The 57,671-nt window shown below is 43.6% G+C and carries 51 protein-coding genes, 2 tRNA genes and 1 pseudogene (2 of these 54 running past the window's edge); 23 read left to right on the top strand and 31 right to left on the bottom strand.

Annotated features, from left to right (window positions below; all coding sequences use genetic code 11):
* Window positions 1–587: the 5' portion of an AraC family transcriptional regulator gene (locus tag OCV44_RS19625; RefSeq protein WP_139685557.1), read on the bottom strand. The gene continues 298 nt to the left of window position 1, outside the view; only the first 587 of its 885 coding nucleotides appear in the window; it begins with the start codon at window positions 585–587; its stop codon lies beyond the left edge, outside the window.
* Between the two features lie 193 nt (window positions 588–780).
* On the opposite strand from OCV44_RS19625, the gene OCV44_RS19620 reads away from it, so the two are divergent.
* From OCV44_RS19620 to OCV44_RS19600, 5 genes are all read left to right on the top strand, one after another.
* Window positions 781–1,929, top strand: a complete 1,149-nt coding sequence (locus OCV44_RS19620) for an iron-containing alcohol dehydrogenase (protein WP_139685556.1) — start codon at window positions 781–783, stop codon at window positions 1,927–1,929.
* Between the two features lie 235 nt (window positions 1,930–2,164).
* Window positions 2,165–2,911, top strand: a complete 747-nt coding sequence (locus tag OCV44_RS19615) for an amino acid ABC transporter ATP-binding protein (RefSeq protein ID WP_139685555.1) — start codon at window positions 2,165–2,167, stop codon at window positions 2,909–2,911.
* Window positions 2,911–3,708 (top strand): amino acid ABC transporter permease, encoded by a 798-nt coding sequence (locus tag OCV44_RS19610; RefSeq protein WP_139685554.1) that lies wholly within the window; start codon window positions 2,911–2,913, stop codon window positions 3,706–3,708. Before OCV44_RS19615 ends, OCV44_RS19610 begins: the two co-directional genes overlap by 1 nt.
* 12 nt (window positions 3,709–3,720) lie before the next feature.
* Window positions 3,721–4,530 (top strand): transporter substrate-binding domain-containing protein, encoded by an 810-nt coding sequence (locus OCV44_RS19605; RefSeq protein ID WP_139685553.1) that lies wholly within the window; start codon window positions 3,721–3,723, stop codon window positions 4,528–4,530.
* Window positions 4,531–4,665: 135 nt separating this feature from the next.
* On the top strand, window positions 4,666–5,592 hold the full coding sequence (locus OCV44_RS19600; RefSeq protein ID WP_139685552.1) for an amino acid ABC transporter permease: 927 nt from the start codon (window positions 4,666–4,668) through the stop codon (window positions 5,590–5,592).
* A gap of 240 nt (window positions 5,593–5,832) precedes the next feature.
* Here the strand turns inward: OCV44_RS19600 and OCV44_RS19595 are convergent, their stop codons facing one another.
* On the bottom strand, window positions 5,833–7,839 hold the full coding sequence (locus OCV44_RS19595; protein WP_139685551.1) for a TonB-dependent siderophore receptor: 2,007 nt from the start codon (window positions 7,837–7,839) through the stop codon (window positions 5,833–5,835).
* Window positions 7,840–7,859: 20 nt separating this feature from the next.
* Here OCV44_RS19595 and OCV44_RS19590 point away from each other — a divergent pair, with 20 nt between their 5' ends.
* A complete protein-coding gene (locus tag OCV44_RS19590; RefSeq protein WP_139685550.1) occupies window positions 7,860–8,969 on the top strand; it encodes a helix-turn-helix domain-containing protein in 1,110 nt (369 codons plus the stop codon).
* Window positions 8,970–9,016: 47 nt separating this feature from the next.
* On the opposite strand, the gene OCV44_RS19585 is transcribed toward OCV44_RS19590, so the two are convergent.
* From OCV44_RS19585 to OCV44_RS19565, 5 genes are all read right to left on the bottom strand, one after another.
* A complete protein-coding gene (locus OCV44_RS19585; protein ID WP_139685567.1) occupies window positions 9,017–9,487 on the bottom strand; it encodes a GNAT family N-acetyltransferase in 471 nt (156 codons plus the stop codon).
* A gap of 44 nt (window positions 9,488–9,531) precedes the next feature.
* Window positions 9,532–10,026, bottom strand: a complete 495-nt coding sequence (locus OCV44_RS19580; protein ID WP_139685549.1) for a GNAT family N-acetyltransferase — start codon at window positions 10,024–10,026, stop codon at window positions 9,532–9,534.
* A 43-nt stretch (window positions 10,027–10,069) separates the two neighbouring features.
* Window positions 10,070–10,492, bottom strand: coding sequence for an N-acetyltransferase (locus OCV44_RS19575; RefSeq protein ID WP_139685548.1), 423 nt, complete (start codon window positions 10,490–10,492; stop codon window positions 10,070–10,072).
* A gap of 100 nt (window positions 10,493–10,592) precedes the next feature.
* A complete protein-coding gene (locus OCV44_RS19570) occupies window positions 10,593–10,931 on the bottom strand; it encodes a zinc ribbon domain-containing protein YjdM (RefSeq protein WP_004731484.1) in 339 nt (112 codons plus the stop codon).
* A gap of 177 nt (window positions 10,932–11,108) precedes the next feature.
* The gene (locus tag OCV44_RS19565) at window positions 11,109–12,272 is read right to left on the bottom strand and encodes a threonine/serine exporter family protein (protein ID WP_139685547.1); all 1,164 of its coding nucleotides are present in this window, start codon (window positions 12,270–12,272) and stop codon (window positions 11,109–11,111) included.
* Window positions 12,273–12,796: 524 nt separating this feature from the next.
* Between OCV44_RS19565 and OCV44_RS19560 the strand changes: the two genes are divergently transcribed.
* The 3 genes from OCV44_RS19560 to OCV44_RS19550 all read left to right on the top strand — a co-directional run bounded on the left by OCV44_RS19560 (window position 12,797) and on the right by OCV44_RS19550 (window position 13,563).
* Window positions 12,797–12,871: transfer RNA gene (locus OCV44_RS19560), tRNA-Gly, on the top strand.
* Between the two features lie 38 nt (window positions 12,872–12,909).
* Window positions 12,910–12,984: transfer RNA gene (locus OCV44_RS19555), tRNA-Gly, on the top strand.
* 321 nt (window positions 12,985–13,305) lie between these two features.
* Window positions 13,306–13,563 carry a hypothetical protein gene (locus OCV44_RS19550; RefSeq protein ID WP_016788617.1) on the top strand — a complete coding sequence of 86 codons (258 nt, stop codon included), beginning with the start codon at window positions 13,306–13,308 and terminating at the stop codon, window positions 13,561–13,563.
* A gap of 108 nt (window positions 13,564–13,671) precedes the next feature.
* Here the strand turns inward: OCV44_RS19550 and copI are convergent, their stop codons facing one another.
* From copI to OCV44_RS19480, 14 genes are all read right to left on the bottom strand, one after another.
* Window positions 13,672–14,226 carry a copper-resistant cuproprotein CopI gene (gene copI, locus OCV44_RS19545; protein WP_139685546.1) on the bottom strand — a complete coding sequence of 185 codons (555 nt, stop codon included), beginning with the start codon at window positions 14,224–14,226 and terminating at the stop codon, window positions 13,672–13,674.
* A 106-nt stretch (window positions 14,227–14,332) separates the two neighbouring features.
* A complete protein-coding gene (locus tag OCV44_RS19540) occupies window positions 14,333–17,476 on the bottom strand; it encodes an efflux RND transporter permease subunit (protein ID WP_139685545.1) in 3,144 nt (1,047 codons plus the stop codon).
* Window positions 17,473–19,194: an efflux RND transporter periplasmic adaptor subunit gene (locus OCV44_RS19535; protein ID WP_139685544.1), complete on the bottom strand. Its 1,722-nt coding sequence runs from the start codon at window positions 19,192–19,194 to the stop codon at window positions 17,473–17,475. Before OCV44_RS19535 ends, OCV44_RS19540 begins: the two co-directional genes overlap by 4 nt.
* Window positions 19,195–19,205: 11 nt before the next feature.
* Window positions 19,206–20,555: a TolC family protein gene (locus OCV44_RS19530; protein WP_390903463.1), complete on the bottom strand. Its 1,350-nt coding sequence runs from the start codon at window positions 20,553–20,555 to the stop codon at window positions 19,206–19,208.
* A 177-nt stretch (window positions 20,556–20,732) separates the two neighbouring features.
* Window positions 20,733–21,197 carry a hypothetical protein gene (locus OCV44_RS19525; RefSeq protein ID WP_139685543.1) on the bottom strand — a complete coding sequence of 155 codons (465 nt, stop codon included), beginning with the start codon at window positions 21,195–21,197 and terminating at the stop codon, window positions 20,733–20,735.
* A 157-nt stretch (window positions 21,198–21,354) separates the two neighbouring features.
* Complete coding sequence (locus OCV44_RS19520; RefSeq protein ID WP_139685542.1) at window positions 21,355–22,002, bottom strand: CatB-related O-acetyltransferase; 648 nt, start codon at window positions 22,000–22,002, stop codon at window positions 21,355–21,357.
* Window positions 22,003–22,408: 406 nt separating this feature from the next.
* Window positions 22,409–23,464: an NADH:flavin oxidoreductase gene (locus tag OCV44_RS19515; protein WP_246091794.1), complete on the bottom strand. Its 1,056-nt coding sequence runs from the start codon at window positions 23,462–23,464 to the stop codon at window positions 22,409–22,411.
* 397 nt (window positions 23,465–23,861) lie between these two features.
* The gene (locus OCV44_RS19510) at window positions 23,862–24,551 is read right to left on the bottom strand and encodes a hypothetical protein (RefSeq protein WP_139685540.1); all 690 of its coding nucleotides are present in this window, start codon (window positions 24,549–24,551) and stop codon (window positions 23,862–23,864) included.
* Window positions 24,551–25,741 (bottom strand): OmpP1/FadL family transporter, encoded by a 1,191-nt coding sequence (locus OCV44_RS19505; protein WP_139685539.1) that lies wholly within the window; start codon window positions 25,739–25,741, stop codon window positions 24,551–24,553. Before OCV44_RS19505 ends, OCV44_RS19510 begins: the two co-directional genes overlap by 1 nt.
* A gap of 93 nt (window positions 25,742–25,834) precedes the next feature.
* On the bottom strand, window positions 25,835–26,647 hold the full coding sequence (locus OCV44_RS19500; RefSeq protein ID WP_139685538.1) for a crotonase/enoyl-CoA hydratase family protein: 813 nt from the start codon (window positions 26,645–26,647) through the stop codon (window positions 25,835–25,837).
* Window positions 26,648–26,900: 253 nt separating this feature from the next.
* Window positions 26,901–28,895, bottom strand: a complete 1,995-nt coding sequence (gene fhuB, locus OCV44_RS19495; protein WP_139685537.1) for a Fe(3+)-hydroxamate ABC transporter permease FhuB — start codon at window positions 28,893–28,895, stop codon at window positions 26,901–26,903.
* Window positions 28,895–29,848, bottom strand: coding sequence for an iron-siderophore ABC transporter substrate-binding protein (locus OCV44_RS19490; protein ID WP_139685536.1), 954 nt, complete (start codon window positions 29,846–29,848; stop codon window positions 28,895–28,897). The genes fhuB and OCV44_RS19490 overlap by 1 nt, the downstream gene beginning before the upstream one ends.
* A gap of 90 nt (window positions 29,849–29,938) precedes the next feature.
* The gene (locus OCV44_RS19485) at window positions 29,939–32,068 is read right to left on the bottom strand and encodes a TonB-dependent siderophore receptor (RefSeq protein WP_139685535.1); all 2,130 of its coding nucleotides are present in this window, start codon (window positions 32,066–32,068) and stop codon (window positions 29,939–29,941) included.
* A gap of 245 nt (window positions 32,069–32,313) precedes the next feature.
* Window positions 32,314–33,222, bottom strand: coding sequence for an AraC family transcriptional regulator (locus tag OCV44_RS19480; protein ID WP_139685534.1), 909 nt, complete (start codon window positions 33,220–33,222; stop codon window positions 32,314–32,316).
* A 263-nt stretch (window positions 33,223–33,485) separates the two neighbouring features.
* On the opposite strand from OCV44_RS19480, the gene OCV44_RS19475 reads away from it, so the two are divergent.
* Window positions 33,486–34,244, top strand: a complete 759-nt coding sequence (locus OCV44_RS19475) for a siderophore ferric iron reductase (RefSeq protein WP_139685533.1) — start codon at window positions 33,486–33,488, stop codon at window positions 34,242–34,244.
* A gap of 76 nt (window positions 34,245–34,320) precedes the next feature.
* Window positions 34,321–35,106, top strand: a complete 786-nt coding sequence (locus OCV44_RS19470) for an ABC transporter ATP-binding protein (RefSeq protein WP_139685532.1) — start codon at window positions 34,321–34,323, stop codon at window positions 35,104–35,106.
* Window positions 35,107–35,251: 145 nt separating this feature from the next.
* Here the strand turns inward: OCV44_RS19470 and OCV44_RS19465 are convergent, their stop codons facing one another.
* Window positions 35,252–36,445, bottom strand: coding sequence for a multidrug effflux MFS transporter (locus OCV44_RS19465; protein ID WP_139685565.1), 1,194 nt, complete (start codon window positions 36,443–36,445; stop codon window positions 35,252–35,254).
* A 270-nt stretch (window positions 36,446–36,715) separates the two neighbouring features.
* Between OCV44_RS19465 and OCV44_RS19460 the strand changes: the two genes are divergently transcribed.
* The 5 genes from OCV44_RS19460 to OCV44_RS19440 all read left to right on the top strand — a co-directional run bounded on the left by OCV44_RS19460 (window position 36,716) and on the right by OCV44_RS19440 (window position 41,695).
* On the top strand, window positions 36,716–37,807 hold the full coding sequence (locus OCV44_RS19460; RefSeq protein ID WP_139685531.1) for a PQQ-dependent sugar dehydrogenase: 1,092 nt from the start codon (window positions 36,716–36,718) through the stop codon (window positions 37,805–37,807).
* 449 nt (window positions 37,808–38,256) lie between these two features.
* Window positions 38,257–38,466, top strand: a complete 210-nt coding sequence (locus tag OCV44_RS19455; protein WP_004731543.1) for a cold-shock protein — start codon at window positions 38,257–38,259, stop codon at window positions 38,464–38,466.
* A gap of 115 nt (window positions 38,467–38,581) precedes the next feature.
* Window positions 38,582–39,121 (top strand): YaeQ family protein, encoded by a 540-nt coding sequence (locus OCV44_RS19450; protein ID WP_004731545.1) that lies wholly within the window; start codon window positions 38,582–38,584, stop codon window positions 39,119–39,121.
* A complete protein-coding gene (locus tag OCV44_RS19445) occupies window positions 39,114–39,695 on the top strand; it encodes a hypothetical protein (RefSeq protein WP_139685530.1) in 582 nt (193 codons plus the stop codon). Before OCV44_RS19450 ends, OCV44_RS19445 begins: the two co-directional genes overlap by 8 nt.
* A 527-nt stretch (window positions 39,696–40,222) precedes the next feature.
* Window positions 40,223–41,695 carry a C69 family dipeptidase gene (locus OCV44_RS19440; RefSeq protein WP_139685529.1) on the top strand — a complete coding sequence of 491 codons (1,473 nt, stop codon included), beginning with the start codon at window positions 40,223–40,225 and terminating at the stop codon, window positions 41,693–41,695.
* Between the two features lie 65 nt (window positions 41,696–41,760).
* On the opposite strand, the gene folE is transcribed toward OCV44_RS19440, so the two are convergent.
* On the bottom strand, window positions 41,761–42,414 hold the full coding sequence (folE, locus tag OCV44_RS19435) for a GTP cyclohydrolase I FolE (RefSeq protein ID WP_004731548.1): 654 nt from the start codon (window positions 42,412–42,414) through the stop codon (window positions 41,761–41,763).
* A 216-nt stretch (window positions 42,415–42,630) separates the two neighbouring features.
* On the opposite strand from folE, the gene moeA reads away from it, so the two are divergent.
* The 3 genes from moeA (at window position 42,631) to OCV44_RS19420 (ending at window position 47,025) form a co-directional block, all read left to right on the top strand.
* A complete protein-coding gene (gene moeA / locus OCV44_RS19430; protein WP_139685528.1) occupies window positions 42,631–43,866 on the top strand; it encodes a molybdopterin molybdotransferase MoeA in 1,236 nt (411 codons plus the stop codon).
* A 12-nt stretch (window positions 43,867–43,878) separates the two neighbouring features.
* Entirely contained in the window at window positions 43,879–44,628 is a 750-nt protein-coding gene (gene moeB, locus OCV44_RS19425) for a molybdopterin-synthase adenylyltransferase MoeB (protein WP_139685527.1), read from the top strand.
* 261 nt (window positions 44,629–44,889) lie between these two features.
* Window positions 44,890–47,025 (top strand): LruC domain-containing protein, encoded by a 2,136-nt coding sequence (locus OCV44_RS19420; RefSeq protein WP_139685526.1) that lies wholly within the window; start codon window positions 44,890–44,892, stop codon window positions 47,023–47,025.
* A 45-nt stretch (window positions 47,026–47,070) separates the two neighbouring features.
* On the opposite strand, the gene OCV44_RS19415 is transcribed toward OCV44_RS19420, so the two are convergent.
* A complete protein-coding gene (locus OCV44_RS19415) occupies window positions 47,071–47,547 on the bottom strand; it encodes a pentapeptide repeat-containing protein (RefSeq protein ID WP_261900942.1) in 477 nt (158 codons plus the stop codon).
* Between OCV44_RS19415 and OCV44_RS19410 the strand changes: the two are divergent.
* The 4 genes and pseudogenes from OCV44_RS19410 to OCV44_RS19395 all read left to right on the top strand — a co-directional run.
* Window positions 47,519–47,884 (top strand): annotated as a pseudogene (locus OCV44_RS19410) (hypothetical protein); the annotation flags it as partial. The gene OCV44_RS19415 and the pseudogene OCV44_RS19410 sit on opposite strands and share 29 nt — an antisense overlap.
* Window positions 47,885–48,159: 275 nt before the next feature.
* Window positions 48,160–48,474, top strand: coding sequence for a hypothetical protein (locus OCV44_RS19405; RefSeq protein WP_139686101.1), 315 nt, complete (start codon window positions 48,160–48,162; stop codon window positions 48,472–48,474).
* Between the two features lie 35 nt (window positions 48,475–48,509).
* Window positions 48,510–49,358: a sulfurtransferase gene (locus OCV44_RS19400; RefSeq protein ID WP_139686100.1), complete on the top strand. Its 849-nt coding sequence runs from the start codon at window positions 48,510–48,512 to the stop codon at window positions 49,356–49,358.
* Between the two features lie 502 nt (window positions 49,359–49,860).
* Window positions 49,861–52,164 carry a putative bifunctional diguanylate cyclase/phosphodiesterase gene (locus OCV44_RS19395; protein ID WP_139686099.1) on the top strand — a complete coding sequence of 768 codons (2,304 nt, stop codon included), beginning with the start codon at window positions 49,861–49,863 and terminating at the stop codon, window positions 52,162–52,164.
* Window positions 52,165–52,302: 138 nt separating this feature from the next.
* Here OCV44_RS19395 and OCV44_RS19390 read toward each other — a convergent pair whose 3' ends face one another.
* The 7 genes in view from OCV44_RS19390 to OCV44_RS19360 are tightly spaced (at most 1 nt apart) and all read right to left on the bottom strand, a layout consistent with a single transcriptional unit that may run on beyond the window.
* On the bottom strand, window positions 52,303–52,869 hold the full coding sequence (locus OCV44_RS19390; RefSeq protein WP_139686098.1) for an OmpA family protein: 567 nt from the start codon (window positions 52,867–52,869) through the stop codon (window positions 52,303–52,305).
* A 1-nt stretch (window position 52,870) separates the two neighbouring features.
* Window positions 52,871–54,187 carry a VWA domain-containing protein gene (locus tag OCV44_RS19385; RefSeq protein ID WP_211349779.1) on the bottom strand — a complete coding sequence of 439 codons (1,317 nt, stop codon included), beginning with the start codon at window positions 54,185–54,187 and terminating at the stop codon, window positions 52,871–52,873.
* A gap of 1 nt (window position 54,188) precedes the next feature.
* Window positions 54,189–54,773 (bottom strand): tight adherence pilus pseudopilin TadF, encoded by a 585-nt coding sequence (tadF, locus tag OCV44_RS19380; protein WP_086050790.1) that lies wholly within the window; start codon window positions 54,771–54,773, stop codon window positions 54,189–54,191.
* Window positions 54,763–55,299 (bottom strand): TadE/TadG family type IV pilus assembly protein, encoded by a 537-nt coding sequence (locus tag OCV44_RS19375; RefSeq protein ID WP_086050789.1) that lies wholly within the window; start codon window positions 55,297–55,299, stop codon window positions 54,763–54,765. The genes tadF and OCV44_RS19375 overlap by 11 nt, the downstream gene beginning before the upstream one ends.
* Window positions 55,296–56,426 carry a tetratricopeptide repeat protein gene (locus OCV44_RS19370; RefSeq protein WP_139686097.1) on the bottom strand — a complete coding sequence of 377 codons (1,131 nt, stop codon included), beginning with the start codon at window positions 56,424–56,426 and terminating at the stop codon, window positions 55,296–55,298. The genes OCV44_RS19375 and OCV44_RS19370 overlap by 4 nt, the downstream gene beginning before the upstream one ends.
* Window positions 56,423–57,289 (bottom strand): type II secretion system F family protein, encoded by an 867-nt coding sequence (locus tag OCV44_RS19365; protein WP_139686096.1) that lies wholly within the window; start codon window positions 57,287–57,289, stop codon window positions 56,423–56,425. Before OCV44_RS19365 ends, OCV44_RS19370 begins: the two co-directional genes overlap by 4 nt.
* On the bottom strand, window positions 57,289–57,671 hold the final stretch of the coding sequence (locus OCV44_RS19360; RefSeq protein ID WP_139686095.1) for a type II secretion system F family protein. 532 nt of this gene lie beyond the right edge of the window; 383 of the gene's 915 nt are visible here — the last part of the coding sequence; its start codon lies beyond the right edge, outside the window; the stop codon is at window positions 57,289–57,291. The genes OCV44_RS19365 and OCV44_RS19360 overlap by 1 nt, the downstream gene beginning before the upstream one ends.

Genomic DNA, 57,671 nt, shown 5'->3' with positions numbered 1-57,671 from the left:
GCGTAGTGACCGTCATGATGGGCTAGATCAAACAGCACACGCCCTTCTGAACCAGTTAGTGCACGGTAGACAATCTCGCTGACCATGGCATCGCCCAATATGTTGGCTTCGATGTCGCAATGCAGCATTTTGACCAATCGAGTAAAGCTCTCTAGCATTTGCTCTTCCATTGGCGTCGATTCTAAGCCGCTCGAATTCTGTTTGTGCTTATTGCAGTAGCTCTCAAGAAAGCCTTGATCTTCTAACTTTTTTACCAAGCTGTGCAAACGTTGAGAGTCAATGTTGATAGACAAACCAAGCAATGGTTCGCCATCAACCGGTAAAGCTTCACACTCCAATGGCATTGGCACACCTACCACAAGGTAATCACCAGCAGCGTAAGTAACGGGTCTGTCGCCAATGTAGATGTTCTTTTTGCCTTGCCCGAGCATGATAATACCCGACTGGTAAGTGAATGGCTGACGCTGATTCCCGCCACTGCTTCGATACAACCACACACCGCCAATTTCAGTTTCTCTGATCCCTTCGAGATCATCCCAACCTTTGTGTTCTACATAAGACTGCAACAACTGCGCGAGTGTTTTCATAAGTGGCGACTTTCCATTCCAAGTGCTAAGAGTAAGTAAGCTAAAGCACAGAAAGAATATCAAGTTTGTAGAAATAGGCAATTTATTTGGAGGAACAGCTCTTCATCACCCTAGATTACTGTACTAATATGCAAATATAGAAATTGAGCAATCAAATAAAATAACAAATTGAGCTTTACACAAGGAATCTCTAATGCAATTCACTTATGTTAACCCTACAGTTATCCACTTCGGACAAGGCCAAATCAACGCTATCAGCCAAGCGGTTGATACTTCGAAGAAAGTACTAGTCATCTACGGTGGCGGTTCAATCAAAAGCAATGGTGTTTACGACCAAGTTGTCGCTTCTCTAAAGGATCACGCTTGGATTGAGTTCGCTGGTGTTGAAGCTAACCCAACGAAAGAGACGCTAGATAAAGCCGTCGCTCTTGTTAAAGAAGAAAACGTAGAATTCATTATCGCTGTTGGCGGTGGTTCGGTAATCGATGGTTCGAAATACGTTGCAGCAGCGGCTAAATACGACGGCGACGGTTGGGATATCCTAGCGGGTAAACACCAAGTAACAGAAGCGACACCTATTGGTGCGGTACTGACACTTCCTGCGACAGGTTCTGAATCTAACATGGGTGCGGTAATCACTCGTAAAGAGACTCAAGAGAAGCTGGCGTTCATGAATCCTGCGGTACAACCTAAGTTCGCGGTTATGGATCCAGACGTAATGAAGTCTCTGCCTGAGCGCCAACTGATCAACGGTCTAGTTGATGCGTGGGTTCACGTGTGTGAGCAATACATCACAATGCCAACCAATGCGATGGTTCAAGATGGTTACGCTGAAACACTGCTTAAGAACCTACTTGTACTGGGTAAACAATACGACGAGCGTGACAACGACGCATGGCGTGCAAACCTAATGTGGACTGCAAACCAAGCGCTTAACGGCCTGATTGGTACTGGCGTTCCTCAAGATTGGGCAACACATATGATTGGCCACGAATTCACAGCACTATGGCACGTAGACCACGCACGTTCTCTTGCGATTGTTCAACCTTCACTACTTCGTAATCAAATCGAAGCGAAGCGTGGCAAGCTAGAGCAAATGGGTCGTAACGTATTTGGCCTGGAAGCGGGTGCCGATTTAGCAGAGCGCACTATTGCTGCAATTGAAGCGTTCTACCACAGCCTAGACGTTCCAACGATGTTCGACGGTTACGAAACAAACAAAGCAACTGCGATTGATAGTGTTGTAGCGCAACTTGAATCACACGGTTACCTAGAGCTTGGCGAGAACAAAGCAATCACGCCTCAGAAAACACGCGAGATTCTAGAGTCTGCAATTCAATAGCGGTCAAAATTAGAGCAAGGAAAACAAGGTTCTAAAGAAAATCACCATAATCTAAAAATTTATTCCGTGAAACTGAACCAAATTCTTTGCCTTTGCGTATATCCTCAAGCAGCGTCCAAATCAGGCGCTGCTTTTTAATTTGCCCTACAAGATGCTATTAAATTCTCATAAGTCCTTAATTTAATGTGCAATCATATTTCTATATTGTTAAGGTAAACCTGTCTCTTTACTAGGTATGTACAACGATTTGAACAATCTCAAGGAAATGGTTAAGTTTAAGTCACTTAACAAGTGGTATGCTGATTTTCATGCCCTAAAGGATATCGATTTAAATATTGAACAAGGAGAGATAGTGGTGATTTGCGGGCCATCAGGTTCGGGGAAATCAACCTTGATCCGTTGTATCAATCAGCTAGAACCCTTCGAAAGCGGTGAACTTTCCGTTCTCGAACAATCGCTCCCATGCAAGTTCAACACACCTGGCCAAGTCGGGATGGTGTTTCAGCATTTTCATTTATTCCCCCATCTTACCGTGCTTGAAAACCTAACTCTGTCGCCGATTCGTACGCTTAAAAAAAGCAAACAAGAAGCCGAGAAGATTGCAATGCACTATCTCGCGCGCGTACACATTGCAGAACAAGCCAACAAATACCCAGTGCAACTTTCTGGCGGTCAGCAACAACGTGTGGCTATCGCCCGTTCACTGTGCATGAAGCCTGAATTACTGCTTTTTGATGAACCAACTTCAGCGCTTGATCCGGAGATGATCAACGAAGTGCTCGATGTGATGGTTGAACTGGCGAGCGAAGGTATCACCATGGTGTGTGTGACCCACGAAATGAGCTTTGCGAAACAAGTGGCCGACCGCGTTATCTTCATGGATGAAGGACAAATTGTGGAATCGAATACGCCACAAGCGCTCTTTGAAAACCCGCAACATGAACGTACTCAAGCGTTCCTAAATCAGATCCTGACTTATTGATGTTGATACGAATTATTAAACCCGCCCTATCCGCTTTGGTACAAATTGTTGTACTCGTGGCTGCGGTTGTCTTGATCCTCGATTCTGGCGCACAAACTATGGGATACAGCTGGCAATGGGAACGCGTACCTGACTACATCGCTTTCTATGAAGATGGTGAATGGTGGCCAGCAGAGCTGGTTGAAGGGCTACTGGTTACCATCAATATCTCTTTGATTTCTTTGGTTGCTACGCTGATCATTGGTTTAACGACGGCGCTATTGAGAAACTCAAACTCTGTGGTTGGACGCACCTTAGCCACAAGCTATGTTGAGTTGATTCGTAACACGCCGTTATTAGTACAAATTTATTTGCTCTATTTTGTATTTGGCCCCGTATTAGGGCTGGATCGTTTTAGCACTGCTGTTTTGGCCTTAGCGCTATTTCAAGGCGCTTACACTGCCGAGATATTTCGTGCCGGTTTAAATGGTATTGCAAAGGGACAATTTGAAGCAGCTCAATCTTTGGGCTTATCAAAGACCTATACTTACTGGGATGTGATTCTTCCTCAGGTGGTGCAACGCACCTTGCCACCTTTGACCAATGAAGTGATCTCTCTTATTAAAAACTCTTCAATTGTGAGTGTCATGGCTATTTTTGACCTGACGACTGAAGCCAGAAACATCGTTTCTGAAACCGCGATGCCATTCGAGATTTGGTTCTCTGTGGCGATCATTTATCTTGCTCTTACACTTTCACTTTCTGCCGTTGCTGCTTGGCTTGAGCATAAGCTCGGAGCTAACTGGCGAACACAATAAGGATTTATCAGCATGAAGCTATTTAAAACCGCGATTACAGCCCTACTTGCGCTTGCCGTAAGTTTGCCTGCACTTGCTTCTGAAACGCCTAACCTCGATAAAATCAACGAACGTGGCTCACTGCGCGTTGGTATGTCGACATTTGTTCCTTGGGCGATGCGTAACAAACAAGGTGATCTTGTTGGTTTTGAAATCGACGTAGCAAAACGCCTTGCCGAAGATTCGGGCTGGAAAGTCGAATTTGTACCGACAGCATGGGACGGTATTATCCCTTCTCTATTATCGAAGAAATTTGATGTGATCATCGGCGGTATGTCTATCACTGAAGCGCGTGCAAAAAGCGTATTGTTCACTGAACCTTACTCGCACTCTGGTGTTCAACTGGCAGCTAACAAAGATCTAGCGGAAGGTTTTACTCAAATCTCTGATTTTGATTCTCGCCGCGTGAAAATTGCTGCTCGTCGTGGTGCGTTCACAGTCCAAGTGGCTCGTGAAACCTTTCCTAAAGCGAAAGTTCTACAGTTCGATGACGATGCTCAAGCATTCCAAGAAGTGTTGAACGGCAACGCACACGCGGTTATTGCGTCTAGCCCGAAACCAGAACACGAAACGATCAAAAACGCAGACACGCTATTTATTCCATTTGAAGAGCGTCTATCAAAAGGTAACGAAGCGTTTGCAGTTCGCCTAGGTGAAACTGACAAGGCAGAGTTCTTCAACGAATGGATCAAAGCACGTACAGAAGACGGTTGGTTGAAAGAGCGTTACGAGTACTGGTTCTCTACTCTAGATTGGCAAGACCAGATTGCTCAAGGTCAGTAATCTGAACTTTTGCTAGTGAATCCAGGCAGTGCGTTGTCTGCACTGCCTTCTCATCGGCAACTTGATTAGCTTTATTTGATTCGTTTTAGATCCAAACAACAAACCATTAATAATTATTGTTTAAACAGGAATGACGTGAGTAGTACTAGCGCATTGACAACACCTAAGCCCAACGTTCATATGAAGCCTTGGTATCAACGCCTTAACCTTTTGGATGGTGTGTTACTCGCCGTTATTTGTGTGTTTGCAGGCTGGCTTTATTATCGTTCTGCTGTTGGTATTAACTACCAGTGGCGTTGGGAAGATGCGTTTACCTTAATTTTCATTCCACCTTCTCAAGGCAGTATTCCCTACTTTTTCCAAGGCTTGATCGCTACACTGCGCTTAAGTTTATGGAGTATGGTGTTAGCACTCTCTTTTGGCACACTGTTAGGTGTGGCAAGACACTCAAAGATCGCTTTTTTCAAAACACCGGCACTGATTTTCATTCAGTTGGTTCGTAATATTCCGCCGTTGGTGTTTGTATTCATCTTTTACTTCTTTGTTTCTAACCAACTGATCCCATTACTTGGCTTAGAAAGTATCTTGCGTGAACACAGTGGCGAGATTAACGCTGTTCAAGATTTCCTGTTCGGCCCAGCTAACCTTTGGGAAAACTTAGCGTCTGGTGTTATTTGTATTGGTTTGCTCTCTTCGGCTTATATTGCGGAAGTGATTCGAGCGGGTTTAGAAGGTATTCCTAAAGGCCAATGGGAAGCGGCCGATTCGCTTGGCTTGTCTGCATTGTCTAAGTATCGATTTGTGGTTGGTCCACAAGTATTAACTGCCATCACCCCACCATTGGCTGGCCAAGCAATCTCCTTGGTTAAAGACACGTCGATTGTGTCACTGATTTCTATTCAAGAGATGACGTTTGTTGGTACTGAGATGGCAAACTCTTCAGGTTTGATCTTCGAGATCTGGCTGATTGTAGGCTTCGTATATTTTGCTTTATGCTTTGCGCTTTCGCGTCTGTTCAAAGTGATTGAGCAACGTTCGAGCGTCTACCTTAACCACCAGTAACGCCGATAGTCAAAAGTCAAAAGTATCGAATACGGCGGTGCGTTGTCTCTGCCAATCTAATAGACATTTTTTAAATCACACTAAACCATTTGAATATCGCTAGCTACTGGCTTCCATTAAACCACTTAAATCGAGTAAAACTGGTTAGAGCAAAAAATGGTTTAAAGCGAAAAAACTAAAGCGCCTCTCGATTCTTTGATCAAGAAACGCTTTAACTGAACCTAAGAGATAGAACCTTCTCTAGAACTGATACGCCGCTGAAAGTTTGTAGTTACGACCTGGTTCATAGTCATCCAAGGTAAAGCCTCTTGCCGTGCCTGAACGAGAAGCGTGTGAGGTGTATTGCTCATCAAACACGTTATCGATACCAAAGGTGACAGACAATCCATCGACGTTTGATGGCATCCACTGCGCGTACAGGTTATGAACATCGTAGCCCTCTTTGATCGGCTGACCATCGAATACGTTGTCTTCGTCTTTCACGAACATCGAGTTCCAACCGAAGATAGTCTCAAGCGCTTCAGACTGATAATCCAGCGTGAGCGTAATGCTGTCGCCCATATCAATACTTCGACTATTACCACCTTTGACTGGGCCACCTGTATCTTTATTTTTAGTCTCAGAAAGCGCATAAGACAGCTTACTGTTAAACATCTCGTAACCATAAGATAGGCTTGCCTCAACACCCTTTATCTCCACGTCACCTAAGTTATAAATCAAATAACTCTTACTCGCACGTTGGTACTTTTCGGCAATGTAGTCATCAATATTAGTTTGGAACACTGTCAGGTTGGCACCCACAAAATGGTTCTCAAAGCGTTTGTCGAAACGAACACCACCTTGCGTGTTCTGACCTGTCTCAGCCTTGAGATCGTTAGCCAAATAAGCAACATCTTGGTAAGCAATAAAGCTCTCCATCAACTCAGGACCTTTGAACAACGAACGTGTACTCGCGAACAGCGTCCAATCTTGAGTAACATCCCATTGAGTGGCCAACGACCAAGTTACATCGTCAAAATCTTCGCTACCGACTTCTGCTTTACGTTGGTAATCATCAAAACGAAGCCCTGCCGTAACCGAGAATGCTTGAGTAAAGTAGAACTGATCTTCAACAAAAAGGGCTGTAGAAATTGCTGACTCGTCCATAAACTTGCTGCTGCCGTAATAGCTGCTCGATGACTTGTCCATGTAGTCAAAGCCATAAGTCGCGATGTTATCAAACGACATCAGGCGATAATCGGATTGGAACTTTGCGTTGAGACCAACGTTTTGGTTTTTAGCCGTGTTTTTGGATAAGCGATTAGAAGGCCAACGTGGTGCCATAACACTTTCATCTCGCTGAATTTCTGTTTCCGTATGGTACAAAGTCACCTTACCTTGATGACTCTCACCACGCAGTTCATAGCTAGCCGTTATGGTGTCACGGTCGTAATCGGTAGGAATGAGGATGTTTTTAGATAAACCCACGTTGGTACCGCCCGACATGTCAGGACGTGGGCTGTAATCACCGCTATCACGATATAAATCATAAGAGAGTTCAAAACGGTGTAAGTCACTTGGCTCAAAACCAATCTTACCTAGAATATTGTATACATCCCCTTCTGAGCCAAAGGTTTCAGTACCATCACCATCTTCAAAGTTGTCACGGCTCATGTAATGGCTGTAAAGCATGGCATCGACGTTATCTGACAACAAACCATACACAGTAAGTGAACCTTGCTGGCTTGCATTCGTGGCATACCCGCCATAAACGCGAGCGCCAAAAGTCTCGTCGTAGCGAAGTAGATCTTTGGCATCTTTGGTTTCAAACAGCACTGAACCGCCTAACCCATTTTGCGTCACCGAGTTGTTACCTACTTGGATATCAGCTGATTTCAATATATCAGGGTTAAGAGTCAAATTACCAATATGATGGAACATGTTGGCGTGCTGAGAAGCGCCATCTAATCGAATGTCTAAGTCAGTTTCGCTTAGGCCGCGAATCGTAATTCGCTGGTTGATCGAGTGCGTTCCCCCAACATCAACACCGGGGATTTCGCGCAGCAAATCTGACATATGGTCAGCTTGCTTCAATGACATGTCATCTGCAATGATCGATTCAGTGTTGCTTGAGACTTTCGTTCCCCAAACCACAACTTCATCGAAGTGCGATGTATTTTCTTCGGCAATAACAGAACTACTAAACGCGCTGACAATTGCCATATAGAGGGCTGAAAGCTTAATTGTTGATCTGACTGGGCTTTCCATAGATTCAATCCTAGATGTAAATGATAATAATTATCAATTATGATAGAGTTGTAACCTATACATGCACAGATGATTTTCTTATGCAAAAACGCACAGATATTATGAGGAACAGTCAAATGAGTGAAGTAACGTCTAAACGCGCTAAAATTGGCAAAGTCACTCTGACTAAAAAGTTGGAGCAAACAGAAAAGCAGATTATTGTCACACAAGGTCAAACTACACAGACATCACTGGCTGAGGGGAAATTTCTTTCTTATCAATATAATGAACTAATATTTATCCACGGTGGCCGCTGTATTGAGCTCGTCGATACTAAGATAATCTCTACCGCTCACGCTTCAGTTCTGATCACCATTCTTTTGGAAGGTAAGCTGTCATTTGGTTACGATGATCTCGAATTTGATCTCGATGCCACTCATCAACCTCAAGGTGTGGTGGTCAACCTCACTAAACCCGCCAATTTCCGTCGAGTGATGACAGCAAGCAATAAACTCAATAAGATTAACATCTTAGTTAAACCAAAATGGTTCGAATCTCGAGTAACCGAAGAGTGTAAATGCCGAAACTTCATCAATACACATAATGCCAACTTCCAATTGGAAGTGACGGAAGAAATCTGGAAGCTTACACAAGAATTGACGACTTGCTCTTCACCCAATAACTTCCATCAGAAGTTGCATATAGAATCCTTAACTCAACAGATCCTTGAGAATTCGATGCATCAACTACCACAAACTTGCTGTCTGGGTTACCAAACTAAACCAAAAATAATAAAACCAGCGACACTTGCAACTAACATTGAACATCAAAGTTATGACGAACGAATTGAGGCTGTAATCTGCTTTATTGAAATTCATCTCGACCAAGAGCTGAGCCTAAAAATGCTTGCTGAGCATTTTTCGATGAGTGTATCTAATATTCAAAGGCGTTTTAAGCAGTCATACAACATGACAATCAACGGTTACATCCGTTTGAGACGATTAGAGATCGCACGCCAGCATTTAGAACGAGGGTTGGTTTCAATCACCGAGGCCGCCTATGAAGCGGGTTATCAGCACCCTTCTAATTTCACCAATGCTTTTAAGAAAACCTTCGGTGTGCCGCCACAAGATATAGCGATTAAGACTTAGTTACATTGATATAAAACTATCCGTTCTATAACTTTAAAAGGCTAGATTTAACATCCGCTATGTTGGCCAGGTGATCGCCACATATAAACAAACTGGTCATTCTGCGAAGTAATTTCAAATCCAAACCTCAGATACAAATCTCCAACTCGATTGCCTTGTAAATAGCATAGTTCGACAGGCTTATTGAGGCTATCAGCCTTGGTTAAGCAATCAGCTTTAGTTAAGAAATCTTTCAGTACTTGGCTACCAATGCCCTTTCCATGATACTCAGGCAGCAAGAAGAATCGGCAGAAATAGAAGTGGTCGCCTTTATCTTGCAGCAAAACACTACCAATCGCTTTGCCGTGATATTCAATGATCTCGGGCCGTTCTTCAGCCCACTCTTCGGCATGTATATCTCGTTGAACTTGCTCATCCCAACCAAATACAGCTTTGATGGGCTCAAATTCAGCGGCCTTCTTAAGCTCGAACAGAAATTCATAATCTGATGACTGAGCGGGCCTTGTCGAATACTTCAAAATACCTCCAACAATAATCGATGAACAGCGCCATGCCTTAGTGTTCATTTGGGGCCTAGCTGATAACGTAAGACTTCGTGTTTATCTTGCTCTGAGTAAAAGGTATTTAAGAACTGCCCACCACACTTCTTAATCACCTTTTGCGACGCAACATTGCCATACTCACAGGTAATAATAGCGCTTTCTGTCATTACATGACGCTGAATCCAAGACAACATATGACTAGCGATTCCACGCCCTCTTGCTTGCGGCAAGGTTTCATAGCCGATATGTCCTATGACATCGTGAATGTACGGACTGGTCCCATGACGAACTCGAATAACGCCAAGGATGTGACCTGAATCGATACAAAAATACGTAGAAGCCGGCGTCCACCCTTCTGGTAGGTCATTCCCTTTTGAATAAGCAATTCGCCTTTTCAAATACGCATCACTGCCATCGGAAATGCCAGTATAAATATCTAACCCATCTTCAGCGCAAGCATTCACATAGTGATGAAAGGCGCCTGCATGGGTGATGTCTGCTTTAACAATATCCATATTGTCGATCCCTGTTACTTTTCTTTCGTATATAGCGATGTGCCTAAGCTAAGCGCATTGTGTATTCTTGGTGCCCGGTATGCTCGTCAGCTTGTTCGCTCACAATAGAAAAACCTTGAGAGACATAGAATTCAATCGTCGCTTGGTTCTCTTTATATACATTCAAAGACAGATTCGGACATTCAAGCTTCGCGTGTTGGATAAGTTGCTTACCAATACCATGGCCTTGATGCTCTGGGCTGACAAAGATCGCCGCTAAGATCCCTTCATAAAGCGAATAGAAACCACAAACCTCACCATCAACTTGGTACACGTAAGTTGTTGATGCGGGAATGTATAGGTCGCGCATATTACCCACTTGCGATTCCCAAAAATCAGGCGCCATAAAATTGTGTGCCTTAATGGAAGTCGTGAGCCAGATATCTAGAACCGTTTCGGTATCGGCTGTGATGTATTCTCTGATCATTTTAGTTCTCTAATTTTGAGTTTGACTGTATTCGCCAGTCAGTACCCGAAGAAACGTCCCAAAAACATTGAACATTTGCGACAATCGTTCGAAATAGTGGTTACTGCTTCTTAACGTACTTCGCCGTAACGAGCATTTCACCGCCACCATCAAGCTTGCAATCTAACTGGTGATCTTTGCCTTCATTGATACGTCTAATCACAGCTTTCGTGCCTATTTTAAGTACAGAAGAGCTGCCTTTAATTTTTAGATCTTTAATGAAGGTAACTTTATCGCCACTTTCCAATACAACGCCATTCACGTCCTTTACGCGCGCAGCTTCTCTTTCTAAACGTTCTTCTTCTGGGTTCCATTCGTAGGCGCACTCAGGGCAGATTAGGTTGTTTTGGTCTGGGTAGACATATTCAGATTGGCATTGCGGACAAGGAGGTAAAGACATACGTTAATAGTTCATTTAAATAGAATTTGTTCCATTTTAATGACTCTTGTTAGGCTTAGCGAGCAGAAATCTAACAAGTTTTGCGAAGAGTTAATTGTCTTAAAAAGATCAGTCGCTAAAACGAACAAACACAGCCGCTAAGCTGTGTTTGTTTAAAAAGTTGAGAAGCAGAACGGCTTAACGTTCGACTTTTGGTGAGTAAATCGAGTAAGCGGTGATTTGCCCTGCCACGATTGCAGAGAACATGAATAACGCCGATAAACCAATACTTGGAATAGGCAAAATCGATTGTTCAAACACCGACTGGCTGGCACTTACCAATACTCGGCTACCCGGAACCAAGATGATGATCCCTTGCACGATATAAATTGAGCCCGTGAGCTCCATCTTCTTGGCAATCCAAGTTCCGTACAAAGTAATAAGAACCGTCGTAACCCAAGTGCCGACAACCCAACCACTGTCAAAACCTAGATAGAACGGCCCCCACATACCCAGAACTGCCACTGGCAAGCCAAGTAAGATGTCTTTAGGACGCGCATTGAACATCACACCAATCGACACCGAGATCAACACCAAGCCCGAAATGTGCATCCATGTCGGAACCGCATTCGTATAGTCAATGGAAACCGCTTGTCCCCATATCGCTTCACCAATGTTGAGCCCCATAATAATCCCGACAAACAGCTTTATCAGGGTTAATGCACTCTGCCCTAACAAACTGGTACCAGAGACGAGATCATTAAACGCTAAACATTCTAGTGCGTTGGCTATGGATAACCCGGGGACAAACAAGACAATCGAAGCGATACATAACGCCCACACCGGTATCGGCAACCCTGTGCTTGCCAAAAACGCCACAAAGATACCCGTTAATAATGCCGAGATGAATTCAACCGCAATAGCGCGACGTGAATGAAGAACTTGCTGGCATACCCAAACCATCAAACCCAATAACGCAGAAAAACCGACCGCTTCCAACGTACTGCCCACTAGCATCAGATAAGCAGGCGGGATCGCCATATTGGCAAGTGCAGTCACAAGTTTAGAGTAACCGACGGGCTCTGGCACAGGCTCACTGCTTGGTTGGTTAATGCGAATGATCGTATTGGCCAATAAACTCAAATTGATTGAGGCAGGCTTTTGGCGTTTCAAGATAACGGCGTTGTTATCATCAGGGAACTGATAATTTATCCCAGTTGGGGTCGCCTGAATCATCAAATCAACACCATGCTTTTTTGCATAGAATTGGGTGTATTTTTCTAGCTTGTATGGGGCACAACCACTGCGGTGAAGAGTGTCACCAATTTCAACAATTTTGTTAATTCGGTACTGAGAAGGCATGGGAATTTTAGGCGAGACAAAATGTGCGGCAAATGTAGCAAACGATAGACGTGTTGACGAGAGTTTTGCGTGAATTATCAACTAAATTCGTTACTTTTTTCTTCGAACGCTTTGAGGAGCCTATAACTCAACCCGCTTCGGATTCGCCTGATGAATGCTTTGACAGACTGGCAAGTCAAAATCATGCATCCAGATTGTTATTAATGGGCATCAAAATACGAATGGAAATCAGTTTATGTTAACAGTCAAATTGCCTGTATTTATGTTTATTTTATGATGAGGCAACGCCACTAAAGTAGGTTTACACGTCAAACTGAGCTTGTCTCACAAATAACGGGGATTTTTTGGTGTTTCTCTCCCAACGTTTTAACGAGAGTTTAGTCACATTTTATTCACTCTTGAAACACCATATATGATTGAAAAACTAGCGTAGTGGTGGTTATGCGAGCACTTAGAATAAAAATGAAAGAAAAAGGTTTCGTTTTCAGTTAGATGTGGCATTATCAAACTCGTTAAGACGATGTGCGTACATCGTATAATGGCTATTACCTCAGCCTTCCAAGCTGATGATGCGGGTTCGATTCCCGCTGTACGCTCCAGTCTTCTTGATGCCTCAGTCTTACTCTTAAGACAGTGTGCGTGCATCGTATAATGGCTATTACCTCAGCCTTCCAAGCTGATGATGCGGGTTCGATTCCCGCTGCACGCTCCAATTCCTCCTTATGTTTCGTTACGTGTTTTCTTCCTGCGACATCCTATTCAAAAAACGTCTCCACTCGTTAAATCTATAAGCATTAATCCATATAGCTTAAGCCTATTTTGTTAAGTCTAGATTGATCAACCAACGTTAATTAAGCAGCTAGCGCTATTAACTCCTTAAATCGCTTCGAATTTCTTAAACCTTTCCCATCACATATTGCAGTCTAGCTTTGAACGATTTTCAAAATTGTTCCAATTTAATAATCTTGGTCAATATCTGCAAAAATCATTGTGTTAATGTGCGCGCATTAGCAACAACCAAAAATAATTAAAAATGTTTAAAAGCAATGAGTTAACAATAAACATCGAAGCAATCAATGTCGCACTGTCAAAAGTCGAAAATGCGAACAAAATTCAGCTTAATACGTTGAAAGGTTATGTGAGCAGCGAACCAGAACAGGCCGTGCTTGCGTTTCGTTCTTTGAATGAAGTGGAATCAATCGACGACAAGCTTAAGAAGATCATGTCAGAGCTACCGCACCTCAGTGGCGAAGCTCACCACTTACTGGAAACATCGATCCTATTGCAGTAGTGGCCAAGAAAGATAAGTCTCAACTAGCGTGATGAGCTCAGACTTATCTTTTAGCTTTCTGTTTTTAGTACATTTCTAGCAGCTATTTCTAGCTCTATTAGATAATGCCTAAAGCGTTATCGACTTCGCCATGCCCGCTTCCGCGTGTCCTGGAATATTGCAGGCAAATTCGACTTGATTATTACCGTGGAAATGCCAAAGCATCTGCTTCGCTTTGCCCGGCTTAACTGTAACTGTACTACCCGAGTCATGAGCGTGATTACCCATATTTTTCATCATTTCACGGTGCTCTAACTGCTCTGAGGCAGAACCAATCGAGAATTCATGATCAATCTTGCCTGTGTTCATCACAACGAACTGCACCACGTCGTTCGGCTCAATATCAACCTTGTTCTTAAATGTGATTTTCATATCGTCACTTAGCAGAACATGAACCACTTTATCCGGCTTTGCGCCTGTCGCAGGCATACCCACTTCAGACATACCTTCCATATTCATCATCGAATGGTCCATCTTCCCATCCTTCATCATGCTGTGATCCATTTTTGAATGATCCATCTCTCCACTCTTCATCATCGAGTGATCCATATTTGAGTGGTCCATTTCAGCAAAAGCCGTCGCAGTAGTTAACGTCAGTGCAATCGCAATAAGTGTCTTTTTCATGATCGTTCCTTAGTTTAATTCAGCTATTTATTTGTTAGTTTCACATGTTCATGTGGTACGCCCTTACCCACTCTGTTTTGGTAAGTAAGGGCTAATAATCAATACGTTATTTGTTTGTCTCGTTTTGGCTGCGGGTAATCTCACGCTGCTTCCAAAGCTTAAATATTGCTGGGAGCACCAATAACGTGAGCAATAACGCAGACGCCATTCCGCCAATCATCGGCGCGGCAATTCGTTGCATCACTTCTGAGCCCGTACCCTCGCCATACATGATTGGAATGAGGCCGATAATCACCGTAAGTACCGTCATCATCACAGGGCGCACACGCAGTCCTGCCCCTTCACGGATCGCATCCGTTAAGTCTTCACTCTGAAGTGCTTGCTGGTTCTCTTCTGCATCCAACTTTTTGTAGTGCCAAGCTTGGTTTAGGTAGACCAACATGATCACACCTATCTCAACAGCAACCCCGGCAAGCGCGATGAAGCCCACACCCACCGCAATGGAGAAGTTGTAATTGAGGACATGCATCAGCCATAGGCCGCCAACCATCGCGAGTGGCAATGTCAGCATGATCATCATCACCTCACCGACACGGCGGAAGCTTAGGTAGAGCAACAACATGATGATGGCGATGGTGATTGGCACTACGACACTCAAACGCTCTTTCGCACGCTCCATGTATTCGTATTGACCAGACCATGCCAGTGAATAACCAGCAGGCAAGACGATTTGATCGGTGACGACTTTTTGCGCCTCTGCCACATAAGAACCAAGGTCACGCCCTTCGATATCGACAAATACCCAGCCATTAGGACGCGCGTTCTCCGTTTTAATCATTGGTGGGCCATCTTCGTAACGAATATCAGCGACGTCAGACAGCGCGATACGAGCACCGTTTGGCGTAACGAGTGGCAAGTTCTGCAACTTCACCACAGAGTCACGGTAATCTTGCGGGTAGCGCACGTTAATTGGGTAACGCTCCAGCCCTTCTACCGTTTCGCCGACATTCATACCGCCAACTGCAGTCGAAATAACCTGCTGCACTTCTTTGATGCTTAATCCATAACGAGCAGCAGAGCGTCGCTTGATGTCTATCGTGACATAACGTCCACCAGCCACACGCTCTGCATACACAGAAGCCGTGCCACTCACACCATTCAAGATAGGTTCAAGTTGAGATCCGATATCCTCAATAACACTCAGATCTGACCCTGCTATCTTGATTCCGATTGGTGTTTTAATACCGGTAGCTAGCATGTCGATACGAGTCTTGATGGGCATAACCCACGCGTTCGTTAAACCGGGAAACTGAATCAGATCATCGAACTCTTTGCGTAACGACTCCGTAGTGACACCGTCACGCCATTCATCGCGAGGTTTCAGCTGAATAACCGTTTCAATCATGGTCAATGGTGCAGGATCGGTTGCGGTCTCTGCTCGTCCAATTTTGCCCCATGTGGTTTCAACTTCTGGGATGGTTTTGATTAACTTGTTGGTTTGCTGCAGCAATTCACGTGCCTTACCTATCGAGATCCCCGGATAAGTGGTCGGCATGTACATCAAATCACCTTCATCCAAAGGAGGAATGAACTCACTTCCAAGCTTGCTGGTTGGGTAATACGCAGAAGCCATCAAACCCAATGCAATAACAATCATCACCTTTGGATACTTTAGGCTTAGATTAAGCAATGGCTTATACATCGCGACTAAGCTGCGGTTCACTGGGTTCTTGTGTTCAGGTAACACATTGCCACGAATGAAGTAACCCATTAACACAGGAACCAGTGTGATAGCCAAACCTGCAGCCGCCGCCATTGCATACGTTTTTGTAAACGCGAGTGGCGAGAACATCTTGCCTTCTTGGCCTTCTAACGCGAAAACAGGCACAAAACTTAAGGTAATGATAATCAGTGAGAAGAACAGCGGCGCTCCCACCTCTTCTGCTGCTTTGCCAATCACTTGCCAACGGTTTTTGTCAGTGAGCGGAGTCCGTTCAATGTGCTTGTGAACGTTCTCTATCATTACGATCGCACCATCGACCATGGCACCAATCGCAATCGCGATACCACCTAGGGACATGATATTGGCATTAATGCCCTGCCAATGCATCACAATGAACGCACCTAAAATACCGACAGGCAAGCTAAGCGCGATAACCAATGATGAACGAATATGGAACAAGAACAGCGCACACACTATCGCAACCACGATGAACTCTTCAGCCAGCTTCTTCCATAGGTTTTCAACGGCTGAATCAATCAAGGTCGAACGGTCATAAGTCGCGACAATCTCGACACCATCAGGTAAGCCCGCTTGCAGTTCAGCGAGTTTGGATTTAACCGAGTCGATCACTTCACTGGCATTTTCACCAAAGCGCATCACGATTACACCGCCAACGGCTTCACCCTCACCATTCAGCTCAGAGATACCACGACGCATTTGTGGTCCAAGGTTAATATCTGCAATGTCGCCCAATAGCAAAGGAGTACCTTTGTCTGTCACTTTTAGCGGTAGTGATTGAATATCTTCAATGCTTGTCAGGTAACCCGTAGTGCGAACCATATGTTCGGCTTCGGCAATCTCGACAACAGACGCACCGGTTTCTTGATTACCATCCTGAATGGCCTTGTTGACTTGCTGAAGCGTTAGGTCGTAAGCACGTAACTTGGTAGGATCAATCTGTACTTGGTACTGCTTCACCATGCCGCCAACAGTCGCCACTTCAGATACGCCCTCAACGGTTTGCAGCTCATACTTCAAGAACCAATCTTGCAGGCTACGGAGTTCCGCTAAGTCGTGCTGACCAGTTTTATCTTGCAGTACATAACTGTATACCCAGCCCACACCAGTTGCATCTGGCCCTAATGTTGGCTTAGCACTTGATGGCAAGTTAGGCGCCACTTGGCTTAAGTATTCCAACACGCGAGAACGCGCCCAATACATATCGGTATCGTCATTAAAGATGATATAGACATACGAATCGCCAAAGAACGAGTAGCCACGAACCGTTTCAGCACCCGGCACCGCTAACATGGCGGTGGTCAATGGATAGGTCACCTGATCCTCGACCACTTGTGGGGCTTGACCCGGATAACTGGTTTTGATGATCACCTGAACGTCTGACAAATCAGGAATGGCATCGACAGGTGTATTTTTAACACTGTATAAGCCACCAAATACGATTACGACCGTGGCAACCAGAACCAAGAATCGGTTACTGATGGACCAACGAATGATTGCATTTATCATAATGTGCCCTCACCCGTGCTATTCGTCGGTTCGAGAGATTTGAGCACATAATCAGAACCTTGCTTCGCTACTAGAAACCGAATGCTTTGACCCTCGGTAAACTCGGATAAATCAAGGTCATCACTTACTTGGAAGTTCATTTCACCCGCCTTCCAATCCCAGTCAGGCACTGGCTTGTGATTTACCGTGACCATTCCGAAGTCTGCCATCAGCGTGGTGATGTCTCCCTTTACCCACACTTCGCCCGCCATTTGATGATCGCTCACCTTATAGTCAACGACTTTGTACTGGCCTGATTCTGTTTTCATCATTTCAAAATCAACCACTTGCCCACGCTTCACGTCAGCCATATCTAAGCCTTCAGCGAAGGTGAAATTCATCACCATGCCCGGCCAATCCCATTCAGGAACAGGTTGGTGATTGATGGTCGCCATACGGCTGACTTGCATCACATCTGCAATTTCACCTTTTGCCCAAACCGTTTCGGCTTCTTTTTCAACACCATTAATGCGTGAAAGATCAGCCGATTGGCTCGATTCAGAATCCAACATGAAGTGCGCAGAAGTCACGATATGTTCACCTTGTTCAAGCCCTTGCAACACCTCTATTTTTTCGCCAGCTTCACGACCAACTTCAATACGAGCAGAGCGATATTTGCCGGAACCTTCTGACATCACCACTCGAGTCATGCCACCGGAGTGAATCACCGACGATCTTGGGATAGTAAGAACGGCTTCATCACTGATCGGTTTCAGTGCAATATTGGCGAACATGTTCGGTTTTAGCTCGCCATTAGGATTCGAGAACTTCAAACGAACGCGTAAAGTTCGAGTTTTCGAGTCAAGGATTGGGTATACATAATCGACGTTGCCCCGCCACTCCTTACCGGGAATCGCATCCAGTGTCATCTCTGCATTACTGCCCGATGAGATCCAGTGTGCTTGGCGTTCAAACACTTCGGCATCAACCCAAACTTCGCCTAGAGGGCCAGCACTAATTACCGCTTGCGCAGGTGAAAGGTAACCACCTTCTCGGATATTCAAACTTGCTATAACACCATCGGCTGGCGCTTTGATTTCAATGGTTTGCGAAGCTTTTCCTTTGCGCGTAATCGCGCGGATTTGCGTCTTATCAACACCCAAGGTAATCAAGCGTTCAGTCGAGCCCTTGATCAAACCTTTACGACCCGTTTTAGAAGCACTGATCAACTCTTCTTGTGCTTTAACCAACTCTGGAGAATAGAGTGTGAACAGTACATCGCCCTTGTTCACCTTCTCGCCGACAGCATTGATGTAAAGCTTCTCAACCCAACCTGCTGCTCTTACGTTGGTTTGCCACAATGTACTTTCATCGAACGCCACATAACCCACGGTTTCAATTCGAGGAGACAGCGCTTCGAACTTAACTTTCGCTGTTTTGACACCCAGATTATTTTCTACCGACGAATCAATGAACACGGTACCGGGCTCATCTTTAGCACCACTTGAGTCATCCGCGTAAACAGGGATTAAATCCATCCCCATAGGTGACTGACCCGGTTTATCACGCTGATAGTTTGGGTCCATTGGCGCAACCCAATACAAAGGTTCGTCACTGGTTTCTGTGCTAGTTGCCATTGCTGACATATCGTGTGCTGAATTAATTAGAAAATGGTTCACACCAAAACCCAATGCACCACCGACCAATAAAGCGATAGTCGCTACTTTTACTGTATTCATTATCTATTCCCTTATTGATTGGCTGTGTGTTTAGTTGCGCTTGAATTGAGTTGTGGTTGCTTAACTTGGTAGTTAAAGCCACTGACCAGTGACGCTAGCTTGCTGTTCACGATATTGAGATCGGTAATCAAACGCTGTTGTTCTAACTTCAGGGCGAGTTCATCCGCCGTTGCTGCAATAACGTCATTAAATTGCGCAGTGTTGTTTTGATAACCTCTTTCCACCGCACTAATACGAGCGGCAGTTTGAGGTAACAAGGTTTTTTGGTAACGATCTAAACGTTGGGTGAGGTTCGCCTTATCCACCAATAACGCATTCACTTGCGCGTTCATTTGGGAAAGTAAAGTGTCTTTTTGAGATTTGGCCGCACCAACTTGATACTGAGCAGCCGATAAGTTTTTATCTTGTCGGTTCCCTGTAAACAGCGGGATGTCGACTGTTAGATAAGCGCTGACAAGATCAGAAGCCGGTTCGCCCGTCATGTTGTTCGCTTGTCGGTGGGCATACATCACTTCCACACCAAACTGAGGTGTATACGCTTGCTCAGCTAGCTCTACTTGAGTTTGATTAGATGAGATAGTCGCATCTGTGATCTTAACGAGCGGATGATCCATCAACAGTTGATAGTGCTTGGTTGAATCGAGATTAGTCGCCAGCTTGCTCTCCAAGCTTGTCCAATCAATTTGATTGTTTGCATTAAGTACGCCCTGAGAATCAAGAACCTGAGAGCCTAACCAATCAGAACCGAGCCACTCAGACAGCTGAGAGATTAGACGGCGTTGAACTTGCTGATTGGCTTGCAGTTTCTCATCAAGCTTACTGACTTGAAGCTGAGCATTAAGCAGATCTTGTGCTTCACTTTTACCAATCGAGTAATTGGTCTGCACATAGTTTTCTAGCTCAACCAACAAGCGTCGGTTCTCATTTATGATGCTTTCTGCAACTTGTTGGTAACCCAATTCAAGCCAAAGCTGCGTCATGCTATTTGCGACGGTCAGTTCACGAGCCTGCACTTGAAGAGCTAACCCATCCGCTTGCTGACCGGCTTTTTTCTGCTGAAGATCGAGTGTATTGCCACGCTCAAATTGCTGCATTAGACCGACCGAAATATTGGTCATTGGGTCTTTATCAAACTGGAAGCTATCGACTGGCAGTCCACCAAATCCGACTTTCAATTTCGGATCCATTAAGGTAGCGCTCGCAATACCGGTTTCACGCATCGCTTGCGACTGAGCAAAGTACTGCTTGCGATTGCCGTCTTGGCTCAATGCTATCTCAATCAATGTATTGAGTTGCTGTGTTGAGCTCTGTTGCTCCGCTTGTGTTGAAGCAGGTGCAGCAGCCAAAGCACTGGCTGAAATAAAAGCAGCACTCGAAACAAAGGCAGCTGCGACCACGACACTCGCGTTTATTTCAAACACAGAGATTGTTGGTTTTATATTCACAATGAATGTCCATATCTAGCGTTAAATAACGCATATAAAAGATTGGCGCATCAGATTTATGAATCTGATATCGCTATGTTTTTAGATATAGATTTATGCGGTGGGTGGGCGTAGCAAAGATTGAGCGCGTGCGACTTTCTGGCCAATAGTGGCCGGCTGAAAACGAGCCAAAGAAGAGACATATGGATTGGCCGCTTGAACAGCCTGAATCGGATAGGAAGTTGCAGAACACATTGAGGCGCAGCAATCGGCATTCGCACAATGGTTACCCATCATGTGGCCGCCGTCTTCGTTCATTGAAGACATATCGCATTGAGCCATCAAAGCATGGCCACTCATATTGGAGTGTTCAGTGTGTACGTCTTCACTCATCACATGACACCCTGCCATTGAATCATTAACCGAAGTATCGCTGTGATAACAAGCCGACTTGCTCGACTCCATTTCCATCATCATTACTTCAGTCATCATGGCTGAAGAGCTTGAGGCATAGCTCGACATCAACATCGCGATGATGCTGAAAACAGTAATCCAAGTTGTTCGGAGTGTGTTTGTCATAGCTAACCTTTAAATTTATACGGCAACTATAAAGGTTCCCCTAAGGGTAAGGTCAACGATGAAGGACAAATATTTGCTGAAACTGATAGTAGCTGCTGCATAGATAGGCAAAAGGAACACTCAACAAGCAACTGAGTGATCCTAATTCTAAATGCTACTAATTGTTTACCGGATTTTGCGCATCATACTCAACTAGCGCATTTTCGAGTGCCGGTAGGTCAGAATCACACAAGTGCTTTCTTAATGACTCAAACTTCTCTTCAGGCCAGTCGTATATTTTCATCGAAATCAGTTCTTCGATAACGGACTTGTCGAAACGGTACTTAACAATTTTCGCAGGAGAACCACCGACAATGCTGTAAGGTTCTACGTCTTTGGTGACAACACTATTTGCAGCAACCACAGCGCCTTCGCCAATCGTCACGCCGGGCATTATCATGGCTCGCATACCAAGCCAAACACCATCTTCAATATGAGTGTCACCTTTGCCAATGTAGGCGTCCTCGATGACATCCATAAATGGATACAGCGAAAACCAGTCGACTCTGTGTGTATGGTTGCCGCCCATCAAAATCACGACCTCGGCACCAATGCAGACATAATCACCGATATAGAGTTCATCAATTTCCCATCGAGGCTCCCACTGGCGGCTTACTTCGTCGCCATGTAAATAGCGCACTACCGATTGTTCAAAGCCATTATCCCAGCAATCGCTGTAATAACTGTGTTGGCCTTTGATATGAATGTTAGGGTTGGTGACTACCTCATGTAACAGTTCGAATTTAGACCAATGCTTATTTTGCATTTCTACCTCTGATTAAATTATTCGTTTTATTTCGGTTTACATATCAAAAAATCGACAATGTTGATCTAAGGTACGCAGACGAACAGCCCATAAATACAAGGTTGAATAGTCAGTATCACGCTTAAATCATAGCAATGTCGCTAAAACGAAAAAGGCGTCAGTGGATTCGAGGTTGCTTTAAAAGAGGAAGTAATTTCACGTGGTGCTCAGTATAGTAACGATAACTCGATTGGAAGATTTACAAGTGAATTGTATCTGTTTAATCGCACTAATTTGACAGAGATATGTGATTAATAAGGTTACAAATATCGGTTCATGGAGAACCAGAAAAATATGAGCCTGCAATATTACACAGGCTCACGTTTAGACTCATGCTTAGGCTCACGCTTTGATCTAGGTTCAGCGACTACATGCGAGCAAGCTGTACTTTTCTATCTTTATTCACCACACAGAAGTTACCGCGCTTAGTACGACACTTAGAACATCTCTCACACTCTACTGGGCTTCGGTCGCCTTCTTTCCAACGCTTCACTAAATGCGGTTCAGAAAGCAGTGGACGTGAAAGCGCGAAGTACTCAATGCCCGTGTTGTTCGCAATAGCTTCAATGGCATCAAAGTCGGTTAAGCCACCTACCGTAATAACTGGGATGTCTACATCTTGGCTAATTGCGTGACCATATTCGTGAAAATAACCTTCAGCTTGAATGGTGAATCCATCGTAAGATTCGCCAATCATGGTGTCTGCTTTTCCATGAATATTGCCAGAAACCACAATGCCATCAACGCCAATTTCTTCGAGCTTTTTACACACTAAGCGCGTTTCATCAAAGGTCACGCCACCCTCGAAAAATTCAGAAGCAGTCAACTTAATCAAGATAGGGAAACCGTCACCAACTAGTTCGCGAGTTGCCGTGTAGATCTCAAGCAAGAATCTCATGCGATTTTCTAAGCTACCGCCGTATTCATCTTCACGCTGGTTGTAGTAAGGGCTTAAGAACTGATTAATCAGGTAAGTGTGAGCGGCATGAATTTCCACACCATCAAAACCCGATTGTTTTGCTCTTAGTGACGCTTGAGCAAATGCATCAACAATGTAGTCGATCTCGCCTTTGGTCATCGCTTTGCCTAGTGTTTGAGTTCCTTTTTCAGGAACCTCACTTGGTGCAAAGATCACTCGCTCGCCAAGGTCATACGTGGTTTTCGTACCGCCATAAGCCAATTGCATCACGATTTTAGAGTCGTTGTCGTGAACCAGTTGAGTTAGCTTTTTGTATTCCTCGATAAACGAGTCGTTATACATACCCATCATGCCAGCATTCGGCTTCTCTTCTTCAACGATATTGGCGTAACCCGTCACGATCAGGCCGACCTCACCTTGAGCCAACTCTTCATAGATAGCGTAAAGTTTATCTGTCATATGGCCATCTTCTGTTGCCATATTTTCCCACGTCGCGCTTCGCATAAAGCGGTTCTTCAATGTCATAGTGCCGATGCGGGTTTCTGTAAACAAAGTGCTCAAGTCTTATCCTCATTAAATCTTTATTATGTTTGCCCATTTTAAAAGACAAAAGAGAACCACTTCTTTTTCACAAAGTGACTCTCTTTTGTCCATTACTGAATGGGCGTTGATTTATGCGGATAGTACAGAGAATAAGACGAGGAAAACTTAATCTAGATTAAGAGACCAGTACTCTCACATGACAAAGAGATAGAAAGCCGCAAAAAGAGATAAAAAAAATTGGGAAATAGAATAAAAAAAGTCGCTCAGTTTTAATAAGCGACTTTGTTCAATTTTAATCTGGACTAAGTCAATGGTTCTTACGAGAGGTGTCCACCTGCGAATTGCTGCCTGCTAACAGCTATTTAAACTCATAGGTGTAAGATGCACCAACACTGTTGTTCTCTCCAAAATCATCCTCAGCAAAAATTGTGAAGAAATTGAGTGATTGAGCATCACTCAATTTATAACTCGCACCAACGCCAGTCCAATAGCCAGAGTAATCGTCAGAACCCATTGAACCACCACCAAAGCCCATGATAGACCATTCATCGGTTATCGTTTTCAAGCCAAACGCTCCGATATAGCCACCATGTGTCGAGCTCGGCATCAATACATAATCCGAACCCACATTCTCATCATCGAATACGGCTACTTCACCATCGTTGTAGCTGTAACCAGCCATTGGGAAGATTTGCCAACCGAACGGTTCAATATCGAAATAACTCAGTGGTATAAACGTACCAATACTGTAGTTATTCTTATAAGCATCGTTGTCGTATTCTGAACGGCTAAAGTTGAAATTGACGATACCCAATGGTAATAGCCATGAACCGCCTAATCGCCACTCTTCTCCATCAGCGTTAACACGAGCGTTGATCATTCGCGCTTCATCCAGCCCAATAGAGCCCGAAAACTTAAGCTCTTCGTTATAAGCAACGCCTGCTTTGGTTACGATCTTAGTCGGATCATCCGGGTGCTTCTCTTCAGCAAAAGCCCCCATCGACCCGAGCATTGCCGCAGCAACAAGTAATAGATTACGTAATGTCATTAGAAGGTCGCACTAACGCCAACGAAGTGGATACGTCCATCGAAAGAGCCATTGAGCAAGTTACGCCCTTTCGGTCCATCGCGATCCATATCAACCGAACCTAAGTCCGCGTATTCGTAGAACACATCGATCAAGATATCATCCCAATACGTTGAAGCACCTACCGAGTAGCGATATTGTTCGCCTACAGGAAGGTCAACCCATTGCATTGACGGGTCGTCTTGTGGCGAAGTTTCGTAAGAGAAGCCAGCTTTTAAGCGCCAGTCTGAGTTCAATTGATAGTCAGCACCAATTGCAAACTTCCATACGTCATCCCAATCACGTTGTAGAGTTCGACTAATTGGGAAGTCCCCATTTTCGTTGGTACCTAGATCCAAAACAGTATTGTCCCATTGGCTCCAACGATGAAACTGGATGCTTGCCAATAAATCTAATTGAGAATTCAATTCATAGCTTGCACTGACATCAACGAGTTCAGGTACATCAATACCAGTATTCAATGAACGTTTACCGCCAGTTAAGACATTCACATCATTGTTAAATTCGTGCTCTAGTTTCGAGCGGTAACTCGCACCCAGTTTTAATTTCTCTGTTGGTGTATACATTACACCTAGGTTATAACCATAAGCCCAATCAGTGTCTTGCTTGGCTATAAAAAGAGAAGATGACTGTTGTAATGCAGCCCAACTCAATTGAATACCGGCACCAACAGACCATTGGTCATTCAGCTTATAACTCAGTGATGGGTTAACCTGCATTGCGGTCAGAGTAATTTCTTCTAGAAGGGCAGCACCTGCCCAATCACTACCGTAATCTAGGCTTGAGCCACCAACAGCACCAAGTGCTATACCAAGGTGCAGTTGGTCTGTTACTTGATGCGCGTGGAAGGCACCAAATGAAGGAAGAACCGAGTGTCCTTTACCATCACCGCTAGAGTCTTGGTTGTCTTGATATTTCATCTCAAGGTCAAACGCCATGGTATTGATGGTCGTTTTGCTTTCGCCCATGTGAGACATGGTTGCTGGGTTGGTCCACATCGCAGCAGCTGAACGAGAGTAAACACCGTCACCTGCGCCAGTTGTACCAGCATTAGCAATAACAGCTTCTTGTAAAAATAGACCACTTGCGAAAGCATTTAAACTTGTAAAAATTGCGGTGGCAGCTAGCGAGTAAGTAAAAGTTTTGTTCATCAGATGGCTCATTTAGCTTTAGACAATAAATTGCCTTAAGGTTACCGCAAAGCCCTATAAACAATGGGAATACCCGTTATTACTTTACAAACGCTATTTGAACTTTCTAGCGACGTATGGACGCGGTTTGTCTTGATGAATTTCACGTTGAGCAGCAATTGATCTGTTCTTCCTTACGCCAACTTTAATTTGATACCAAGTCTCATAAAATAAGGCAAAACCAGGGCTAGACCACCAAGTTTTGTTGTAGAGCTTTTTATTGGCGGCAACAGCATCTGGCGAACGATTGACGCATTCAAGTGCCAAGGCATAGGCTTCAGAGTAAGGTTCTTCGGCGATTTTAGTCACTAAGCCATAGTCTTTTGCTGTTTCGCAATCGATTACTTTAGCGGTCATCGCCATTTCTAATGTGTGATCTTTACGCATCAGTTCGCGAAATGCGATTGCGCCTCCCATGTCAGGAATCAACCCCCATTTCGCTTCCAATATCGAGAAATTCGCATCAGGGCTAGCAATCCTAAAGTCGCCACCACTGGCTAATTGAAGCCCCCCTCCCCAACAACGCCCGTGAATCGCAAAAATGACAGGGCAAGGGATTTCTCGCCAACCAATAGAAAAATACTGGGCTGCGTTTGGCAACGTCGGTAGCCATTTGAACAAAAGCTTCATCGCCCCAACTTTACTGTTCAATAACGATTTAACATCGAGTCCTGAACAAAAATCCGCACCATTACCTTTCACTATCACAGCGCGAATCTCATTATTTTTTTTGAGCTCTCTGATCATGTTATTGACGCCTTCAAACATCGCCATATCAATAGCATTTAACTTATCTGGACGATTTAATGCCACGGTCGCAATTTGGTTTTCATCGATGGAACAAGTGATACGAGGGAGATCAGTCATGTGGGCTACTCAAATAAGTGGTCAGACCTTTAGGTTATACATTTTATTAACATATGCCAAACTTGCACATTAAGAAGCGAGACCTGTGTTGCTTAACGCCTCTCCCTTACATATACAACATCAATAAAAAAGCAGTGATGGATCGCTCCATTCACTGCTTTTCAATCGTAGTTTTTTTGCCAATAGCTTTGATTGCCAGTAGTTTTGAATACCAATAGCTTTGATAATCAAGGGTTCTCAGTTTTGGTAGAACCTATGTTCTTCGAGATTTCAATAACAAGAAGATGAAATAGCTGCCACCAATAATGGAAACTAAGGTGCCCGCTGCGAGTTGAGCTGGGAACACCAGTACTTGACCTAACCAGTCTGCAAATAGCATGAGAGCAGCACCAATTAAAAACGACAAAATGATCTGCTCTCGAACCAAACGAGCCCCCACCATTGCTGCGATATGCGGAGCTAACAAGCCGACGAACGCGACAGGCCCCATGGTGGTTGTCACGACCGAACATAAGATCGCAACAATACATAACAATGCCACGTAGGCGAGATTGATATTCAACCCTCTGGCACTCGCGAACTGTCGGCCAGTCGCAATTAAGGTCACCCAACGACTCAATAGCAAAGCAGCCCCGATAGAAGCCGCTATCACCATGATCATAAACATTGCCGACTCAGGTTCAACACGATAGGTAGAGCCTGCCAACCAAGCCAATAAAGTGTATTTCCCCTCACCCACTCGCGTTAAAGAGAATTGCACCAAAGCTTCTAGCATTGCGGTGAGCGAGATACCAGTCAGAATTAAAATAGACGGCGCAAACTGGTGCTTCTTGCCAAGAAGTAACAATAAACACAGCGCAATCGCACTGCCCAAAAACGCAACCCACGGGCTCAAGGAGTGAATCGAATATCCCATAAACAGGCTACTGAAAATCAACGCCAGAACTGCACCCGCCGACACACCAAGAATGTCTGGGCTTGCGAGCGGGTTGTAGACCAACCTTTGTAAGATCGCACCTGCCACCGCCAAGCCTCCACCAGCAAATATCGCGGTTAGCATTCTCGGCCAACGAATCGACCATTCAAATGCGTCTGGGATAACAAAGTAGCCCATATCAGAAGAAGGCTGTGAGAGCGTGCTTAATGCCAACAACCCGAAGACCATTGCGCCCAACAAAAAATAAGTCAAAGGTGAAATAAACTTCGGGCCTTTTGGCATCGAGAAAAACAGCTGATCTTGAGCAGACATTTGCTTGCGAGCAATAATGATCAAAGCCGGAGCACCAATCACTGCGGTCGCCGTTCCTGTTGGAATCATGTCCAAAGACCATTGTGCCAAGAAGATAGCCAAGCTGTCGGAGATACAAAGCAGTAACGCACCTAATACGCAGCTTGCGACGAGTTCTGATTTGGCTTTTAGAAAACCTAAATGCCTAGCAATGTTCGGAGCTATCAAACCAATAAAGCTGATCACGCCCACAGAGGTAATCGACACTGACACCAACCAAACGCCAACCGCCATCAATACAAAGAATGTTGCGCCAATATTGAGCCCGCGTGCTGCTGCCCCTTCAGTGCCAATCGAAAGTAAAGTCAGGACTCTTGGCGCCAATAAGAAGATGGCAAAGATCGGAAGTAGCTTAGGCATCAGCCAAATTACTTGTTCCCAACCGTTCTGTCCTAGATCACCCGCTCCCCATACAAACAAGTTCTGTGCGTACTGGTCGTTAAGCAGGATAATTGCTGTCGCAAATGCCCCTAGCAACAAGTTGACCGCCATGCCCGCCAAAACAATTGGCAAGCCGTTCATGTTTTTGATTCCGACAATCGAAACAATCAGCCCCATCGCGAGCAGTGCACCGATCAGAGCGAACCAAACTGAATACTGAGCAACCAACATCGGCGCAACCACATTCAGAATAACCAGACCAAGCCATGCTCCTGACGATGTACCTAAGGTTAGCGGCGACATCATGCGATTTTGTGTTAGTTGTTGAAACAGGCTACCGATGGTGCCGATTGTTCCGCCGACCAAAATTGCCATAACTAAACGAGGTAAGTTGACATAGATTAACGCCATCAACTCGAATGAATCATCAACCATTGAGTAGAATGTCGCGCTGTCACTGATCGGTGAGACTTGCTTGAACAACTCACCAATAGGGCCAAATTCAGACTGCCCTAACCATAAATGAGCAAGGGCAGCGAAAAACAGCGCTGCCCCCATCATAAAACCACTGGATTTCATTACTGCTCCGCTAACGTCAACAACGATTGCGCCATAGCTTCTGCGTTATACAAAATCGACATTGCCCCACCGTAACTCCAACTTGCCGCTACTGGGCTAAATTGGCCATTGCGAACAAAAGGCATGCTCTTCCAAACCGGAGATCGGTCTAACTTGTCTTGATATGGAAAAGGTTCAAAGTAAAGCGCAATGCCCTTCTTTACGTTCTTGAGCTCTGTCATTCGTTTTTGACTGATGCCCCACTGGCTCGCAGGAAGATCCATCGCATTTTCAAAGCCTAGCTGTTCAAGTGCGTATTGTGGTATCGAATTCTCACCATAAATGAACACCGATGTAGTACTCGCAAAACGGAAAGAGGTGACTTTTGGCTTGTCGCTCGGATACGCTTTGTCTAGTTCAGCCTTAAGAACAGCGATACGTTCATCCATTGCGGCCAATTTTTGGTTCGCTTGGTCTTCTTTGCCAAGTAACTGGCCAATCTTCTTGAAATTCTCGATAGCAGCCGCTGCATTATTGTGCTGTTCGCTGTACGTTTGGTAGAAAAGCACGGGCGCGATTTCAGAAAGTCGTTCCTGAAGATCTTTCTGCGGTGAAGCGATGAGAATCACATCAGGGTTTAGCTTCTTCAAAGCAGAAAAATTGGGCTCAGTTCGAGTGCCAATGTCCGCCACGCCTTCTGGGATCGCAGGTTGAACAACCCAATCGGTATAACCTGCAATATCAGGGACCGCGACTGGCGTAACACCGAGTTCAATCACTTGTTCAGCAATATCCCAGTTTAACGCAGCCACTCTAACGGGCTGAGCTTCAAGGGTTTTAACTCCCTCGCTGTCTTCAACTTGGTAATCGGCCATCGCATTAAACGATAAAGCGCTCGCTAATACGGATACCACCAGCTTTGTATTCAAGCACTTTACTTTAGAAACATGGGAAGCTATTCGTTGTAAATTCATATTGTTGCCTACTCAATCTAGATTCTATATTTATTCAAACGACAAAAGCAGCCCAGTAAAGGCTGCTTTAAATTGATAACCCTAACTTAGTTAGAATTCGTAATTAACATTAAATTCTACAGTTTGCTCTTGACCGTACCAGCAATAGCTCTCATTCCAACAAGTGTAATACTCTTCATTGAATATGTTATTTGCAACGACATTCGCTGTTGCGTTCTTAAGCGAGCTGTTAACCTCGCCTAAGTCATAACCTAGAGACAAATCAACTAAAGTATATGATGGTACTTGGCCTTTATTTTTGTCTGACGTATCGTTTAGAACCGTTTCTCCCACATAACGCACGCCACCACCAACTCTAAGACCACTCATTGCACCACTACGTACAAAGTAGTTAGCCCAAACATTTGCAGTATGATCTGGCACAAATACTGGTGTTTGTCCGATATTTGATGCATTTCTATCTTCAGTAATTTCCATATCTGTGTATGTGTAGTTCGCTAACACATCCAAGTTTTCAGTGACTTGTGCTCGTCCTTCCAACTCAATACCTTGTGAGCGAATCTCACCAACTGAAGTCCATGGTGAAGCTCCATCAGGACGAACTCCAACATTTTTCTTATTCACTTGGAACAGAGCCATCGAACCTGAAATCATATTCTCATATGAGTCATACTTAAGACCAAACTCGACTTGTTCACCGGTTTCAGGATCTAAGTTATTACCGTTAGTATCTAACTTTACACTCGGTTCAAAACTGGTAGCAAAATTAGCAAATGGCGATAAACCGTTATCAAATTTGTACAAAGCGCCTAAGCGGTATGAGAAGTTAGTATCATCAGTATCCGTTTTGCTTGGTGCACCACCCAATACTGATACTTTTGTCGTTGTTTCGACTTTGTCAAAACGACCACCAGCAATGAACACCCAATTATCAATCAACATCTGATCTTGGAAATAGAATCCAAGCTGACTCACTTCAATGTCGTTATTTTGATAATACGTTTTTGTAAAATCATTCGGATTCAGCTTATTGTTATTTGGATTGTAAAGGTTGATGCTATCAACACCTGAGAAAGCGTCGTAGGCTACATCACCCTCTATGTTTCGATAATCCACACCAAAAAGTAAATAGTGATCCAATGAGCCAGTGGACACTAAGCCCGATAGTTGGTTATCAACACTAATGCCAGAAGAACTTTCATCGGTACTATATGCCGAACGAGCCAATGAGCCAGTTGAAGCGTCAAAATTGCCACTGGCGGTACTTTCTTGATAAAAGTCCGTTTTCATATAACGGAAATTCTGAAGAAATGCCCAATTTGAGTTGAAATCATGGTTAAACTTATAGCCAGTAACCAAGAAATCACGCTTGATAGTGTTGTAATTAACATCTCCAGCAAATGTCGACGGTGAGATTTTTCCTGATTCAATCGCCGCTAGTGGTAGTGTCACGTTCTGACCTAGTGCAGGGTCATTCTGATAATAAAGATTGAAGTTAACAAAGGTTTTATCAGACACATACCAATCGATTGATGGCGCAATCACATAGCGCTCTTCCTCGACACCGTCTACTTGCGTGTCTTTCTTACGACCCAAAGCAACCAAGCGATAAGCAACGTTGTCACTCAAAGCACCGGTTGTATCAATTGAAGCTTCAACTAAGTTATCTAAACCCGTTGCTAAGCCAATTTTCGTAGACTCTTCGAACTTAGGCGCTTTTGCAATGATATTAACCATGCCTCCTGGTGGCATTGATCCGTAAAGAACCGATGTTGGACCTTTAAAGATTTCCAAACGCTCCATCGCAATAGGGTCAATCTGAGGTTGTACGTTCCATCCGGGAAGGATTGGCAACATCATTCCGTCATAATAGTTATTCGTAGAGTCAAAACCGCGAATTTTAACCCAATCACTAAGAACCACTGCACCACCTTTATTCTCGGTTGATACACCTGGTGCATAACGAAGAGCTTGCATTACAGACTTAACACCACGTTGTTCCATCTGTTCGCTTTCGATAACGTTAAGTGTTTGCGGCGTTTCTCCTGGCGCTAAAACGGTTTTCGTTGCTGTATTACGGTAGGCTTTACCCATAACAGTAATAGTTTCTAAATTCGAATCTGCCGAAGTAACGGTATCTTCCGCGAATGCTTGCGCTGAAAACGCAGTCAGCAACGCGACTGCCAATGATGAATACTTAAAACGAGTGTGAGTGGTCATGATTCCCTCGGTACCAATGCTTGATTGTAAATAATAATAAATCTCATTTGCATTGTATGTATCTAGAGATGGGATAATTAACAATTTGGTGCAAGTTCAAAAAGAACTTGGCCTATTTTGAGTAAAACCAGGTCAATTGCTGATTAAACACACAATTGATCTAGTCACATTTGGCCGAGTAGCCTTTGACCTTGCAGTAAAAGGCTTTTGAGAAGGGGGGAGAAAGTCGGAGAGCTGAAATATGACTACGATTTAATAATAGGAACCCAGTACTCCATTTCCGCATCAGAAGCATGAGCTTGATAGCCAAATGGGTACATCTCAAGTTCATAACCATCAACGCCACGATAACCTGAATTTGGAAGCCAATTAAGCACAAACCAACTTAGAGTATGGGGTAGATGCTCTATAGGGCCACAGTGCTTCACTACAGCATAGGTTTGCTTCGGAATCGTCAGCACCTCTAACTTATCCGAGATAATACTAGGCAACAGTGGAATAGAAATGCCCTCATGGAGTTCAACCCCCGCCCAGTAGTGAATATTGGTTCCGTCAAAGCAAGACTGAGTTAGGTCAACAACACCAATGAACTGGAGCATGTTGGCGTCAGGGATTTCAACTTCACCTTCTAAACGTGACCATAGCTGAGGGACTTTCTGTGCGAAGTCTTGTGTGAGTGAAAATAAGCCACTGATTTCTGATGTCATACCTTTCACTAAGAAAGACTCTCTTTCATCAATGCGCACTTCCACAAAGCTTAACGCCTTCTTTTCTGAATTACTCGCTGTTTCAGACACTTGTATCGGCTTTCTTAGCCCGACTCTTTTGCCTGCCTTCCTATACTGACTTGGGCTTACTCCAAACATTTGCTTAAACGAACGGCTAAAGCTTATTTCTGAATTGAACCCGAGACCGAGCGCAATATCGATAACGCGTTCTTTTCCATCAAGCAGCTCTTCTGCAGCCTGGCTTAACTTTAGCTCTCTCACATAGTTAGCCACGGTAAGCCCTGTTTCGGCTTGAAACACTCTCTGCAGTTGCCAGCGAGACCAACAGCTTTGCTTTGCAATATCTTCTAGAGATAACGCAGAACTAAGGTTCGCATGGATATAAGCCAAAACGCGGCTGATACGGTCAAATGCAGGTGTGTTCATATTCAAGCTTTCATATTCTCGGTGGCGGCTAAGGCGTGTTGACCTTTCGGGGTTGAATAAAGCTCAACACGATCTAAAACATATTGGTTTCAACAATACTTTTATCACTTAAAGTGGCTTTTATCACTTAAAAAAACACAGCCTACTCACACTTTATAAATATCAAAAACGGTAAAAGCACCGAATAGATGCTCCATTTTGTATGGTTATCCTCGATTATGTTCGTTATGATAACGCAACTAATTCTCATTTATTGATTTAAGATGCTTCCCCAACTGCACAATATGATCACCCGTCGGAAAGCCCCGTCTCTACATCAAAAAATCTTCGCTTACTCAAAACAAGTGACCCCTTATTTAAGCGGAAGCTTTGGTGCACTGAATAGCAAGAGCATTGCTGTAACAAATGAGGATAGCCATAAAGAACTCAAACGGGTTTACGATGGTCTTTCGCAAAGTCACCCAGAGGCAGGCAAAGCGTATTGGTTAACGCGAACCTGGGATCTCGTGTGTTGGCAACCTATCTATGTGACTTTCATTTCTATCTATGGGCTTCATTCATTGCCCGATATCAAGAATATCGGTCAATTTAGATACAAAGAGTTCATTACTGGTTACCGCTTCTTTAATGGTGATCATCAACATGGTTCACCAGAAGAGCTGATTCCAGATGCTGGTGAAGCCATTCTTGCACTGACTGAGTTTTATCGAAGCCAGATCAGTGAATGGACACGTATTCGCCCAGGGTTTACCAATCATTTATTGGCCGATCTATTGTTAGGCAGTTTGATAAAACTTCAGCAACACGAACCAAGCCTGACCAACGATTACATTACTGCGCAAGCAAAGCTTTGGTTAGAAGCATGCCAGTTACCTGAAAATCATTTAGACAGCCTTAAAGTGGATTCTAATTCGGGGATGTTAAAACTGATCAGAATCAGCTGCTGTTTGGTTTATAAGTGTGATTCAAGAAAGTACTGCGACGATTGCCCTAGGCATCCTGACAACAAAAAAGTCGCTTAGTCACACCATTGATTAAAGCCCAATATGACAAGCCTTCTCCATTGAGCTTCGCTACTGACCTAATTACAGGACTGACATGTTTCAGCTTTCAAACATCAAAATAGTTCGTGATAACCGAACCATTCTCTCAATCGAAGACCTCGCGATTCCGACTAATGAACTGACTGTCATTCTTGGCCATAATGGTTCGGGTAAATCTACACTCGTTAATTTACTCTCAGGGCAGATGTCGCCGGATCACGGCAGCGTGGAACTAGACGGCGCTTCCCTCTCTTCATTCAAAAGCAAAGAGTTAGCGAAAAAAATTGCTTATCTACCGCAGAAGCTCCCGGCTTCTGCAGGCTTAACAGTCGAAGAACTGGTTCGGTTAGGACGTTTCCCTTGGAGAGGCGCATTAGGTCGTTGGAACTCTGAAGACAAATCGATTATCCAACAAGCAATGGAAAGAACCGGTGTCACTGAATTCTCACAAGCCTTGGCGGATGATTTATCTGGAGGAGAACGTCAACGTGCGTGGGTATCAATGTTGTTGGCTCAGCAGTCCCCGGTACTGATCCTTGATGAACCGACATCGGCACTCGATGTGCATCACCAGTTTCAACTAATGGGCTTACTGTCTGAACTCAACAAAACGGAAAACGTTGGGGTGATCGTAATTTTGCACGATTTGAATCTAGCACTGCGTTACGCGACACACATCGTCGCCCTGAAAAAAGGTCAGATTGCTTTTGAAGGCAGCGCGGATAAGTTGCTTGATGAACAAGCGCTATCGACTTTGTATGAGTCTGCGATTCGACTGATCGATCATCCAGCTCCAGCAAATACTGCAGCGAGTGAGAAGGTTGCCGTCGTCTGTGAATAGTTCGGGCATTTCAGTTTAAGTCCAAGCGATAAACTCTAAGCTCTAAGCTCTAAGCTCTAAGCATAAAGAAAGCCATTGAAACCATAGAACTTCAATGGCCTTTTCGTTTTTCACTCGCTAGCTAGCTAAATAATTAACCAAATAACTAACTCAGCTGCGACTCTCTCGCTTCTTGGCTACTGAAACCACGTAAAATATTAAACAGGGTAATCAGTGTGAACAACATGATGACAAGCGACAAATGCCACGCTTCTCCTAGCCCTAATTGAACTAGCCCCATACTCACCATTGAAGACACCACCATCTGCCCTCCGCCAGACATCGCTGCCGCCGCGCCAGCGTTCTTCTTATAAGGCAACATTACCAAGGCCTGAGCACAAGGCAACGCAATACCATTACCAAGAATCATCAAGAACTGGCCAAGCATGAGATACAAAGGCTCAAGTGGGCAAAAGAAAAGCCACAACGCCGCAGAGATATGCAATACAGGGGTACATAACAGAGTTTTCTTGTTACCCAACATAGGGCGAATACGGTTACATAAACTTGTTCCGCCCAGCATACCTAACGCAGGAATCACCGCCCACATTGCGTATTCATCAGACGTCATGCCAATCTGGTTTTGCATGATAAATGGCATCACTGATACGGTGGTGATCATCAAGCTAAAGTTAAGCCAACCGATACTCGCAAAACTCATAAAATAACGCGAAGTGAGTAACTCTTTGTATTGAGAAACCATTTTCTTTGGCGAAGGGATAGCCGAAACCTGAGTGACGGTTTCCTTAAATTTGAACGCCAACACCACCCAAGCTAATGAGACATAGCCAAGTAGCGAGATAAACACCATGCTCCAGCCAAAGTGGAAGTTAATAAACCCACCGATAACCGGTGCGATCAAAGGGGTAATAGACGCAACTATCGCAATATAAGACATCGCCAAAGGCAAGTCAGCGCCGTTAAATCTATCCCGCGTGGAAGCACGAGCAAGTACAGCGCAACAGCCAGTCCCTAAGCCTTGCAGGAATCTCCCCATCACCATGCTAGTAAATGAATGGCTAAAGAAGATGATCATCAATAACCCAAGCATGGCAATCAACAAACCACTTAACAGTACCTTCTTACGCCCGAGAGCATCGGAAATAGGACCATAAATGAACTGGGAAGGCCCAAAACCTAATAGATAGACACTCACTAAGAGCTGAGCTTGCTCTAGCGAAACATCAAAGTCTTTCGCGATCCAAGGTAATGATGGAAATACCAACCCCATACTGAGTTGGCCGATGCTGATGACCAAACACGCAAGTAAGATCGATTTAAAATCGAATCGACGACTCATCATTTAATACGTCCGTTCGAAGGAAAAACGTGCGTATCTAACTCACAACATAAAAACAGAGAAAATAGCGGAAACGCTGCTGGCGAGTTGTTCATAATGCTCCGACTGGATCAAATAGAGAAAGGCACAGTAAACATACTTGAGCTTGTATAATCATACAATAGACGTTCAACTAAATATGTGAATAGTCACTTTTCAGTAACCTCAACTTTCCGCCTATCGACCACAGGCGCTAGACTAACACTAGACGCTCATAATCAAGGGACTTAAATGAACACTCATCATCGTATTCTTTCCTGTGCTTTGGCACTCATCGTATCAGGTCCAATTGCTTCAACCTCAGTTTTTGCATGGCAGGCAGAGAAGATCACCGACGGACTCGTGATCCCTTGGGGGTTGGCTTATATCAACGACAACTCCATGCTAGTAACAGAAAAATCAGGCGTCATTAAACAGGTTGATTTAAAGACGGGCGATCAAAGCACACTGTTCAGGCTGCCCAATGTTTGGGCGAAAGGCCAAGGTGGCCTGTTGGATATCGCGCTCTCCCCTTTTGAACTTGGGAAATTCTATGTCACTTACAGTAAAAACGTCGATGGCGAAGGCGTAACAACACTCGCTTCTGCCAGTTACACGAACGGTGAAGTGTCTAACTGGCAAGATGTGTTTGTGTCTAAATCTAGAACAGATACAGGCCGTCACTTCGGTAGCCGTATCACCTTTGATGAGAGCCATCTGTATTTTTCAATCGGCGATCGTGGTGACCGCGACAACGGCCAAGACACCATGACTCACGCAGGCTCAATATTGCGATTAAATACCGATGGAAGCACGCCAAGCGACAACCCGTTCGTGGACAACAACAAGGTGCTCAATGAGATTTGGAGCTATGGCCATCGTAACCCACAAGGCTTGTATTACGACTTCCCAACCCAGAAGCTGTGGTCGATTGAACATGGTCCGCGAGGCGGTGACGAAATCAACCTAATTAAAGCAGATGCCAACTACGGGTGGCCTGTCACATCACACGGAAAAGAGTATTGGGGCCCAATTAGCGTAGGCGAGTCTGAAACTAAGGATGGCATTGAAGCGCCTAAAAAAGTCTACGTTCCTTCAATTGCTCCGGGGAGCTTGATTGTTTACCAAGGGGATAAATACCCAGAGTTGAAAGGAAAGCTGCTGGCTGGCGCACTTAAGCTTACTCACATTAATATTGTGACAGTCAATGAACAAGGTGAGGCAATTAAAGAGGAACGTATTTTAGAAGATTTAGGCGAGAGGATAAGAGACATTGAAACTTCACCAAGCGGCGACATCTTTTTCAGTACCGATAATGGCAACTTGTATCGCTTGAAAAAGTAGTCAAAACCTCGTTCCAATAGACACATGATGCTTACCGTGAGATTTATAAATATAAGCCGTTAAAATTGGAGCCAGGCACCCAATTAGCGGCTTAATAATTTGGAAAATAAATGTGCCAAAACAGTGCAATTACTCCAAATTCGTCATCAATTTCGACCACCTTTTTCACAAAAACTACAACAAATCACCATACAACTGTAACTCCATGATATTTAAGGAATGCAAAGTTTGACTACCCCCAAGTTTCTGCAACCTTTCACTATGGATTCGATTGACTATCCCCTAATTTGATTTAGACTTCATCTCGGCTAGAAAGAAAGTTCTTTGTATATAAACATTTCGTTGGATTACTAGTAACCCCGTTGTGTTGTACGCAATAGCAATAAACTTTTCCGCGCTATCAGTGCCACAATTGGCTCAAAATAAAAATTTAATTTTAGGATATCATCATGTCTAACACAGTTACTGGTAAAGTAAAATGGTTCAACGAAACTAAAGGCTTCGGCTTCATCGAGCAAGAAAACGGCCCAGACGTATTTGCACACTTCTCTGCAATCACAGGCGACGGTTTCAAAACTCTTGCTGAAGGCCAACAAGTTGAGTTCACTGTATCTCAAGGTCAAAAAGGCCCACAAGCTGACAGCATCAAAGTACTTTAATTTAGTATTTTAAAGCTTTCTAAAAATAGCCAGCCTCTGCTGGCTATTTTTTTACCCGCTATTCAGAGATTTAAGGTAACATCCCCCCACTATTTCTATCTAAGACACCCTATCAATGGCTCTCAAACCAACAATCTATAAGTTTCGTATTTCTTTAACCGATATGAATCGCGACTATTACGACTCTTTTAATCTAACGGTTGCACAACACCCTTCTGAAACAGAACAGCGCATGATGGCTCGTATCATTGCTTTCTGTATCAATGCATCTCCTGAACTTGAGTTCACTAAAGGGTTGTCTAGCATTGAAGAACCCGATTTATGGCAGAAGTCGTTAGATGACCAAATCTTAGAGTGGATTGATGTTGGCGAACCCGATCCAGAACGTGTTAAGAAAGCGACTCGCCTATCTAAGTCTGTGAGCGTGTTTAGCTTCAACACTAAATCGAATGTTTGGTGGGAACAGAACAAAGGTAAATTCGGTTATCTGAAAGCTCAGATCGTTCGTCTGGACAACGATGGTATTGAGCAGCTAGCAGCGATGACACAACGTACTATGGACCTTTCAGTAATGCTGTCGGGTAACTCTGCGTTCGTAAACAGCGACACTCAATCTGCAGAAGTCACGTGGGAAGAGCTACAGAGTAATGACTGAGATCCAAACTCAGACTGAACCTCAGCGCCAAACTAAGCTCGAAGCGTGTTTGCAGCTCGCAGGTCTCGATTCAGTCAAAGCGCTGACGACGGGCTATGAAAAAGAATTAAAGTCATTTATTGATGAAAACCATGCTCTGTTTAGGCACGCTTGCGAGAACAAGCCAGACAACTCTGCACGTCAGACGTTGCTTGGTCTGTTAACCAAGGTACATATCGATGCAAGCTATCGCTTTGAAAGCAATAAAGAAGCGAATGAGGCGATGCAAAATGTATTCGATAATACAGTGGGCACTGAACACTGCGACAAGTTTCAAAACTCTAACGCTCAGCAGTTAAAGTTAATCACTCATTTGTGGTTGTTCGTTCAGGGACGACTAGGAATGGATTACAGCCTTGCTAATGATCACGCAGCAGTAGCCGCTTCGTTGCTATCTCGCGTATCAAAAAACACCGATGATGAGATTCGCGTAGAGTTCATGGCAAGTTTTTATGATGGTTTGAACCTCTATCAAGCTGAGAATAAGCCGTCCGGTTTTGTTCACCACTTTAAGCGTTTGTTTAATCTTTCTTAAGCATTCCACCAGCTGCTGTACCCAAATTTGCGCTTTATAGATTCTGTAGAGCGCATCTAATTTCCGTTCCAACCAACCCACATCGAAAATGCAGATTCCCTATTACACTCGTTCCTCGCTTTAGAGAATGACGACATTCGCAGTCTTTGCTGTTTACTTTATTACAAGTACAAAAAAGCCCCCTCAAGATACCGCGCTTCAGCATCGTTGTTTATCCGATTGCAATCCAAAAACCATACGTTAGAAACGAACAAAGTCTTGTTGTGATAATGATACTTCTCATAACACGACGAATTAAAGCTACGTATATGGCAAGGTTACTTTACAACTATAACTTATCAATTTATTCAAAAAGTGCATATTTTTCAGATAATTATTATCAAATGGAAATATCAGTTATGTGACGAGCAGAAGCATTTTCTCTTGTGATGATAAGTACACTGACTTTTATAAAATGATAATAAAAAACCTGCAAATACAACTAACGTTAACTTTAAATTATCTTGTTTTATAAGCGGAGAATTAAAATGAAAATATGGTCTGTATCCTTTCTTGCAACTGCAGTAGCTGTCGCTCTAAGCAGTAATGCGATAGCTTGTACTGGGCTTATTGTTGGCAAAGGAGCCTCGAACGACGGTAGCATTATGATTGCTCGTAATGAAGATTTTGGCATTAACAACTGGAACAAATACCTAAAGTATCGACCTGCGCAAGATAACCAAGAAGGTGACTGGCAGTTAGGTAACGGGTTAATTGTTCCGATGCCAAAACACTTCTTTGCTTACTCTGCGATACCAGACTGGGATGCGGATACCGTTAATCGCGATGGAAAGTTCTATGAAGAACGTGGGATTAATGAACACAACGTTGCCATTTCAGCAACAACCAGCGCAGAAATAAACGACAAAGTCGCCAAAGTAGATCCTTTAATCGATAATGGCGTAATCGAAGCCATTATACCTACGCTAATCCTTCCTCAGGCAGAAAACGCAAAACAAGCTGTAGAGTTACTCGGTCATTACATCGAAACCTATGGTGCTGGCGAAGGTAACAGTCTCTATATTGCAGACACCAATGAGGCGTGGCTATTTGAAATTGGTTCAGGTCACCATTGGATTGCTGTAAAAGTGCCTGATGACAGTTACGCCATGATTGCAAATGGCTTGCGTGTACATGATGTGAACTTGGCAAACAAAGAGGTACTGCATTCAAAAGATATATTCGAGTTTGTAGAACAGTACAAACTGCTTGATAACGCAGATAAAAAATCTTTCAATTTTGCTAAAGCATTCGGAGTTATTGGTGATGAGTATAATATCGATCGTGAATGGCTAGGCCAAAAAATGCTGACACCTTCGCTGCATCAACAAAGTCGCATGACGCAATACCCTTTGTTTATGAAGCCAGATGCAAAAATCTCAGTTGAAGATGTGGCGGAAGTACTTAGCGCGACTTATAAAGACACGGTTTTGGAAGGAAAATCGAAACGACCAATTAGAGTTGAGCGTCAACTAGAGTCGCATATTATTCAGCTTCGTCCTGAGATGCCAGAAGAGCTTCAAGGTATTATTTGGCAAAGCTTCGGCGTGTTACCAGAATCTGTGTTAGTGCCGTTATACTCAACCCTACAAGATTACCCAAAAGCGTACCAGTTAGGCGATGATAACTACAGCGATGACTCTGCTTATTGGCAGTTCCGTAGCTTAACCGCCCTCGCTTCTTCAAACCCAGACAAGTATTTACCAGTACTAAAAGCAACTTGGGACAAAGAAGAAACTCAACTATACAAACAGGTCACACACTTAGATAAAACGTTAACAGACATGTATAAAGTAGATAAACAAGCGGCCCTGAACATGGCTGCCGACTACTCATACGGACAGCTTAAGCGTACTTTAGATATGGCGACTGAGCTTAGATACAAAATGATTACAGATTTGACTAAAAGCACAGAGAAGAAATACTCAGAAGAAGAGTTTAAGAAAATAGTCAATCTGTAGGCTTATGAAGCAACCAATAAAAACGGAGCATAATGCTCCGTTTTTTGATCTTAATCGGTTTAGTTCTAACGCAGGCCGTGTAAGAACTCATGGCGCGTTGCTGGGTTTGATCTAAAAATACCACCCAGAGCTGTTGTTGTCGTTTCGCTGGTTGCGTCCATTACACCACGAGATTTCACGCAGTAATGAACCGCATCCATGGTGACAGCAACATCATCCGTTTCTAGTAGCGTTTGTAATGCTACAAGGATTTGCTGCGTCATACGCTCTTGAACTTGTGGACGCTGAGCAAAGAAACGAACGATTCGGTTGATCTTCGAAAGACCAATGATCTTACCTTGCGGAATGTAAGCTACTGCAGTTTTACCATCAATGGTGACTAAGTGATGCTCACATGTGCTGGTTACGGTAATGTCTTTTACTCGTACCATCTCACGAACACCCATCTTGTTTTCGATCACGGTGATTTTAGGGAAATTGGCGTAATCCAAACCAGAAAAAATCTCATCCACATACATTTTCGCAATACGTTGTGGTGTTTCTTCCAGACTGTCATCTGCAAGATCAAGTTCAAGGAGAGTGAGAATCTCACGCATATGGTGTTCGATTCGTTCCTTTTTCTCTTCTCGGCTAACCTGGTTAGGACGCATTGGTGTCTCTAATCCGCGGCTTGCTAGCGCATCTTTAACCAACTTCGCTGATTCGCTAAGACCTGACATTGAACTTCCTCTTTTATTGCCCCTTCTGGATGGCAAACAAGGATACTCGGAATTTTGAATAAATACACCCATATTTTAAGGGAGGTCATTATTTACGGGGCTTAAACTATGCTAAAGTGGCTGCAATTTCGTTGGCGAACAACCGTGATTTGATAATTATTAAACCACCATTGCCAACCACTAAATCAAAATAATAACGACCAAAGGATTTCAATTATGGGCTGTTGCGACGCTCCGAGCTTGATGCCAATTGAAGAAGCACTAGATAAGCTGCTATCACCAATCAAACAAATCCAAACGACTTTATCTCTACCTCTTGCTGAAGCATTAGGTTATGTCCTTGCTGAAGATATTCTTTCCCCTATTTTCGTACCTCCTTTTGATAACTCAGCAATGGATGGCTATGCACTGCGCTTAGTAGATCTAGAAAACGGTAAAGTGCTACCATTAGCAGGCAAATCTTTTGCAGGCCAACCGTTCGAAGGTGAATGGCCAAGCAATACCTGTATTCGCATTATGACTGGCGCAAAAATCCCGGAAGGTTGTGACGCTGTCATCATGCAAGAAAACACAGCCGAAACTGAGGCTGGTATTGAGATTCAACAAGACAACATCAAGCTGAACAATAACATTCGCCCTACTGGTGACGACATCAAACAAGGCGATATCGTTCTTAGCCGCGGTGAGCGTTTAACACCTCGTGACATTCCAATGATTGCTTCATTGGGTGTGAGCCACGTGACAGTGTTACATAAGCCTAAAGTCGCTTTCTTCTCTACTGGCGATGAACTAAAACCATTAGGCCAACCTCTTGAAGACGGTCAGATCTACGACAGTAACCGTTACGGTATTAAACCATTAATCGAAGCCTTTGGTTGTGAAGCTATCGACTTGGGTATCATCCCAGATTGTCCTGCAACGCTTAAAGAAACTTTCGAAAAAGCACAGCAAATCTCAGACGTGGTTGTGACTTCTGGTGGCGTGAGTGTTGGTGAGGCGGATTACACCAAAGACATTTTGGAAGAACTGGGGCAAATCGGTTTTTGGAAGCTAGCTATCAAACCCGGTAAACCGTTCGCATTCGGTGAATTAGATAACGCATGGTTCTGCGGTCTACCGGGCAACCCAGTGTCGGCGATGATGACCATGTACGTGTTGGTTCAACCTATGTTGGCTAAACTTGCGGGTCATACAGCGTGGACAGCTCCGGAATCTATTCCCGCTATCACCAAATCTGCATTCAAAAAAGGCCCAGGTCGTACTGATTACCAGCGTGGTATCTACTCGATTGAAAACGGTCAGTTTGTGGTAGAAACAACAGGTAACCAAAGCTCTGGCGCTTTCCGTTCAATGAGTTTAGCAAACTGCTTTGTGGTACTAGAGCGCGAACGCGGTCGTGTTGAAGTCGGTGAAACGGTTCAAATTCAGCTGTTTAACTCGACGCTTTACTAACGAGGCTTACTGATGGAAATACTGTCTGACGCAGAGATGCTTCGCTACAACCGTCAAATCATTCTTAAGCAGTTTGATTTTGAAGGCCAAGAAGCGCTAAAGCAGAGCTCAATCTTAGTATTAGGGGCTGGAGGCTTAGGTTGTGCTTCTGCTCAATACCTTGCAACTGCGGGCATTGGTAAGCTCACGCTCATCGATGATGATATTGTCGAGCTTTCAAACCTGCAACGACAAGTCCTTCACACTGATGCTGATATTGGCAAGAAGAAAGTCGATTCTGCCGCTGAGTCGCTGCAGGTATTGAACCCTCATCTGACAATTGAAACTGTCGACCACAGGCTTGATGACCAAGCACTAGGAAAGTTGATTGAAACTCACTCCCTTGTTCTTGATGCCAGTGACAACGTAGAAACGCGCAATCAACTCAATCGCTTGTGCTACACGTCAAAAACACCACTTGTTTCTGGTGCTGCGATTAGAATGGAAGGTCAGATTAGTGTGTTCACGTATCAAGACGCAGATGCACCGTGTTACCAGTGTTTGAGCGCCCTATTTGGCAACGCTGCACTAAGCTGTGTTGAAGCTGGCGTTATGGCGCCAGTTGTCGGAATGATAGGTGCCGCTCAGGCTTTGGAAGCTATCAAGGTTATTGCCAATTTTGGGCAACCAAAGCAAGGCAAGCTTTTGATTCTCGATGCCATGTCGCATAACTGGCGTGAGATGAACTTAATGAAGATGCCTAATTGTTCGGTGTGTGGATAGACACAGTCGTAATCCCCTCCCACCGAAAACTTAAGCCTAAGCCTTGACTAAAGTCAGGGCTTTTTTAGAGCTCTACATCAGCTTCTCACATCGATTTATCAATTTGAAATACTCTATGAAAGATTAGTTTCATTTGAGTTCTCATTTTGAGAATATAATGAACACCTCACCAAACCGAAATATAATAGATAAAAATCAATAACTTAAAATTGGCACATAACTTGTAACTGTATCTAAACCTTCTATGACAAGGATGTAGATATGAGAATTACAACGTTAAGTTTGCTATTAAGTGCGTCTTTTGTCGCCAACTCCGCGCCATTCGATACCTGTCCAAGCCAGGCTTACCTCTTTCAATCAAAACCCGTTGAGGTTTGGGGTGTCAACCTAGTAACAGGTTCAACAACCCTTCTAGAAGACGATACTGGTATGAATGCCAATATCAATGGTGTTGGTTTCGACTTTCAAGACAGATATATCTACGGTTACGACACAACAAACAAACGCTTGGTGCGACTTGGACAGGATTTCCAAGCTGAAGTCATCAATACCAGTGGATTACCAACCGACCATACCTTCTATGTAGGCGATGTCTACGACCACGTTTACTACCTCTACCGCACCGGTAAGGGGCTGTTCACTGTTGATCTATCCCCTCTCGATTCAGATCCTAATGCAACCGTTACGGTCAACAAAATCGCAGGTAGCCCCGCAACCGTAAAACTGACCGATTTTGCTTTTCACCCAAGTGATGGCTCTTTATATGGCATCGATAATGACTCCGGAGGCTTATACAGCTTCAACCCGACAACGGGTGCCGAAACCTACATCGGTGATACTGGTGAGTTAGGCACATTCGGAGCGGGTTATTTTGATGTAAACGGCTATTACTACGTATCTCGAAATCAAGACGGGAAAATCTACCGAATCAACCTATCTCCCGACAACGCGACCAATATCGCCGCAGGTATTGTTCCAGCCGTTGAATTTGTATCGAATGGGCCTTCTTCGGGACAAAACGATGGCGCTCGTTGTGCCAATGCACCGGTTGTTGATGAAGATTCAAACATCGACTTTGGTGACGCGCCAGACAGTTACCTAACCCTACTCGCAAGCAATGGTCCTCGACATGAACTTGATGGCATCACATGGCTAGGCACAGATGCACCTGACGCCGATCTTGATGGCTACGTAACTCCACAATCAGATGAAAGTGTTGGCATTGACGATGAATGGGCCAACGGTGGTATCGGTTTTGTCACCGCCCTTGAAGCCGGGCTTGATTCAAAAATTATCGTAGAAGCTTCGACCTCTGGGTACCTATCAGCTTGGATCGATTGGAACCAAGATGGCAGCTTCGATGGTGCTAACGAACAAGTATTTACCGACTACCAATTGGATGCTGGTGAAAACGATCTGTTCCTAAATGTCGATATCAACGCACTAACGGGGACTACTTGGGCTCGCTTTAGATTCAGCCAACAAACCAACCTGAGCTACTTTGGTGGTTCGACATCTGGTGAGGTAGTTGATATTCAAGTTGATGTGCTTAACGATGGTGCCACAGCTCGTTACTTCCCAAGTGCTTCAGGCTACGCAACTTTGGCGTATGAAGACAACTGGCCATATAAAGCAGATTACGACATGAACGATGCTGTTCTTATGTATCGTATTACCGAGATCCTTAAAGATGGAAAAGTCGTTAAATCCACTATCGACGGACGGTTAGCTGCTGTCGGGGCATCGTACAGAAATGGTTTTGCTGTTCGACTTCCTAACTTAGACCCGAGCTTAGTGAGTAGTGGTAACTCCTACATGAAGCACAATGGTGCATTCACTGACCTCGACCTAGAAGATGGGCGCAGCGAAGCAATATTTGTTATCGCCAATGACCTGACAGAAAAAATCAGCACTGGCTGTACCTTCTACCGCACCAGTAATGGATGTAAAGAAGATGAGCAGTTCTCATTCCAAATCGGTATTACCTTAGCAGGAGACGGTGTGAGTACAGACAGTTGGATAGACATGCCTTACGACCCATTCATCTTTGCAACACCTGGGTATTATCACGGTGAAAACCTGCCTCTCCATCCTGGACGTAGCTGGGAGGTTCACTTGCCAGACCAAGCTCCAACTGAAGCATTTGATACAGTAAATCTATTCAATACGGGGCTAGGTGTTGACGACAGTGACCCCGCAGCGGGCAAGTATTTTAAAACCGCAGACAATCACCCTTGGGCGCTACTGATTACTTCAGACACGGAATGGGAATGGCCACTGGAATATGTAGATATTGTCACAGCCTATCCAAACTTTGCGAACTTTGCTGAATCCGGTGGTACTCAATCAACAGATTGGTTCCAAACACCTGCCGCTGACCAATGTTACTTGCCTTAGGAGAATGATCATGAATATGCCAATTAAACAGACAGTAACAAACGGTCACAAAAATTCGAACAGTGCTTTGTTACCTAACCAGTCCAATACTGCACATAAAAAGAGTACGGCGCAGTCGCAATGTTGGGGGTTGTCGAAATCCATACGTATTACATTACTCATTGCACCACTAGTGTTGTTAGGTTGTGGGGGCGGAGGCGGCGATGGTGGCTCATCAACGTCAAGCCCAGCGCCTTCAACACCTGCGGTGACATCACCAGTGACGTCAACACCAGTGACGTCAACACCAGTGACGTCAACACCAGCGACGTCAACACCAGCGACGTCAACACCAGCGACGTCAACACCAGCGACGTCAACACCAGCGACGTCAACACCAGCGACGTCAGCGCCAGTGACACAAACACCAGCAGCGTCAGCACCTGTGATATCAGCGCCAGTTACATCACCATCAGTGGCCTCAACACCAGTCAATGTCGCAATAAACCCAGAACCGACACCAGTTACCGCGGTGGCCTCCAACGGCCCGCAAGCGTACAAAATGGATGAGCTCGTAATCCCTGATGGTTTCGATTACAACTCTGTAGATCAATTCGACCTCAATATTGATATCAGTAACATCTCAACCGATCGTTCGTTTGTATCTGTATATAGCCGATTTACCACAAGAGCAGATTCAACCTACAAGCCGGATTATTCAAGTAAGGTCATTGGCGGCCCTTTAGATAACGGAACATTCACCTCCAACTTTGCGGCGCCTTTAAGCGAAGATACTCTGTTGATTGAAATCTGGTTTTATGACGGTCAAGCACCGCTGCAACAAGTCGTTGCAAGTAACGGCTCACAAATCACTTGGTAAAAAGAAAGGAATAAAACGCGCTGAGTTAACTTAGCCAATGGCTAAATTCAGTGAAGTTAGGCAGCGGTCTCCAAGACAAAAGCTAAAAGTCAAAAGTCAAAAGTCAAAAGTCAAAAGTCAAAAGTCAAAAGTCAAAAGTCAAATAACAAAACATAAAGGTGAGCAATGAGGCTCACCTTTTTATTTGGGCGCTATTTCAATTTTCAGTACTGGTTATGTTCACTTTATCGAAAGCCTGTCTTATCTTTTAAAGATGACTTTCAAAGGCTTACTTTATGAAACAGTTGAAAATAGGATTCGTTATATTGTCGATTGGTATTGGGCTACTTTTATTTCTCACCTATTTCCCGATGACATCTTCTACCGGAGAACGCATTGAAGCCACAGTCATCTCCAATACGCTCACTCAATCCCTAGACGGACATAGGCGCTACCTCACGGTTGAAACTCAAGACAACAAAATATTTCGCGTTTCCATTCCACCAACAACAGACTGCCCTCTTGATTCTGTGGTCGCGCTTGATACATTAAACAATCAAATAACCGGACAAAGCAGCTATCAGTTCATCCACTGTAGAACAGCGCCTTAGTCGTCGATATAACAACAAGAATGGACATAATAAGAATGAATCAGCCACTCATTTCACCGGAACAACTTCAACAACGTTTGCTAGAAGAAAATAACATTGTAATCCTCGACGCTAGCATCGAATTTCAGATCCCAAGTGAATCAGAAAAGATCAAAGGACAGATGATTCCAGGAGCTATTCGTTTCGACTACGACAAAGACTTTTGTAACAAGCACACTCTGCTCCCTCACATGTTCCCGACCGAAAAACACTTCAACACTCGTGCTCGCGAAATCGGTATCAATCAAGACAGTACGATAGTGGTTTACGATAACTCAGGAACTTTTGCCTCACCTCGCGCATGGTGGATGTTTATGGCAATGGGACATAACAACGTTTATATCTTAGATGGTGGTTTACCTGCATGGATAGATGCCGGCTACGCAACAGATACCGACTTCAAAACAACAGTGCAAACCGGCAATTTTGAAGGGAGTATTCAAGGCAACTATTTTGTAAACGCTCAGCAGATTGAAAGTTACTCAACCAGCAAGAGCGCAAACATTGTAGATGCGCGTTCACAAGCTCGCTTCGATTCTAAGGTTCCTGAGCCACGCGAAGGCCTGCGTAGCGGTCACATCCCGAACTCAATTTGCTTACCGTTCGCTCAAGTATTAAATGATGGCAAATTGAGAGCTCAAAATGAATTAGCTGAAATATTTTCAACCTTAGACCTAACCCCTTCTCAGCCTATGTTCTTTAGTTGTGGTTCTGGGGTAACGGCTTGCATCATCTTATTAGCCGCTAAACTAGCCGGTTATTCAGGCGATATGGGTGTTTACGATGGTTCATGGACTGAATGGGGCGCGAATGAGAAGCTACCTATTGCCGTAACTAAAATGTAATTCAGCTTCGCTTAATGACACTGTTAGAATATACTGTGCATGCATACGGAGCTTGCTAAAGGTTATGGTTGGAATTCATGGTACTTAAGCATCTTATTGCTCAACAAGCTAGGCACTTAATAGCTCAGGTGTTTAACGCGATTGTAACTTGAAGACGTAATCGCCCGAAGATACAGTCGCTTGAAGACATGCTTACTTAACGACGCAGTTACTTAACTATGCAGTCACTTAACGACATAGCAATTTAGTGACCGAGTTAACGCTACCTCCGTGTAAAACCATACGATTTCTAGAAAAACCGTGATTAGCCATGGGTTAATTTTCACCATATTGAAGAGTGTTAATATTTCACTCAAGAATCTCTGTTCGTAGCCGTTAAACTATTTAATCATTGATATATTCATCTTTGATGTTTTTATGCCTCGTTGCATTAATCACACTGGCGATATAAACGTTTGTCACTTGCAGTCTGTTAAAAGTAGTCACCAACAAAAGGCATCTCATGGCTCTATTTAAGAAAAATATCTGGTCGCTGTACGCTCTGATCGTGCTGCTTACCCTGATACTTTTCAGCGCCTTTGGCATAACCAAGTGGCAATCAAACAGAGATGACTTTACTAAGCAACAACATATCCAAGTTGAGATCTTCTCTAGCTCAGTAAACTCTCTATTAACCAGCCAAGAAGCATTACTTGAAGTAGTTGGACATCAGCTTGCTCAGCAGTCCGATTTTACCCGCACAGCTTCGATTCAAATTCGGCCAATCTTAGATAAACTGCTTGATACTCATCCTGCAATAGCCGCTTTCGGGTTACTAAATCCTCAAGGGGATTACCTGTCAATCAGCTCAAACCTACAGCTGTCTGACCAATTTAATTTACTAGACCTCCCATACACCAAAGACTCATTTCTAGAGGCTGTATCTAGCGAAAAAATGGTTTTGGGGCGCACTTATTTCCATGATTCTCTTAACAGCCTCGTGATCCCATTAAGAAAATCCATTTCTATTGATGGCAAGAACGTTGATGCGGTCATGACAGCAGGCTTACGCTTAGACAGCACAATCTTGTTTGAAAACAATGCGCACGCAGGCAGTTACAACACGTTAACTCTACTTAGAACCGATAACTATCGTCAGTTTTTTTCTAGCGATATCGAGTCGCTAGACGCTTATTTGACACCGGTTAATCACGACCTGATGGCTCGTATTGCCAAAAGCTTTTCAGAACAAGTGAGTGTTAGCGTCGAAGATGCTAAAACGGGCAAATACACGTATTCTTTCTGTAACGATGACGGCGCATTCCCATCACTCGTTAGCGCTAGGTACATTCCAGACTACAAACTTTGGGTTGTCGGCCGAACAGACCTGGCGCACGTTGATGGTATATTCGCAAAAGAGTTCGGCGCTATTTTCTTTGTTTTTATTATTCTTCAGCTTGGTTTCTACTTCTTAGTAAAGTCGATTGCCAAGAACGAGCAACGAACTCGCAGTCAACTGATTTACCAAGCCAATCACGATCCATTAACCTCTCTCCCCAACCGTTCATATATGCGCAAAAACATCAGTAAATGGATTGAGAATGAATCAAAGCCATTCTCGCTACTGTTTATCGACATCGATAACTTCAAATGTGTTAATGATACCCATGGACACGACTTCGGTGACAAGGTACTCAAACAAATTGCATTACGTTTGATGCGGTTCCGCTCTCGAGTCAGCCTATTAGTGCGAGAGTCTAGTGATGAGTTCTTGTTTTTAACACCGCTGAGTAGTGAATCTGAAATTAAACGACTATCAGAACGAATTATTGACGTTCTCTCTCGGCCCTATGAAGTTGAACACTCTCAATTCTTGTTGGGCTGTAGCATAGGTATTGCTAGGTTCCCAGAACACGGAAAAGATTTAGATAGCCTGTTGCGCTCTGCCGACATTTCTATGTACAAAGCGAAACAGCAGCAAAACTCATACAGTATTTTCACGACTGAGATGCAAGACGCACACCTCTACAAAATGAAAGTAGAACAAAGGCTTCGTATTGCTATCGATAAACAAGCTTTATTTATGGTTTTTCAACCATTGGTTCGTGCAGATAAAAGCACTCACGGTGTAGAAGCGCTTGTGCGTTGGGTAGATGATGAACTGGGTTTTGTCCCGCCAGACGTATTTATTCCTATTGCTGAAAGCACAGGTTTAATGCAAAAACTCGGCACCTTTATTATTGAATCTAGTGTTATGCAAATCGCTCATTTACACCGAACGACGAACCAAAATATCGGATTGTCGATCAATATATCAGTCCGTCAATTCTCGCATGCGTCGTTCTCCGATCACTTATTCACGACGTTAGAGAAGTATCAACTTTCAGCGAGCAGCTTAACGCTAGAGATCACCGAAAGCCTGTTTATTGAAGATGTAAACTTAGTAAAACCCATTTTCGAAGCCTTACATGAAAAGAATATTAAAATATCTTTAGATGACTTCGGTACAGGCTATTCATCACTGAGCATGTTGAAGGATCTCCCTATCGACGAGCTTAAAATTGATAAGAGCTTCATTGATAACATCGCAGTCGATCAACAGTCACTAACAATGGTCCAGAACATCATCGCTATCGGTAAAAACTTCGGCATGGTGGTATTGGCAGAAGGCGTAGAATCAAACGAACACTTCGCGATTCTAAAAGCATGCGGATGTGACTTAATGCAAGGTTACTACTTCTCTCGTCCTATTCCTTATGATGAGTTATGCAAGTATCTCACACCGGCTCAAGTTATGGCTACAGAACTACCAGAACCTACGTTGTAACTGTTTGGGTACTTTACCTGTTTAAGCGAATAACGCTATAGATTAAAAAAGGGAACCCAAACGGGTTCCCTTTTCCTTACACACCACTTAACAGAGCGGTCCAAAAAATAAAAATACAGACAACGACAACAAAGCCCATTACGACTTAACTGTTATCACAACTCGTCGGTTACAACCTGTTGCCTTATTGTCTGTGACTTTACAAATTGGTGCACTTTCGCCATACGCATATTCAACAATGCGATTCCCTTGATGAAGATCTTTCTTCAAGTAGCTCGCCACTTGCCCTGCCCGGCGGGATGACAACGCTTTATTATAGGCTTTACTGCCTAAGCTATCTGCGTGACCTTCTATATAAATCTTGGATTTATCTCCCACTAAACTAAGGTATTGCCCTAATACTTGTTTATGATTTTCATCTAATAGGTACACATTAGTTGAATAATTAAGCACCAAAGATTGCGTCGCTTTATCATAGAAACAGACATCATCTTGAGCTGCGATTTGAATGACTTCACTCTCTCTATTGATCACCTCATTTTGGGGTTTTTCATCAAGCTCTATTAGCTTTCCAGTCACTTGTGTCGTAACAGTATGAGAAGACACCAACGTTTTCGAAGTGACATATTCGCCGACACTGCCCAAGCAGTTTGCATAACTCAATGGAGACAGTAGTATCGTAGACATAATTACTAGGTATCTCATGTTAATCCTTTAGTTTTCCGGTTTCTTCATTAATCAGATTCAGAATGTACTTGTACACATCTTCACCATCTTTTGCGTGGTAGATGTTTTTCTTACCAAAACAATCCCCAAAGCCATCACTTTCATTTACTTTGTAATTGATACCAATAACGCCCATTGTGACTTTCGTTTTTTCAGCTTCAGTCGGCGAATTACTTTGGAAGCGATTTCGTTTTGCGGATATGGTTGAACGCAGCTTTTTACAAAGCCCTTGATTCACTAATCTCTGCAGATAGCCACTGTCCCCATCACGTCCATCAGACAACACAATAAACACCTGCTCGGGGTTTAGATTCGTAGCTTTATTAGCTTCTTGGGCAGCAGCAATGATCCCATTCCAAGACGACGTTCCTCCACCAGCTTGCAGCTCGGTATTCATTAATTGAGACCGAAATTCATCATAGTCTTCAGTCAACGGGATATCATAAAACTTGTGATACTTAGCAAAATTAACGTTGTGAGTATGGAGACGTTCAACCTCGTATCGACTCATACCCCTCTTTGGCTCGAGTATTTCGTTATACAGTTTGGGTTTGTCAAACATTCGCCTAACCGTTGTTCCTGGCGAGGAACGAGCGTAATTGTAAGCGTATTTTTTTCTCCATGAACCGTAATAGCCATAAGCGTTAACTCTTACAGTTTTATCGGTCTGCTTAACATGAAACGGGTTGTAACCAAGTAAGGCGACTCGACTCTTTTCTTCAGTGTTGAATTTTTCAATGTCATCGACGACTCGTTTAATGGTTTCTTTCACTACATCTAACTTCATTTTTCCGTTCTTCCAAGGATTACCCATAGAACCACTAAAGTCACCGATGAAGTAAACGTCGACAGATTGAGGAAGATACTTTCGCGTGACCGCTCGTCCACTAACCGTAAATTCAGGTTCTAAATCGACATCTTCATACGAAATCCAGGATGTATATTTGGCTGTAGCACTAACGACAAAGTCACTAAATGGCGCCAATTCGCCACTAGCTTGAACACAACCATCTTTATATTCACATTTACGGGTAAACACGGCGACATCCACATCCTCTGAATTGTCTAAAATGTATCTATCAACCAAGTAACGTGCATACTTTACGTTTTTATCTTCATCCTCTTTAGGGCTTGCAATAAGTGCGAGGCTCGCAACCTCTGCAGCTTCTAATAACCGAGAGTGAGCCAACATCTGTTGCGACATTTGCATCGAAAACGCCATAAAAATAACCATCGCTGGTAAGAGGCCAACGAACAAAACACCTGCGACACCTCGGTTTTTCTTTATCGATTTCACCTTAAACCCTCGCAAATGAATAAGATGTACTTACAAGGCGAAAGACTTCACCATTAGCAACACCAAGCACATTAATTGGAGTTTCATAACATAATGAAACCTGATACATGGGTAATCTGCGACCTCTTGATGTGATTGGCAGTATTTCTATCGCTTTTTGCTTCGTTATATCGCTCATATCAGGAAAGTTACACCCATGAATACTCCCTTTAGTTAGAGTTTTTTGAACCCTTCGGTAATTCACTTTACCTCCAGATAAAGCGGTTTCTTCAAGCCTTATTTCGTCGATGCGCATCCCAAATTTGTTTTTATCAAAGTTTGGAATCATTCGTTTCATCGAAGCAGAAGCAATCACAAACGCGTTGTGTTCTGTTTTTCTACAGTCACCCGCGCATATATCCATATCGGCATTAAACAATTGTTTTCGTTCAGCAAAGATAGTGGTCAATGAATAAGAAGCTCTGTCGAGTTGGCCCTTCTTATTAATAGCTAGCATATGATTGACTACGACAACGAAGATCCCTGAAGCAAAAACCAATACCATCGCCAATTCAACAGCAAATGCGCCTTTTTGTTTAGCTTGCACAACCTGCCCCCTGACCAATTTTGAACGAACATCTTTCATATTCTTGAATAGTGATGACTTCACGCTTAATAGCAATGTCTGGAAACCAAATGGATACAATCGGGTCGTACGTATACTCTAAAGCATAGACAGCTAATGCCATGTCTTCGGGTTCATCTTTCTTATCTGGACACTCATCTGTAGAAGCGTAAGTATCCGTACATTTGAGAAAGCCTTCGTAGTCACGAAAATAGTTAACATGGATAACCACACTCCCCTCTTTGACTACATTACTCCATAATGCCCCGCCAGCTTTGGTTAACTCATCATTGATCATTTTCCCGTAATTGATGGAATTGCTACTGCTTGAATCACCCGCTTTTTTGGTACGCATTACCGCTGTGGTCAAAGCATGGTCTGTCATGCTCATTGAGAACGTCAAAATACAGATCTCTACCCAGCCAAAGGCAATAGCTAGAAAAATCGGAATCCCCATAGCGACTTCAACCGTCAATGACCCCTTTTGCTTTCGCTTAAACCTTCTCATAGTCGGACATACCTTTTCTTAGTGTAATCAACAACGAATGCTCCCTTGATATCTATACTGTTTAAAAACACTTTAGCTTCATCTAAGTCATTAAAGTCACCAATGCAGTAACGCTTCCATAAACCATGTGTATACGAATAAACAGAGCCGTAGTTTGTTTTCAAATAGTTCAAAAAGTCAGAAGGGATCGCCGTATACGTCGCCAATACTTGCACACGATAAATGGGTTTTGCCCCGGGCTTAAGTTTTCTTGGGTCAAGTACAGAACCATCGACACTGTGTCTAGATGCTTGAAACTCTGTGGTAGCATCCAATTTACTTACGCGAGACGTCGGGGCGACAAAGCCCCCTGAATTAGCTTGAGAGCCAATAAACTGTTGTTCCATTTCTATCGTTGACTGTGTCACGACTTTCTTCCCTTTGCTTTTAGATATTGACCTCATTAATGCAGACAACTGTTTGTGAGCTTGCTCATCGCTATTCGAATGCTTCAAAACCTCTAGCGCGATATCCGGTCGCTGAGATTTAACCGAAGAGAGAATCAAGTTAGAACTCACTCTCTGATCATTCGGGTTCGAAAGGTAAAGGTCATATAAAATGTCTGTTGCACCCAAATAATCAGACTGCATTATTTTGACGACAGCGATATTGTTGCCAGCCTCCCTGTCTGAAGCCCCTTGTTTTCTGCTTTCCTCAAAATGTTCGATCGCTTGGGTAAATCGCTTTTGCTGAGCCAATATTTTCCCAGTTAAAAGTTGATACTCATACTCTTTGCCACCTTCATCCCGATACTTACTCAACTCTTCCAGTGCTTTTTCAAAATTCTTTTTTTGATAATAAAGCCTTGCATTAGTTAAAATGTATTCAGGTTCATTAAGATCATTATCATTGTAAGTACTGCGATACAGCTCAGCAGACTTGATATCTTTTAGATCTAAATACAAATTAACCAATTTAACTTTATATTCAGGTTCCGATTGTATATTTGCCTTATAAAATTCAATGAGTTTCTGTGAGTCACCCGACCCTAAAAGTAGTTGCTCTTTGGTATCAAGTTGGTTATTAACCGTTGAACAACCGGAGCAAAGAACCAAAACAATAACGGACAGTACAAAATTTCTTATCACATCAACGCCCTCATAATACCTGGAGCAGCAATTAAAATAATAATCGGAACCATGATAAAAGCGATAAGTGGAATCGACATCTTCGCCCCCATTTTCCCGATTCGTTCTTCTAAATCCATCATATTAAGCTCACGAATATCGCTTGCTAAAGTCACTAATACTGGGCCAACTGATGAACCAAATTGGAGGCTCTGCACCATGGTCATCACGAAACTTTGTGATTCACTGGTTGGAACAAGCTCATAAAACTCTTCTAATGCCTTTTCAAGACCTACCAGGCGAGAGCGTTCGACAGTCACTCTGACCACATGAGCAAGATTACTGTCCACTGAGTGAAGTTCTTTTGCCAAGTACTCCAAGCTAGACTCAATCGTCATCCCCGTATGGACGCAAACATTCATTAGGTCGAGTAAAAATGGCAATCGTGAACTTATGTGCTTGATGTTAGATTTACCTCGAGCCGACACATAAGAATCAGGGCCAATGATAAATATTAATAAAGCCCCCATTAGATATAACAGTGCGAATACTGCTTTTGTTTCACCGCTATAAAAATCAAAGACAATCAATGCTAAGCAAACACAAAAAGGAATTATTTTTAATAAGTAATAAGCATCAGCAAGAAAATCACTGTAAAAGCCAGCAGCGACCAATTTCCTTTTTGTTTCATGCTTATTAAAACTAATCCTAGACAATATAGCCTTGAATAAATCTGCTCTTTTCTTCTCTTCACGTGTCGAACCGATTATTTTTCGAGTCTCGATGTCCGCTCTCGTATTATCCCAAAATCGTAAACAATACGTTGCTAGGACTATCGATATAATAAATATTACGCTCCAAATTATAACGGTTTCAAAGTCCATCAATTCACACCCCGCAAAATCAGCCAAATGCAAAAGAACCCGACTAGCTCACTGGCTAATACATAATAAAAAATAGGTTGACCAGCTTCTTCAAACATCACAAAACTGTAGTTTTCAGGGCTCGTAAACTTCAAAATAATAAGAAAAATCACAGGTAAGCAGGCAATTATCTTTGCCGAAGCTCGAGCTTCTGAGGTCAAGGCATTTTTCTTTTTCTCCACAGCTCTTGAATCAAACATAAGTCGGTTTATTTTGTTGATCACATCTTTGAGTTGACCACCTCTAGCCAAGTTGATTCTTATCGTTGAAGCAAAGAAAAAGTACTCTAAGTACGGAAACGTATTGCTACTTCGTTCAAGAACGTCATCAGGGTCTTCACCAA

This window comes from Vibrio tasmaniensis, assembly GCF_024347635.1.
Lineage (GTDB): Bacteria > Pseudomonadota > Gammaproteobacteria > Enterobacterales > Vibrionaceae > Vibrio > Vibrio tasmaniensis.
This window is presented reverse-complemented; position numbering and strand designations above follow the sequence as displayed.

Bases quoted from the DNA above. Each gene is read 5' to 3' on its own strand.
- OCV44_RS19620 (WP_139685556.1), top strand. From the start codon at position 781: ATGCAATTCACTTATGTTAACCCTACAGTTATCCACTTCGGACAAGGC.
- OCV44_RS19615 (WP_139685555.1), top strand. From the start codon at position 2,165: ATGTACAACGATTTGAACAATCTCAAGGAAATGGTTAAGTTTAAGTCA.
- OCV44_RS19610 (WP_139685554.1), top strand. From the start codon at position 2,911: ATGTTGATACGAATTATTAAACCCGCCCTATCCGCTTTGGTACAAATT.
- OCV44_RS19605 (WP_139685553.1), top strand. From the start codon at position 3,721: ATGAAGCTATTTAAAACCGCGATTACAGCCCTACTTGCGCTTGCCGTA.
- OCV44_RS19595 (WP_139685551.1), bottom strand. From the start codon at position 7,839: ATGGAAAGCCCAGTCAGATCAACAATTAAGCTTTCAGCCCTCTATATG.
- OCV44_RS19590 (WP_139685550.1), top strand. From the start codon at position 7,860: ATGATAATAATTATCAATTATGATAGAGTTGTAACCTATACATGCACA.
- OCV44_RS19580 (WP_139685549.1), bottom strand. From the start codon at position 10,026: ATGGATATTGTTAAAGCAGACATCACCCATGCAGGCGCCTTTCATCAC.
- OCV44_RS19575 (WP_139685548.1), bottom strand. From the start codon at position 10,492: ATGATCAGAGAATACATCACAGCCGATACCGAAACGGTTCTAGATATC.
- OCV44_RS19570 (WP_004731484.1), bottom strand. From the start codon at position 10,931: ATGTCTTTACCTCCTTGTCCGCAATGCCAATCTGAATATGTCTACCCA.
- OCV44_RS19565 (WP_139685547.1), bottom strand. From the start codon at position 12,272: ATGCCTTCTCAGTACCGAATTAACAAAATTGTTGAAATTGGTGACACT.
- OCV44_RS19550 (WP_016788617.1), top strand. From the start codon at position 13,306: ATGTTTAAAAGCAATGAGTTAACAATAAACATCGAAGCAATCAATGTC.
- copI (WP_139685546.1), bottom strand. From the start codon at position 14,226: ATGAAAAAGACACTTATTGCGATTGCACTGACGTTAACTACTGCGACG.
- OCV44_RS19540 (WP_139685545.1), bottom strand. From the start codon at position 17,476: ATGATAAATGCAATCATTCGTTGGTCCATCAGTAACCGATTCTTGGTT.
- OCV44_RS19535 (WP_139685544.1), bottom strand. From the start codon at position 19,194: ATGAATACAGTAAAAGTAGCGACTATCGCTTTATTGGTCGGTGGTGCA.
- OCV44_RS19525 (WP_139685543.1), bottom strand. From the start codon at position 21,197: ATGACAAACACACTCCGAACAACTTGGATTACTGTTTTCAGCATCATC.
- OCV44_RS19520 (WP_139685542.1), bottom strand. From the start codon at position 22,002: ATGCAAAATAAGCATTGGTCTAAATTCGAACTGTTACATGAGGTAGTC.
- OCV44_RS19515 (WP_246091794.1), bottom strand. From the start codon at position 23,464: ATGCGAAGCGCGACGTGGGAAAATATGGCAACAGAAGATGGCCATATG.
- OCV44_RS19510 (WP_139685540.1), bottom strand. From the start codon at position 24,551: ATGACATTACGTAATCTATTACTTGTTGCTGCGGCAATGCTCGGGTCG.
- OCV44_RS19505 (WP_139685539.1), bottom strand. From the start codon at position 25,741: ATGAACAAAACTTTTACTTACTCGCTAGCTGCCACCGCAATTTTTACA.
- OCV44_RS19500 (WP_139685538.1), bottom strand. From the start codon at position 26,647: ATGACTGATCTCCCTCGTATCACTTGTTCCATCGATGAAAACCAAATT.
- fhuB (WP_139685537.1), bottom strand. From the start codon at position 28,895: ATGAAATCCAGTGGTTTTATGATGGGGGCAGCGCTGTTTTTCGCTGCC.
- OCV44_RS19490 (WP_139685536.1), bottom strand. From the start codon at position 29,848: ATGAATTTACAACGAATAGCTTCCCATGTTTCTAAAGTAAAGTGCTTG.
- OCV44_RS19485 (WP_139685535.1), bottom strand. From the start codon at position 32,068: ATGACCACTCACACTCGTTTTAAGTATTCATCATTGGCAGTCGCGTTG.
- OCV44_RS19480 (WP_139685534.1), bottom strand. From the start codon at position 33,222: ATGAACACACCTGCATTTGACCGTATCAGCCGCGTTTTGGCTTATATC.
- OCV44_RS19475 (WP_139685533.1), top strand. From the start codon at position 33,486: ATGCTTCCCCAACTGCACAATATGATCACCCGTCGGAAAGCCCCGTCT.
- OCV44_RS19470 (WP_139685532.1), top strand. From the start codon at position 34,321: ATGTTTCAGCTTTCAAACATCAAAATAGTTCGTGATAACCGAACCATT.
- OCV44_RS19465 (WP_139685565.1), bottom strand. From the start codon at position 36,445: ATGAGTCGTCGATTCGATTTTAAATCGATCTTACTTGCGTGTTTGGTC.
- OCV44_RS19460 (WP_139685531.1), top strand. From the start codon at position 36,716: ATGAACACTCATCATCGTATTCTTTCCTGTGCTTTGGCACTCATCGTA.
- OCV44_RS19455 (WP_004731543.1), top strand. From the start codon at position 38,257: ATGTCTAACACAGTTACTGGTAAAGTAAAATGGTTCAACGAAACTAAA.
- OCV44_RS19450 (WP_004731545.1), top strand. From the start codon at position 38,582: ATGGCTCTCAAACCAACAATCTATAAGTTTCGTATTTCTTTAACCGAT.
- OCV44_RS19445 (WP_139685530.1), top strand. From the start codon at position 39,114: ATGACTGAGATCCAAACTCAGACTGAACCTCAGCGCCAAACTAAGCTC.
- OCV44_RS19440 (WP_139685529.1), top strand. From the start codon at position 40,223: ATGAAAATATGGTCTGTATCCTTTCTTGCAACTGCAGTAGCTGTCGCT.
- folE (WP_004731548.1), bottom strand. From the start codon at position 42,414: ATGTCAGGTCTTAGCGAATCAGCGAAGTTGGTTAAAGATGCGCTAGCA.
- moeA (WP_139685528.1), top strand. From the start codon at position 42,631: ATGGGCTGTTGCGACGCTCCGAGCTTGATGCCAATTGAAGAAGCACTA.
- moeB (WP_139685527.1), top strand. From the start codon at position 43,879: ATGGAAATACTGTCTGACGCAGAGATGCTTCGCTACAACCGTCAAATC.
- OCV44_RS19420 (WP_139685526.1), top strand. From the start codon at position 44,890: ATGAGAATTACAACGTTAAGTTTGCTATTAAGTGCGTCTTTTGTCGCC.
- OCV44_RS19405 (WP_139686101.1), top strand. From the start codon at position 48,160: ATGAAACAGTTGAAAATAGGATTCGTTATATTGTCGATTGGTATTGGG.
- OCV44_RS19400 (WP_139686100.1), top strand. From the start codon at position 48,510: ATGAATCAGCCACTCATTTCACCGGAACAACTTCAACAACGTTTGCTA.
- OCV44_RS19395 (WP_139686099.1), top strand. From the start codon at position 49,861: ATGGCTCTATTTAAGAAAAATATCTGGTCGCTGTACGCTCTGATCGTG.
- OCV44_RS19390 (WP_139686098.1), bottom strand. From the start codon at position 52,869: ATGAGATACCTAGTAATTATGTCTACGATACTACTGTCTCCATTGAGT.
- OCV44_RS19375 (WP_086050789.1), bottom strand. From the start codon at position 55,299: ATGAGAAGGTTTAAGCGAAAGCAAAAGGGGTCATTGACGGTTGAAGTC.
- OCV44_RS19365 (WP_139686096.1), bottom strand. From the start codon at position 57,289: ATGGACTTTGAAACCGTTATAATTTGGAGCGTAATATTTATTATATCG.